The sequence below is a fragment of the Rhizobium zaerense genome (assembly GCF_051810725.1).
In the GTDB taxonomy this organism is placed as follows: Bacteria; Pseudomonadota; Alphaproteobacteria; order Rhizobiales; family Rhizobiaceae; genus Rhizobium; species Rhizobium leguminosarum_I.
In genome coordinates this window covers 3,340,606-3,395,628 of record NZ_CM132690.1, presented here as the reverse complement: position 1 = coordinate 3,395,628, position 55,023 = coordinate 3,340,606, and the positions used below count along the sequence as shown (strand labels likewise).

At 59.6% G+C, this 55,023-nt stretch carries 56 protein-coding genes, 1 tRNA gene and 3 pseudogenes (1 of these 60 only partly in view); 26 read left to right on the top strand and 34 right to left on the bottom strand.

Annotation, left to right across the window (positions count from 1 at the left end; genetic code table 11):
- Window positions 1-599, top strand: partial view of an FAD-dependent oxidoreductase gene (locus ACS4RR_RS16540; RefSeq protein ID WP_170277886.1) — the end only. Its footprint begins 1,486 nt before the window's first position; only the last 599 of its 2,085 coding nucleotides appear in the window; its start codon lies beyond the left edge, outside the window; its stop codon occupies window positions 597-599.
- A 31-nt stretch (window positions 600-630) separates the two neighbouring features.
- Here ACS4RR_RS16540 and ACS4RR_RS16535 read toward each other — a convergent pair whose 3' ends face one another.
- The 5 genes from ACS4RR_RS16535 to ACS4RR_RS16515 all read right to left on the bottom strand — a co-directional run bounded on the left by ACS4RR_RS16535 (window position 631) and on the right by ACS4RR_RS16515 (window position 2,870).
- Entirely contained in the window at window positions 631-813 is a 183-nt protein-coding gene (locus ACS4RR_RS16535; RefSeq protein WP_017963940.1) for a hypothetical protein, read from the bottom strand.
- A 5-nt stretch (window positions 814-818) separates the two neighbouring features.
- Window positions 819-1,049 carry a hypothetical protein gene (locus tag ACS4RR_RS16530; protein WP_170258117.1) on the bottom strand — a complete coding sequence of 77 codons (231 nt, stop codon included), beginning with the start codon at window positions 1,047-1,049 and terminating at the stop codon, window positions 819-821.
- Between the two features lie 75 nt (window positions 1,050-1,124).
- Window positions 1,125-1,919: an exodeoxyribonuclease III gene (gene xth, locus ACS4RR_RS16525; protein WP_222383747.1), complete on the bottom strand. Its 795-nt coding sequence runs from the start codon at window positions 1,917-1,919 to the stop codon at window positions 1,125-1,127.
- A 41-nt stretch (window positions 1,920-1,960) separates the two neighbouring features.
- Window positions 1,961-2,362 (bottom strand): GFA family protein, encoded by a 402-nt coding sequence (locus ACS4RR_RS16520; protein ID WP_222383748.1) that lies wholly within the window; start codon window positions 2,360-2,362, stop codon window positions 1,961-1,963.
- Between the two features lie 10 nt (window positions 2,363-2,372).
- A complete protein-coding gene (locus ACS4RR_RS16515; RefSeq protein WP_017963944.1) occupies window positions 2,373-2,870 on the bottom strand; it encodes a hypothetical protein in 498 nt (165 codons plus the stop codon).
- Window positions 2,871-3,156: 286 nt separating this feature from the next.
- On the opposite strand from ACS4RR_RS16515, the gene ACS4RR_RS16510 reads away from it, so the two are divergent.
- On the top strand, window positions 3,157-3,663 hold the full coding sequence (locus tag ACS4RR_RS16510; protein WP_222383749.1) for a hypothetical protein: 507 nt from the start codon (window positions 3,157-3,159) through the stop codon (window positions 3,661-3,663).
- Window positions 3,664-3,688: 25 nt separating this feature from the next.
- On the opposite strand, the gene ACS4RR_RS16505 is transcribed toward ACS4RR_RS16510, so the two are convergent.
- Both ACS4RR_RS16505 and ACS4RR_RS16500 read right to left on the bottom strand, forming a co-directional pair.
- A complete protein-coding gene (locus ACS4RR_RS16505) occupies window positions 3,689-4,312 on the bottom strand; it encodes a response regulator (RefSeq protein WP_017963946.1) in 624 nt (207 codons plus the stop codon).
- A gap of 1 nt (window position 4,313) precedes the next feature.
- Complete coding sequence (locus tag ACS4RR_RS16500) at window positions 4,314-5,702, bottom strand: sensor histidine kinase (RefSeq protein WP_017963947.1); 1,389 nt, start codon at window positions 5,700-5,702, stop codon at window positions 4,314-4,316.
- A 415-nt stretch (window positions 5,703-6,117) separates the two neighbouring features.
- On the opposite strand from ACS4RR_RS16500, the gene ACS4RR_RS16495 reads away from it, so the two are divergent.
- A complete protein-coding gene (locus ACS4RR_RS16495; RefSeq protein WP_170280624.1) occupies window positions 6,118-6,951 on the top strand; it encodes a class I SAM-dependent methyltransferase in 834 nt (277 codons plus the stop codon).
- Window positions 6,952-7,047: 96 nt separating this feature from the next.
- Here the strand turns inward: ACS4RR_RS16495 and ACS4RR_RS16490 are convergent, their stop codons facing one another.
- Complete coding sequence (locus tag ACS4RR_RS16490) at window positions 7,048-7,314, bottom strand: hypothetical protein (RefSeq protein WP_017963950.1); 267 nt, start codon at window positions 7,312-7,314, stop codon at window positions 7,048-7,050.
- Window positions 7,315-7,515: 201 nt separating this feature from the next.
- Between ACS4RR_RS16490 and ACS4RR_RS16485 the strand changes: the two genes are divergently transcribed.
- The 5 genes from ACS4RR_RS16485 (at window position 7,516) to ACS4RR_RS16465 (ending at window position 10,238) form a co-directional block, all read left to right on the top strand.
- Window positions 7,516-7,914 (top strand): DUF1236 domain-containing protein, encoded by a 399-nt coding sequence (locus ACS4RR_RS16485; protein WP_162118389.1) that lies wholly within the window; start codon window positions 7,516-7,518, stop codon window positions 7,912-7,914.
- A gap of 197 nt (window positions 7,915-8,111) precedes the next feature.
- A complete protein-coding gene (locus ACS4RR_RS16480; protein WP_170280486.1) occupies window positions 8,112-8,279 on the top strand; it encodes a hypothetical protein in 168 nt (55 codons plus the stop codon).
- A complete protein-coding gene (locus ACS4RR_RS16475) occupies window positions 8,276-8,857 on the top strand; it encodes a BA14K family protein (RefSeq protein ID WP_260110669.1) in 582 nt (193 codons plus the stop codon). Before ACS4RR_RS16480 ends, ACS4RR_RS16475 begins: the two co-directional genes overlap by 4 nt.
- Window positions 8,858-8,967: 110 nt before the next feature.
- Window positions 8,968-9,282, top strand: a complete 315-nt coding sequence (locus ACS4RR_RS16470) for a hypothetical protein (protein WP_017963954.1) — start codon at window positions 8,968-8,970, stop codon at window positions 9,280-9,282.
- Window positions 9,283-9,353: 71 nt separating this feature from the next.
- Window positions 9,354-10,238, top strand: a complete 885-nt coding sequence (locus ACS4RR_RS16465; RefSeq protein WP_260110670.1) for a hypothetical protein — start codon at window positions 9,354-9,356, stop codon at window positions 10,236-10,238.
- Window positions 10,239-10,285: 47 nt separating this feature from the next.
- Here ACS4RR_RS16465 and ACS4RR_RS16460 read toward each other — a convergent pair whose 3' ends face one another.
- The gene (locus ACS4RR_RS16460) at window positions 10,286-11,179 is read right to left on the bottom strand and encodes a LysR family transcriptional regulator (RefSeq protein ID WP_170262697.1); all 894 of its coding nucleotides are present in this window, start codon (window positions 11,177-11,179) and stop codon (window positions 10,286-10,288) included.
- A gap of 160 nt (window positions 11,180-11,339) precedes the next feature.
- Between ACS4RR_RS16460 and ACS4RR_RS16455 the strand changes: the two genes are divergently transcribed.
- The gene (locus ACS4RR_RS16455; RefSeq protein WP_162118393.1) at window positions 11,340-12,353 is read left to right on the top strand and encodes a L,D-transpeptidase family protein; all 1,014 of its coding nucleotides are present in this window, start codon (window positions 11,340-11,342) and stop codon (window positions 12,351-12,353) included.
- 94 nt (window positions 12,354-12,447) lie between these two features.
- Here ACS4RR_RS16455 and ACS4RR_RS16450 read toward each other — a convergent pair whose 3' ends face one another.
- Complete coding sequence (locus tag ACS4RR_RS16450) at window positions 12,448-13,098, bottom strand: response regulator transcription factor (RefSeq protein ID WP_260110671.1); 651 nt, start codon at window positions 13,096-13,098, stop codon at window positions 12,448-12,450.
- A 266-nt stretch (window positions 13,099-13,364) separates the two neighbouring features.
- On the opposite strand from ACS4RR_RS16450, the gene ACS4RR_RS16445 reads away from it, so the two are divergent.
- Complete coding sequence (locus ACS4RR_RS16445) at window positions 13,365-16,211, top strand: ATP-binding protein (protein WP_456189037.1); 2,847 nt, start codon at window positions 13,365-13,367, stop codon at window positions 16,209-16,211.
- A gap of 132 nt (window positions 16,212-16,343) precedes the next feature.
- On the opposite strand, the gene ACS4RR_RS16440 is transcribed toward ACS4RR_RS16445, so the two are convergent.
- The 7 genes from ACS4RR_RS16440 to ACS4RR_RS16410 form a co-directional block, all read right to left on the bottom strand.
- Window positions 16,344-17,630, bottom strand: a complete 1,287-nt coding sequence (locus ACS4RR_RS16440; RefSeq protein WP_260110673.1) for an epoxide hydrolase family protein — start codon at window positions 17,628-17,630, stop codon at window positions 16,344-16,346.
- A 420-nt stretch (window positions 17,631-18,050) separates the two neighbouring features.
- Window positions 18,051-18,719: a VOC family protein gene (locus ACS4RR_RS16435; protein ID WP_222290471.1), complete on the bottom strand. Its 669-nt coding sequence runs from the start codon at window positions 18,717-18,719 to the stop codon at window positions 18,051-18,053.
- Between the two features lie 288 nt (window positions 18,720-19,007).
- Entirely contained in the window at window positions 19,008-19,631 is a 624-nt protein-coding gene (locus ACS4RR_RS16430; protein WP_456189036.1) for a cysteine hydrolase family protein, read from the bottom strand.
- Between the two features lie 33 nt (window positions 19,632-19,664).
- Complete coding sequence (locus ACS4RR_RS16425; RefSeq protein WP_162118399.1) at window positions 19,665-20,198, bottom strand: hypothetical protein; 534 nt, start codon at window positions 20,196-20,198, stop codon at window positions 19,665-19,667.
- Between the two features lie 119 nt (window positions 20,199-20,317).
- The gene (locus tag ACS4RR_RS16420) at window positions 20,318-21,322 is read right to left on the bottom strand and encodes an enoyl-CoA hydratase/isomerase family protein (RefSeq protein ID WP_260058193.1); all 1,005 of its coding nucleotides are present in this window, start codon (window positions 21,320-21,322) and stop codon (window positions 20,318-20,320) included.
- Between the two features lie 40 nt (window positions 21,323-21,362).
- Window positions 21,363-21,833, bottom strand: a complete 471-nt coding sequence (locus ACS4RR_RS16415) for a RidA family protein (protein WP_162118401.1) — start codon at window positions 21,831-21,833, stop codon at window positions 21,363-21,365.
- Window positions 21,827-22,552: an SDR family NAD(P)-dependent oxidoreductase gene (locus tag ACS4RR_RS16410; protein WP_170258123.1), complete on the bottom strand. Its 726-nt coding sequence runs from the start codon at window positions 22,550-22,552 to the stop codon at window positions 21,827-21,829. The genes ACS4RR_RS16415 and ACS4RR_RS16410 overlap by 7 nt, the downstream gene beginning before the upstream one ends.
- Window positions 22,553-22,901: 349 nt before the next feature.
- On the opposite strand from ACS4RR_RS16410, the gene ACS4RR_RS16405 reads away from it, so the two are divergent.
- A complete protein-coding gene (locus ACS4RR_RS16405) occupies window positions 22,902-23,408 on the top strand; it encodes a YybH family protein (protein WP_162118403.1) in 507 nt (168 codons plus the stop codon).
- An 80-nt stretch (window positions 23,409-23,488) separates the two neighbouring features.
- Window positions 23,489-24,193, top strand: coding sequence for a type 1 glutamine amidotransferase domain-containing protein (locus ACS4RR_RS16400; RefSeq protein ID WP_456189035.1), 705 nt, complete (start codon window positions 23,489-23,491; stop codon window positions 24,191-24,193).
- A gap of 108 nt (window positions 24,194-24,301) precedes the next feature.
- Here the strand turns inward: ACS4RR_RS16400 and ACS4RR_RS16395 are convergent, their stop codons facing one another.
- Entirely contained in the window at window positions 24,302-25,093 is a 792-nt protein-coding gene (locus tag ACS4RR_RS16395) for a phenylalanine 4-monooxygenase (protein ID WP_170258124.1), read from the bottom strand.
- 123 nt (window positions 25,094-25,216) lie between these two features.
- Between ACS4RR_RS16395 and ACS4RR_RS16390 the strand changes: the two genes are divergently transcribed.
- A complete protein-coding gene (locus ACS4RR_RS16390) occupies window positions 25,217-25,678 on the top strand; it encodes an Lrp/AsnC family transcriptional regulator (protein ID WP_012757075.1) in 462 nt (153 codons plus the stop codon).
- Between the two features lie 53 nt (window positions 25,679-25,731).
- Here the strand turns inward: ACS4RR_RS16390 and ACS4RR_RS16385 are convergent, their stop codons facing one another.
- Window positions 25,732-26,211, bottom strand: coding sequence for an Lrp/AsnC family transcriptional regulator (locus ACS4RR_RS16385; protein WP_162118406.1), 480 nt, complete (start codon window positions 26,209-26,211; stop codon window positions 25,732-25,734).
- Window positions 26,212-26,341: 130 nt separating this feature from the next.
- Between ACS4RR_RS16385 and hppD the strand changes: the two genes are divergently transcribed.
- The 4 genes and pseudogenes from hppD (at window position 26,342) to maiA (ending at window position 30,570) form a co-directional block, all read left to right on the top strand.
- Window positions 26,342-27,451: a 4-hydroxyphenylpyruvate dioxygenase gene (hppD, locus tag ACS4RR_RS16380; protein WP_170258125.1), complete on the top strand. Its 1,110-nt coding sequence runs from the start codon at window positions 26,342-26,344 to the stop codon at window positions 27,449-27,451.
- Window positions 27,452-27,514: 63 nt separating this feature from the next.
- Entirely contained in the window at window positions 27,515-28,876 is a 1,362-nt protein-coding gene (hmgA, locus tag ACS4RR_RS16375) for a homogentisate 1,2-dioxygenase (RefSeq protein WP_170258126.1), read from the top strand.
- A gap of 40 nt (window positions 28,877-28,916) precedes the next feature.
- Window positions 28,917-29,941, top strand: a pseudogene (locus tag ACS4RR_RS16370) (fumarylacetoacetate hydrolase family protein).
- Window positions 29,938-30,570: a maleylacetoacetate isomerase gene (gene maiA / locus ACS4RR_RS16365; protein ID WP_456189034.1), complete on the top strand. Its 633-nt coding sequence runs from the start codon at window positions 29,938-29,940 to the stop codon at window positions 30,568-30,570. Before ACS4RR_RS16370 ends, maiA begins: the two are co-directional and overlap by 4 nt.
- Before the next feature lie 3 nt (window positions 30,571-30,573).
- Here maiA and ACS4RR_RS16360 read toward each other — a convergent pair whose 3' ends face one another.
- Window positions 30,574-31,044 (bottom strand): MEKHLA domain-containing protein, encoded by a 471-nt coding sequence (locus tag ACS4RR_RS16360; RefSeq protein WP_170258129.1) that lies wholly within the window; start codon window positions 31,042-31,044, stop codon window positions 30,574-30,576.
- A 531-nt stretch (window positions 31,045-31,575) separates the two neighbouring features.
- Between ACS4RR_RS16360 and ACS4RR_RS16355 the strand changes: the two genes are divergently transcribed.
- Window positions 31,576-33,489, top strand: a complete 1,914-nt coding sequence (locus ACS4RR_RS16355) for a P-loop NTPase fold protein (protein ID WP_456189033.1) — start codon at window positions 31,576-31,578, stop codon at window positions 33,487-33,489.
- Window positions 33,490-33,685: 196 nt separating this feature from the next.
- Here the strand turns inward: ACS4RR_RS16355 and ACS4RR_RS16350 are convergent.
- The 4 genes and pseudogenes from ACS4RR_RS16350 to ACS4RR_RS16335 all read right to left on the bottom strand — a co-directional run.
- Window positions 33,686-33,857 (bottom strand): annotated as a pseudogene (locus ACS4RR_RS16350) (transposase domain-containing protein); the annotation flags it as partial.
- A 387-nt stretch (window positions 33,858-34,244) separates the two neighbouring features.
- Window positions 34,245-35,270, bottom strand: a complete 1,026-nt coding sequence (locus ACS4RR_RS16345) for a serine/threonine-protein kinase (RefSeq protein WP_456189032.1) — start codon at window positions 35,268-35,270, stop codon at window positions 34,245-34,247.
- Window positions 35,270-35,716, bottom strand: a complete 447-nt coding sequence (locus ACS4RR_RS16340; protein ID WP_017960100.1) for a hypothetical protein — start codon at window positions 35,714-35,716, stop codon at window positions 35,270-35,272. The genes ACS4RR_RS16345 and ACS4RR_RS16340 overlap by 1 nt, the downstream gene beginning before the upstream one ends.
- Before the next feature lie 286 nt (window positions 35,717-36,002).
- Window positions 36,003-39,818 carry a vitamin B12-dependent ribonucleotide reductase gene (locus ACS4RR_RS16335; protein ID WP_456189031.1) on the bottom strand — a complete coding sequence of 1,272 codons (3,816 nt, stop codon included), beginning with the start codon at window positions 39,816-39,818 and terminating at the stop codon, window positions 36,003-36,005.
- Window positions 39,819-39,939: 121 nt separating this feature from the next.
- Here ACS4RR_RS16335 and ACS4RR_RS16330 point away from each other — a divergent pair, with 121 nt between their 5' ends.
- Window positions 39,940-40,221, top strand: coding sequence for a hypothetical protein (locus tag ACS4RR_RS16330; protein ID WP_170258133.1), 282 nt, complete (start codon window positions 39,940-39,942; stop codon window positions 40,219-40,221).
- 242 nt (window positions 40,222-40,463) lie between these two features.
- Here ACS4RR_RS16330 and ACS4RR_RS16325 read toward each other — a convergent pair whose 3' ends face one another.
- The 4 genes from ACS4RR_RS16325 to ACS4RR_RS16310 form a co-directional block, all read right to left on the bottom strand.
- The gene (locus tag ACS4RR_RS16325; RefSeq protein WP_456189030.1) at window positions 40,464-41,054 is read right to left on the bottom strand and encodes a hypothetical protein; all 591 of its coding nucleotides are present in this window, start codon (window positions 41,052-41,054) and stop codon (window positions 40,464-40,466) included.
- A 180-nt stretch (window positions 41,055-41,234) separates the two neighbouring features.
- The gene (gene gpt, locus ACS4RR_RS16320) at window positions 41,235-41,729 is read right to left on the bottom strand and encodes a xanthine phosphoribosyltransferase (protein WP_456189029.1); all 495 of its coding nucleotides are present in this window, start codon (window positions 41,727-41,729) and stop codon (window positions 41,235-41,237) included.
- 180 nt (window positions 41,730-41,909) lie between these two features.
- On the bottom strand, window positions 41,910-42,752 hold the full coding sequence (locus ACS4RR_RS16315; protein ID WP_456189028.1) for a putative universal stress family protein: 843 nt from the start codon (window positions 42,750-42,752) through the stop codon (window positions 41,910-41,912).
- Between the two features lie 109 nt (window positions 42,753-42,861).
- A complete protein-coding gene (locus tag ACS4RR_RS16310; protein ID WP_456189027.1) occupies window positions 42,862-43,638 on the bottom strand; it encodes a competence/damage-inducible protein A in 777 nt (258 codons plus the stop codon).
- A gap of 252 nt (window positions 43,639-43,890) precedes the next feature.
- Between ACS4RR_RS16310 and wrbA the strand changes: the two genes are divergently transcribed.
- A complete protein-coding gene (wrbA, locus tag ACS4RR_RS16305; protein WP_456189026.1) occupies window positions 43,891-44,487 on the top strand; it encodes an NAD(P)H:quinone oxidoreductase type IV in 597 nt (198 codons plus the stop codon).
- Window positions 44,488-44,706: 219 nt separating this feature from the next.
- A tRNA-Leu gene (locus tag ACS4RR_RS16300) sits at window positions 44,707-44,791 on the top strand.
- Window positions 44,792-45,073: 282 nt separating this feature from the next.
- Here ACS4RR_RS16300 and ACS4RR_RS16295 read toward each other — a convergent pair.
- Entirely contained in the window at window positions 45,074-45,508 is a 435-nt protein-coding gene (locus ACS4RR_RS16295; RefSeq protein WP_170261336.1) for a VanZ family protein, read from the bottom strand.
- A gap of 138 nt (window positions 45,509-45,646) precedes the next feature.
- Between ACS4RR_RS16295 and ilvA the strand changes: the two genes are divergently transcribed.
- The 4 genes and pseudogenes from ilvA to ACS4RR_RS16275 form a co-directional block, all read left to right on the top strand.
- Window positions 45,647-46,897, top strand: a complete 1,251-nt coding sequence (gene ilvA / locus ACS4RR_RS16290; protein WP_456189025.1) for a threonine ammonia-lyase — start codon at window positions 45,647-45,649, stop codon at window positions 46,895-46,897.
- A gap of 37 nt (window positions 46,898-46,934) precedes the next feature.
- On the top strand, window positions 46,935-47,261 hold the full coding sequence (locus tag ACS4RR_RS16285; protein WP_260110696.1) for an HlyU family transcriptional regulator: 327 nt from the start codon (window positions 46,935-46,937) through the stop codon (window positions 47,259-47,261).
- A 236-nt stretch (window positions 47,262-47,497) separates the two neighbouring features.
- Window positions 47,498-48,769, top strand: coding sequence for a GGDEF domain-containing protein (locus ACS4RR_RS16280; RefSeq protein WP_017963981.1), 1,272 nt, complete (start codon window positions 47,498-47,500; stop codon window positions 48,767-48,769).
- Window positions 48,770-48,808: 39 nt separating this feature from the next.
- A pseudogene (locus ACS4RR_RS16275) lies at window positions 48,809-48,999 on the top strand (TetR/AcrR family transcriptional regulator); the annotation flags it as partial.
- A gap of 48 nt (window positions 49,000-49,047) precedes the next feature.
- Here the strand turns inward: ACS4RR_RS16275 and ACS4RR_RS16270 are convergent.
- A complete protein-coding gene (locus ACS4RR_RS16270) occupies window positions 49,048-49,662 on the bottom strand; it encodes an FMN-dependent NADH-azoreductase (RefSeq protein ID WP_162118421.1) in 615 nt (204 codons plus the stop codon).
- A gap of 139 nt (window positions 49,663-49,801) precedes the next feature.
- Here ACS4RR_RS16270 and ACS4RR_RS16265 point away from each other — a divergent pair, with 139 nt between their 5' ends.
- Complete coding sequence (locus tag ACS4RR_RS16265) at window positions 49,802-50,770, top strand: LysR family transcriptional regulator (RefSeq protein WP_456189024.1); 969 nt, start codon at window positions 49,802-49,804, stop codon at window positions 50,768-50,770.
- Between the two features lie 77 nt (window positions 50,771-50,847).
- On the opposite strand, the gene ACS4RR_RS16260 is transcribed toward ACS4RR_RS16265, so the two are convergent.
- The 4 genes from ACS4RR_RS16260 to ACS4RR_RS16245 form a co-directional block, all read right to left on the bottom strand.
- Window positions 50,848-52,836: a bifunctional 2',3'-cyclic-nucleotide 2'-phosphodiesterase/3'-nucleotidase gene (locus tag ACS4RR_RS16260; RefSeq protein ID WP_260110698.1), complete on the bottom strand. Its 1,989-nt coding sequence runs from the start codon at window positions 52,834-52,836 to the stop codon at window positions 50,848-50,850.
- A 255-nt stretch (window positions 52,837-53,091) separates the two neighbouring features.
- Window positions 53,092-53,496 carry a PilZ domain-containing protein gene (locus ACS4RR_RS16255; protein WP_222383776.1) on the bottom strand — a complete coding sequence of 135 codons (405 nt, stop codon included), beginning with the start codon at window positions 53,494-53,496 and terminating at the stop codon, window positions 53,092-53,094.
- An 84-nt stretch (window positions 53,497-53,580) separates the two neighbouring features.
- Window positions 53,581-54,462: a DMT family transporter gene (locus tag ACS4RR_RS16250; protein ID WP_222383777.1), complete on the bottom strand. Its 882-nt coding sequence runs from the start codon at window positions 54,460-54,462 to the stop codon at window positions 53,581-53,583.
- A 72-nt stretch (window positions 54,463-54,534) separates the two neighbouring features.
- Complete coding sequence (locus ACS4RR_RS16245; protein WP_017963987.1) at window positions 54,535-54,996, bottom strand: Lrp/AsnC family transcriptional regulator; 462 nt, start codon at window positions 54,994-54,996, stop codon at window positions 54,535-54,537.
- Between the last annotated feature and the right edge of the window lie 27 nt (window positions 54,997-55,023).

Sequence of the window (55,023 nt, the reverse complement as noted above, 5' to 3'; positions counted from 1 at the left end):
GGGCGAAGAGGGCCGCCACCGAGGATATAGGCGCCATGGCAGAGGCAGGCATTGCCGAAATCCTTGCCGGCCTTCGGACCGAGAGCCCGCTCACCGTCAAATCGATCCGTTCGCAAGTGCAGGCGCGAATGAGCGACAAGGCTGGCATCCTCTGTGATCAAGAAAGCGTAGGCCGGGGCTTGATCGAAGCGCGCAAGCTGAATGCTGAAATTCGCGATAACGGCGTCGCCTACGGTCGAGCAGCGGAGGCGGTTCGCGGCGTGCAGTGGCGGCATATGGCGCTTGCTTCGGAAGCGGTGCTCAGCGCGCTCGATTTCTTCATTCGCAATGGCGGCGGCAGCCGCGGGGCTCGGGCGATATGCGATCGGGAAGGCGAATCTCTTCCGCTGGCGCGCTCAGGGCCGTTACAGGACTATCGCTTCCGAAAGGAACGTCAGGCACACCGGGAAGAGCAGATTATCGTCCGGCTGAATGGCAGTGAGATCAGGCTTTCCACACGTCCAAACCGCAGCTTCGACGAGAACGCCAGATCCTTCTTCGAGCGGGACTGGCCAGCCTGGTTGACCGGCCGCATCTACGACCGCGGCACGGATGGATAAGGTTGTGCATCACCTTCGCGGGGTGTGTTGATCAATCGGGATTCGGCACCGGCGGCGGAACCCGGATACGTTCGGTGTCGTCGGAACCTTCGGCGACGGCTTCCTCGCTTTTGCGCACGTGCCGCGGCGGGTCCTTTCCCTCGACCGGCTTCGGCGACAACTGGTCGTCGGCCTGGATCTCGTCGGTGTTCAGGTAATTCTTGCTCTCGTTCATGGGAGTCACTTGCGATTGAAGAATTGCGGGGCAGGGATGCGGTCCTTCCGGTCGGCGCGGCCTGTTCCCGGGTTGGTATCGGTGACGCCGTCGCCCGCCTCGCGGCTGTTGCCCATGCTGATTGGCGGCTTGCGCTGGTCATCGACATTGGTCTCGGGCAGTTCGTCGTCCTGGGTGTCCTCATTCAGTGACTTCGGCGGAAGCTTTGCGGAATTGGGAATGGAATTTGTAGGCATTGGACAGTCTCCTTTACCAGCTAACTCCGACCGACATTCCAGGTTCCGTGGTTCCTCTGAGATCGGCATCGCAGCTTACATATCTGCTCCAGCTTCGGAAACGTTGAGCTCTATCATGACGGGCGCGTGGTCGCTCGTATGCTCCCAGCTGCGCGGCTTTCTCCTCACAGTTGCCGATCGAAGCAACGGGGCGACTGCCGGACTGAGCAGGAAGTGGTCGATCCGAAGCCCTGCATCACGTTCGAAGCTGTTCCGCCAGTATTTCCAGAAGGTGTAGATACGCTCTCCCGGATGCAGATGCCTAAGGGCATCGGTCCAGCCCTGAGCGACGAGATGAGCATAGGCGTCGCGCACTTCCGGTCTGAAGAGGGCGTCGTCCAGCCAGCGTTCCGGCTTGTATACGTCGATCTCCGTCGGCATGACGTTGAAGTCGCCGGCCAGGATCGACGGCACCTCGAGTTCGAGGAGTTCGGCGGCGTAATCCTGCAGACGGCGGAACCAGCGCAGCTTGTAATCGAACTTTGCTCCCGGAAACGGATTGCCGTTCGGAAGGTATAGGCATCCGACCAGGATGCCGTCGACGGCTGCTTCGATATACCGGCTATGGTTATCATCGGGATCGCCCGGAAGACCGCGACGCGTCAGGATCGGTGTCTTGCCCTTCGCCAGGATGGCCACCCCGTTCCAGGATCTCTGTCCGTGCCAGATCGCGCCGTAGCCGGCCCGCTCGATCTCCGTTCGCGGAAACCTGGCATCGTCTGTCTTCAGTTCCTGGAGGCAGACCACATCGGGCGCGTCCTCCCTGAGCCAGCGTAGCAGAATGTCGAGCCGGCCATTGATCCCGTTGACGTTGTAGGTTGCGATTTTCATGAGGCTCCCGAAAGTCGAGGCACTGTCAGCGGCTTGGCGCCCTAGAAACGCTCTTGTGTCTCTTCCTCCGGAAGCCCGCGACCGCAATCGGCCCAATGAAGGCGGCTCTCCACACCATAATGCCCGGCCGGCCGGATCCTCTCGGGGTGATCGAGCGAGCCGACCGTTACGCGGATCAGTTCGTCGCCGTCATATTGAAGATAGAGCGGCGTCCCGCATTTGCCGCAGAAGCCGCGAGTCGCGATCGGCGACGATCGGTATGAGGTGGGAGTGCCAGCCGTCCAGGCAAGATCGTCGATCCTGGCCTGGACCAGAACCGCGAAAGGGCCTCCGGTCGCTTTCTTACACATGTTGCAGTGGCAGTACCCCGAATGCGGCGGATCACTGTCAACTTCGTACCGGCAGGATCCGCAAAGACAGCCGCCAGTCCATCGCGCTGCCATAACTGGCTCCTCAACGCGTCGCACCGAAGACGAAGGCGAGGCCGGCAACGATCGCGACGGCTGTCAGTGGCTGCCGGCGTATGCGATCCTCGAGATCATGGACGAACGTACGGGCTTCCGCCTTTGCCAAGCGAGCCGATCCGGATGCCAGTTCAGATGCGGACTCGGCCACGCGGCTTGCTTCTCTCTGAAGAGATCGCATTCCTTGGCGATCGACATCGGAGGCTTCCGAGGAGCGGACGGTGTCGCCGGTCGAGCGTAGAGCTTGATCGACAAACGGATATTGCTCGTCAAGCCTAGTGGGATCCGGCTCCCGCTTGACACGTTCAGCCGCCTCGACGTCGCTGCGGCCGGCCGGAATAGAAGTGTGAGTGGCAGACACGGGGTCGGACGCAGGAAAAGTATCCTCGATTGCTTTGTCGAGTTCGCCTTTTCGCGCCTGCTTCCGCTGCTCTGCCTGTTCTTTTCGCATGGACTGGACTGCTGGGGATTCGTTTGGATCTGCCATGGAAGTTTCCTCTGTTGCACCTTGAACAAACAAAGCGGCGAAAAGCGGAGAAGTTCCATAGAATGCTTCCGCGCTTAGCAGCGATGCACGAACAGCCTCTCGCAGAAGTGCGCTTGAGGTGCCACCATGCGACGTTTTTCCGATGAAAAGCATTGCAATTTGCGTGGGGCGGACCAAAGTCTTGCCGCGCCTACTACCTAGGTCGGTTGCATTCTTTACTCGGAACAGCGAAAAGTCTCGTAGGTCGTATTGCATGGTAAGCGGAACGGACGAACGAGGCTGCGGTATGAGTATCCGGAAACGCGATTTTCTGAGATTGGGCGGCGGCGCGGCCGTCGCCCTCATCGCTGCCGCATTGCCAGCCAGTTTGAATTTCGACAGTTCCCTTCCTGTTCTGGCGGTGGACTTTGCGGAGGCAAAGGACGGCAATAACGGGAATGGTGGAGGAAATGGGAATGGTGGAGGGAATGGCAACGGCGGCGGTAATGGCAATGGCAACGGGGGAGGGAATGGCAACGGTGGCGGCAACGGCAGCAGCGGATCCGGGAATTCCTCCGGTGGGAATTCCTCCGGCGGCGGAGGGTCTTCTTCCTCGAGCACAGGATCGTCGGTAGGATCTGGAACGAAAGCGACAGCAGCGTCCGATGGCTCGATCGACGTCCGTCATTCAAATGGTATCACTGAAGTCCTGCAGCGCGGTCGCTACATTATGAAGGACTCGAAGGGTCGGACGATCATAAATCGGCTGGCGACGGCTAACGATGCCCGCAGGCTGAGCCGCTTTCTTCGTTGAAGTGGTAGTGGGACAATAAACTCTTTCAGCGCCGTTCGCGCCATTGTAGAGCCGCTTCAGTCCTATTCGAAGCGCCGAGCTTGCTCAGAATCTGGGTCATATGGTGCTTCACGGTCTTTTCCTGCAGGTCGAGACGCAGACCGATATGTTTGTTTGACAGGCCTTGAGCGACAAGATCCATCACCTCGCGTTCCCGTGGCGTCAGACTGTTTTTGTCGGAGGTTCCGCCATTCAAGGAATTTTCCATGACTTTCGCCGACATGGTCGGCGAGATATATCGTGAGCCACGCAGGACGGTTTGGATTGCTTCGGCGAGGCCACGCGAACCTACGCCTTTTAGAACATAACCCATCGCGCCCCGTTGCAGAGCTCCCAGTAAAGTGTCCACCTCCTCGGATACCGTCAACATCAGCACTTTTGTTGCGGGGCTACGCGCCAGGACGTCTTCGATCGCAGACAGTCCGCCGCCGGGCATCGAGACATCGAGGAGCATGATGTCGGGGCGATTGTCCGCAGCGATCATGGCGGCGTCGTCGCTGCTGGCGCCTTCACCGACGACGACGAAGTCGCTCATCTCCGATAGGCTGCGCGTGACGCCCTCGCGAAAAAGCGGATGATCGTCCACAACGCCGATGGTGATTGCTGTCATCCTACTCTCCCACTTCCATTGGCTCGAAGATCATGGTCACGGTCGTTCCTTCTTCGCCTGTCTTGATGTCGAAAGATCCTCCCAGGCTGTCGATCCGCTCCCGCAACCCCACGAGGCCGAGGCTCGTTGGCCTCACCTCGGTCGGATCGAAGCCGTCGCCGTGATCGCTGACCTCGATACGAACATGGCCGTCGCGCGAGACAGCCTTTACGGCCTGCTGAACGCCGCCGCCGTGGCGGTAAGCGTTATTCAACGCCTCTTGAATGAAGCGATAGATACAGATCTTCACGGCCGGGGCAAGATCCGGTCCATCCTCGTCGACGATCGTTTCGACATGGCTTTCGGTCTTGTGCTGATGCGCTTCGACAACCCGCGTGACGATCTCCGTGATCGAGGACTTCTCGATCTGCGGCAGCACCAGTCCTCTGCAGATATTGCGGATCTCCGTCATCGCTTCGGCCAGGCTCGAACGTATCCAGGCAAGTTCCTTCTCGCGCGCTTCGGGCTGGGTGGACGCATTGATCAACAGGTCGCTGTCCAGTCGCAGTGAGGCGTAGGCAATGTGCTGGGCCGGACCGTCGTGAAGATCGGCGCCGATGCTGCGCAGATATGTTTCGTTCAGCGCTGCCGCACGCTGGGAGGCGCGCTGCAGGCGTCGCTGGAGCCCACGGTTTTCCGCCAGCAGCGCAGACAGTTCGGTGACCCGTTCTTTGAGGTCCCTGCGCTGCGCCTCGATCGTGCGGCTACCCCGGAACACCAGAACGGAGAGAACAAGGAAAAAAGTCGCCGTGAGGGCGGCGACGGCGCCCCAACTCCGGAGCCTGGCATGCGCCAGACTATCGCCCAATCCTTCCGCTGTCTCGTAGAACTCAAGGACGGCGACCGCCTGGCCGGACCATGGCTGGAGCACCGGGTTATAGATCTCCATGAGCGGCTTGCCGAGCGCGCGCTCCTTGTCGCTTTCCGGATCGCTGGCGATTTCGTAGCGGGCGACAAGAGACCCTGCGAATGCTCTCTGCAGCTTGTCGTTGACCGCAAACTTCCTGCCCACCAGCTCCTTCTCGTTCGAATAGAGGATGGTGCCGTCGCTCCGCCACAGCTTGAACGAAACAAGCCGCTTGCCAAGCGCACCCTGCCCGAGTGTCTCGTCCAGAGCCTGAGTGCTCGCGTCGTCCAGCAGCGACTCTGTTTGCATATCGGGAAGCAGCGGCGCGATCACGCTGTCCACATAAAGCGCCGTCGCCGCGCCCGAATTGTGGATGACGGTCTCGTCTATGAGATGGCTTACAAACAAGCCCACCACGAACATGGCAGCAATCGAAATGAGCCCACCCGCGATAAAGAACTGGGAGGCGAGTGAGCGGGCATTCCAGCGGCGAAGCCAATTCATTTTTTGATACCGTAAGAGACTGCCCGAATAACCTACCGCGTCTTTAGCGATTTCCAAACAGGATCAGGGCACATTCCTGGTATCGAACACCTCGGCGCCTCTTATGCTTTGGGTTAACCCGACGGTATCGCCGGACATTGCTGCGCCGAAGACGTAGAGAAGGGCGGCCAGAACGATAACAAGTGCGAAGACGGACGCGTTGCAAGCGTCATTCACTCGGGATCTATGACTCTGGTGCATGTTCGGATCTCCTTCAATCTCCTTCGAAACGGCGGGAGTGCGACGCGCGTTCCACTCCGGGGACTTCGGTCGGAGAAGGTTGGGACCAAGGTCTGACCCCTGTAGACGTCAGCAGATTCAGGCATATTTCCTGGCCGACGAACCCAGGTTTGGAGGCTTGTGAGTGACTATTTCCATGGATATCGAAAGCGGCGTCCGCGCCGCATCGGCCTCTTCTCTCGCGCCCTTCGAGGAAGGCGTCGCCGAATTTTACGACAGCCTTCTCGTGCCGATCCTCTTCGAGCCCTATGCTTCGGAGATGGCCATCGTCGCCGAGCGATTGAAGCCGGGCAGCGTTCTCGAGGTCGCTGCGGGGACCGGCGCATTGACACGCGCTCTGCGGGCGACACTCGATCATGAAACAGAACTAGTTGCCACCGACCTCAGCCAGGCGATGATCGACGTCGGCGCACCGTCGCTGACGCTGTCGCGGACCCACTGGATGCACGCCGATGCGCAAAATCTGCCGTTCGCGCCTTCGATGTTCGACCTCGTCGTCTGCCAATTCGGCGTGATGTTCTTTCCGGATAAGCCGAAGGCCTATAGCGAGGCTGCAAGAGTGTTGCGGAGCGGAGGTCGCTTTTTGTTTTCGACGTGGGACTCACTCTCGGCCAATGACTTCGCAAGATCTGTGGACGAATGTCTGGCAAACCTTTTTCCGTTCGATCCACCGGATTTTCTCAGGCGCCTGCCATATTCCTACTTTGATATACCCTTGATCAAGGCACAGGTGTCTTCGGCCGGATTCGACGCAGTTTCTTGCGATCGGATCGAGTTGACCTCCGTTGCAGCCGCCCATGACATCGCAGTGGCCTTCTGCCAGGGCACTCCGCTCAGGGAAGAGATCGAAAGGCGGGCGCCGGCGCGCATCTCAGAAGTAGTCGATGCCGTGACTGAGCAATTGGAATCACGCCACGGGGTTCGTCCGTGCGGCGGCATGAGCGCGTTCGTCGTCGTCGGTCGCGTTTGATAGCGCCCTTTAGCGTAGGCTGTCGTGGCAATCACGTGATTCCTCTGGATCGAATGTCCAAAAGCTTTGTCCGCCAAGATGTACCAGCTTGCAGACTTAGCGAGTGCGCTGCGCGAAGGAAGGTTCCTGCATTGCGCGGATGACGTGTTGTTCGATCTCGAAGCAGGTCTCGTCGTATTCCCGCACCAGGTTCGAATTGAACGGCTGCCCTCGGACAGTATCGCGCGCTTCGACTGCCATCTGGTAGGCTTCGAAGAGTTCAAGCTGCAACGGGTCGCACGCTGCCATGATCAGCTTCCGCATATGCGGTAAACGCATCGCCAAGCGCCGGCGTCCAGCTTCCCGACGGTTGGATCGTGCCATCTCCTTCAGTCTCCCTGCCTATGGCCGTGTGTGCCGGGCCTTTTGATCGTGAACTAGCGCCGGCAACGGACATTAACATGGTTTTAGGGACCAAAGGCCGGGGTCTGTCGGACTGAGGTCCGGGCCGTGGAACGACCCCGTCTCCAGCTAGTTGGTTTGGCAGCGGTCACGAAGGCCGCCTCAAAAGAGAAGGAGTAGAAAATGATCTCCAAGCTTGTCGTCGGTGCGGCAACTGCCGCGACCCTCATGTCGGGCGTCGCATTCGCCCAGTCCTCGACGGTCAATGGTGCAGCCGGCGGAGCTGTGACCGGTGCGATTGTCGGCGGCCCCGTTGGTGCTGCTGTCGGCGGCGTTGCCGGCGCAGTCGTTGGCACGGCGATCGATCCGCCGCCGCAAAAGGTCGTCACCTATGTCCGCGAGGCTCCGGCACCATCGGCGCGCGTGGTCGTGAAGGAGAAGGTTGTCGTCGGCCAGCCCCTGCCGGAGACGGTCGTCGTGACGCCTGTTCCGGATGACCCGACCTATGCTTACGCGGTGGTCAATGATGAACGTGTCATCGTCGAGCCGTCGTCCCGCAAGGTGATCCAGGTTATCAAGTGACCTGATCCTACGCGGTCTCTGCCGCGTCTTGCCCCCCAATATCACCGTTAAAACCAGAGAACCGCCGCACGACGGACGACAGCGTCGTGCGGCCGAAAAAGCAGAGAGATTGTTACTGAAGACCAAGACACTCGCCGTGCTGAAGGCTCTAGCCGGCGCCCCGACGGCTCGGCGCCGTCGGGACAGGGGAGAGGAACATGATCTATTCCGAAGAGAAATCCGGTGGTCTGGCTTTGCCGCTGATCGTCATCCTGCTGGCAATCGCCGGCATTCTCGCCGTGCTTGTCGCCACTGGCGGCCGAGGTAGCAGCACTGCCGGCCGCGTCTGGGTTCCACAGGCTTACCAGCAGGAGTCGGGGCAATGAAAGCCATCGCATCCCTTGCCTTTGGCATCTTAAGCTCGGTCGGGGCTTGCGTGGCGGCTGCATCTGTCGCCTCCCACGTGGTGGCGGATTCGAAGTCTCATACCTTCAATGACCTTGCATCGCGCGATCTCTGGACCACGACGCCCGTGAAAGTCGATCTTCGGCAGCAGCACTATGAACGAATTCCGCCTCTCTACTCCAGCTATGTGACCGAAGCGCCGACGCTCGCGACGTCAAAGGCGACACCGGATTCTGGTCGCCCGTCGACCAAAGTTCAGACGCCACAACCAAGAGTCTCGGCCGAGCATCTTGCTTGGTGTGCGGACCGCTACCGCTCCTTTGATCCCGCGACCAACAGCTATCGATCCTATGGCGGCGAGACTCGCGAGTGCATTTCGCCGTTTCAACGGATCGTCGCCGAGGCCGATGAGGGCGTCGGCACGAAAGTGAATGCACAGGCGGCAGCCTGGTGCGCCGCTCGCTACAAGTCGTATCGACCGGAAGACAATACGTATCAACCATGGGAAGGACCGCGCCGCAGCTGCGACGTGTCGCATCTCGTTGCGACAAGCTACTGATGTGGTCGCACGCTACGTCCCCAATTGCACGACCTGGCCACGGACTAAAGTCCGTGTTGCAAACGCTACGGTTGTGATACCTGGTTGCATTCAGAGCTTGGAGATCGGGGATGGCAACGACGCTAATAACGGAAATCCAGCAGGCGCAGACGAGGCTTCCGCTCTTGAGCCGAGCGGACCGGGGAGCCCTTGTCGTTCGCATCCTGCGCGAGCTGAAGACGCATCGGCGGGAGGTTTTCGCAAATGTGCCCGCCGAGCGCTGTGTTTGGATCGACAGGCTCATCGCGTCCGTGTCCTCGACGATATCCGAAATCATCAACATGCAGGACGCTGAGTTCAATCGTGTCTTGAACGAGTTCGAAAAGCTTATCGCGACGCTCGATGGCATTTCGCATGCGGAGAACCCCTCGAAGACAATTCACTGAGAAGGTCGCCAGTGGGCAGCCAAATGAGCGCCTCAGCGGAAACCGATCGCTGCGCGTCAGCGTTTCCTTCCATGACCGAAACGAAATCCTCCGCCGATCAGGATGCGACGCCGCCCGGTGAAGACGGTTCGAAGCCCGGCGCGGACATTTCTTTCCCCTACGACAGGATGACCGTCGAGCAATTCCGAAGACGCTTCCCCCGTGCCCGCTGGAGCGATGCCCGCAAGGCCTGGTTCGTTCCCGGACGGACGGCGTCCCGTCGCATCGGGCGATGGCTTGCCGAGATCGAGGCCGAAGCCGACGCCCATGCGGATGCGAAGGGACGCGACGCCTTCGCCTTCGATCCCATCGACAGTCCATATCTTGAACTCGGCAAGGCAGGCTTTCGAATCCGCACGCCATATTCGAAAACCGTCGTCGACGAATTGCACGAGGTGCCATTCTCACGCTGGGACGGCGATCTCAGGATATGGCACGTTCCCTTCCGGTCCTATGAGGAACTCCGACGCAGATGGCCAGATATCGAGGCGGCGGCTCGCAGAAACGAGCCGGAAGAGAGACGACGTCGCGCCGAGGAGCGGAAGGGGACCGAACTGGATCTGCGCAACAAGCTCCGCTCTGCGGAACGAAAGCGTCATCGTTACGCGCTTCAGAGCGACGACTTGCCGCCGATCGGGCGTCCGGTGGCCACGATCTATGGAATCGTCGTCTTTACCGACATCTCAAGCGAACTGGTCGACCCGGACGTCGTTGTGGACTTCTATCCCGGTGTAACTGAGGATCACGTCTGGGGATATTGGCGGGTGCCCACACTTGAAGAACTCGTCCGCACCTGGCCCGCGAAAACGCTGCCGGTTGAGAACGCCGAGTGGTGGCTGCCGACGATCGAAGAACTGAGGCCGGCCCGTCGCACGGCAAGATCGCGTGAGGCCAGGAGATACGCGAAGACGCCGTGACCGCTGCTTGCCGTAGAAAAGAGGATGACTATGCCGGATTCCGATCGTCAGGCTCGGTGGCGCAGCGCGTCCACCAACGCCACGAAAGCTGGAGAGGACTGCCTTCTGCTGGCATAGTAGAGATGGTAGCCATCCCAGTATGGCGAAAAGGTTTCCAGGACGCGTCTCAGACGGCCTTCCGCGATATAGGGAAGAGCAACGTCTTCCGGTATGTAAGCCAATCCAAGCCCTTCCAGAGCCCCTTCCACGCCTTGATAGGAGTTGTTGAAGGCAAGCTGTCCCTCGACCCGGATTTTAATCTCTTTCCCGTTGTCTTCGAACTCCCATGCCCAGAAGCCCCCATAGGTGGGCAGGCGCTCATTGATGCAGTTGTGGCGGACAAGGTCCTGTGGATGCTCGGGAATCTCTTTGCCATCGAAATATGAGGGTGCGCCGACGACGGCAAAACGGAAATCAGGTCCGATGCGAGTCGAGATCATGTCTTTCGCCACCTGCTCGCCCATCCGGACGCCCCCGTCGAAGCGCTCCGTCACGATGTCGGACAGCCCGTTTTCGCGGATCAGCTCCACCTTGATGTCAGGGTTGTTCGGTAGGAAACGTTGGAGCTTCGGCCAGATGATCCACCTTATTGCGTGGTCTGATGCTGTGATGCGGATGTTCCCGGCTGGCTTTTCCCTGAACTCGGTGAGGGTTTCGAGTTGCGCCTCGATCTCATCGAAGTGAGGCCCCACGCCTTGGAACAATCGTTCTCCAGCGTCGGTGAGCGAAACGGCTCGCGTGGTACGGGTCAGCAGCCGGATTCCGAGCCGCGTCTCGAGCTGGCGGACAATATGGCTGAGCGCCGATTGAGATACGCCCAGCTTTGCCGCCGCCCGCGTAAAACTCTTCTCTCGGGCGACCGCCAGAAAGGCCATGAGGTCATTGACGCTCTCGCGCGGCATTCACCAGCTCCTTCGGATCAAATGGCGGTTGTACTGAATTTGCTGAGCTTGGACATTGAAATCATCGTGAACGGAAGCCGGCGGATCCGCTGAAGACGTAGCTGGCGCCGAAATTCTCCAGCCGCTCTCGCGCAGTGGAACAAGTTCCCGCTTTGGCCATTTGTCGTCCATGAAAACAGCCCTGCCGATGTCGCTGCTCGCTCTGGCCCTTTCCGTTGGCGGCGCCTCCGCGCGGGAATTCCGGCCTGAAGAAATCAACACGGCGTCGATCGCCTCCATTGGGACTGAGAAGCCTGCGCCGGGAGATCCAGACCCGGCGATCGTCCGCCTTCAGGTCCTGCTCGACCGTGCGGGCTCGTCTCCCGGCGTGATCGATGGCCACTACGGGGAGAACGTCAACAAGGCCGTGGCCGGCTTCGAGGCAATGAACAATCTGCCTGTCGATGGGAGGCTGGATCCGGAAGTCGTCTCCCGCCTGGAAGGCAATGCCCCGATCGTTGCCCCGATCGTTGAAAGCCATGTGGTCTCGGCGGATGATGCCGCGGATCTCGTTGATAAGATCCCCGAAGATTATGGCGAGAAGGCAAAGATGCAGAGCTTGGGATATACGAGCGTTGCCGAGAAGTTATCCGAGCGGTTCCACATGGGGATCGATCTCGTGCATGCGCTTAACCCAGCTTCGCAGTTTGCTCCTGGCGATACGGTGTGGGTCGTGGAACCCGGCCCTCCAAGGCAAGGAAAGGTCAAGAGGATCGAGGCTGACAGGAAGACGGGACAGGTTCTCGCCTATGCCGCGGATGGATCGCTGCTTGCAGTCTATCCTGCAACGATCGGAAGCGAAGACAATCCGGCGCCGTCAGGCAAGCACAAGGTCAAGGGCGTGGCCCGGATGCCGGTCTACAGATATGACCCGAAGCGCAACTTCAAGCAGGGAAAGAACGACAAGGTCCTGACAATTCCAAAGGGACCAAATGGTCCGGTCGGCACGGTCTGGATCGACCTGACCGAGCCGACTTATGGGATACATGGAACACCGGAGCCGAAGCTCATCGATAAGGTGGGATCGCATGGCTGTGTGCGGCTGACGAACTGGGATGCCGAAGAGTTGGCTGGCATGGTCAAGCCAGGGGTCTTCGTGGACTTCGTCACAGGCAGCCCCGCCGCCCCGAAGTGAGGCGGAATTATTTCTGTTCCGATCCCTTCTCGTGCTTGCTGCCGATAGGATGTCGGGCGCTCCCCGGCATCCCGGCTATCTGTCAGACCGCAAACTAATGCAGGGATCCCACACCGATATCGAGCTTCGCTGCCATATTCACCAGATGCGGCAACGTTCGGGCGTTCATCTTCCTCATGACCTGACCGCGATGAGCCTTCACGGTGATCTCGCTAATCTTCAGTTTGAACGCCACCTGCTTGTTTAGGAGCCCTTCTGCCACGAACTTCATGACTTCTCGTTCCCGCGGCGTGAGCGTCCGGTAGTTTCCCTCCAGGCGACCTATCTCCATCGTGGCCTGAATGGCCGCGTGGATCTTCTCCATCAGAGCGTTTAAGTCGAAGGGCTGGGGTATGAAGCTGACATGAAATTTCGTTGCGTTCACGGTCATCGCTTGCCCGCCATGGCCGGTGAGGACGATCACCGGGCAACGGATTGCATGCGAACATATCAGATGTGTCAGATCAGACGCGGTCAGATCGGGGAGTCTCGCATCAAGAACAACGCAACCGAGAACATCCGCCTCGGGGCATGTCAGAAATTCCGTTCTGGATTTATAAAGGTGCGGCCGCCAACCCTGTAAGCAGATGTTTGCGTTCAACGCCGAGGAAATAGTATCGTCGTCACTCAAGATGACGACGATTGCGTCTTCTGGTGAGAGTTTCTGCTCTCTGCGCGTTGTTGCATGCGCGTTGCCAGTGTACATTGCCATTCTCCTTTGAATCGTGTCGAGAATTCTGCGGGCAAAGATATTGGAAATGAATTGTACTCGCGTCCGAGTGTTGATCGTCGCGATCGCTGCTGGAATTTCTTTTAGCGGATAGCGATTCAAAATGGCACTTAAGTGCTATGAGAGTTTCTGAAAAAATCTGAATCGCTGCTTTGGAGCGCGGCCCTGTGCCCTTGGAATAGGGGGCGTTCCTGTGGCTTTATGGTCCTAAATACCATTGCCTGGATGGATGAGAGAGCGCTTTGGGACAGATCGAGCTAGGCCTTTTCGAGTTCTGCGGTTGGGAGCTTGACCTCGCGAAGCGAGAGCTGCGTGCCATGGGAGCGCCAGTACCCATTGGCAGTCGGGCCTTCGAAATCCTGGAAACACTTGTGGTTTCGGAAGGCGATATTGTATCCAAAGACGACCTTATGAAGCGTGTCTGGCCCGGACTCATCGTCGAAGACAATACGATTCAAGTTCACATATCGGCAATTCGCAAGGCGCTCGGAAAAGATAGGAATTTGCTGAAGACCATTTCTGGTCGAGGCTATCGTATCCTTGGCGAGTGGACGTGCCATCGTAAACCGGCACACGCGCCGATGCCGACGCCCGCTATCCAACCGCGGTCGACTGAGAATTCGTTCTTTACGAATATTCCGGCCTCGACGTCTGATCTGGTAGGCCGCGAGACGACGATTACCCAAGTCCTGAACCTGACTTCTGCCTACCGAGTTGTGACGCTGACCGGCCCCGGCGGTATCGGAAAGACCGTACTTGCATCGGAAATCGCCCGTCGTTTGCTGCCATCGCTGGACGGCAACGCCTTCTTCGTCGAACTTGTATCCCTGTCGGATCCGGGCCTCGTTCCCACAACGCTGGCTCAAGCCCTCGATTTGCATCTTCAGGGAGACGACATTTCCGCAGAGCTGGTGGCCCGCGCCATCGGCACGAAGAAGATGTTGTTGGTGATCGACAATTGCGAACACGTCATCGACGCCGCCGCCGCTATGGTCGAGGCGATCGTGCGTGCTTGCCAGAACGTATCGGTGCTCGCGACAAGCCGAGAGCTTCTCCGTATCGAGGGCGAATTCGCTTATCGCGTGCCCCCGCTCGAGGTTCCGGCGAGCGAGGATCTCGGCAACGCTCTGGAACATAGTGCGGTCCAGCTCTTCATTGCTCGCACCCGGGCCTTGCTATGGGATTTTTCGCCAAGCGAGGAAAGGCTGTCTGCCATCGCGTCGATATGTCGGCATCTCGATGGAATTCCCCTTGCCATCGAATTTGCCGCAGCTCGCGCTGCGACCTTGGGCCTCCAACAGATCGCTGGTCGGTTGGATGACCGATTTGTACTTCTCACCGGCGGACGTAGGACCGCTCTGCCTCGCCATCAGACACTCCGCGCGGCGCTGGACTGGAGCTATGAATTGCTGCCGGAAGCCGAACGCCAGCTGCTTTGCAATCTGGCGATCTTCCCGGCCGGCTTTACACTGGATGCCGCCGTGGCGGTGAGTGGGGAAACCGAGGCGGAAACGGCTCTGGCTATTTCTAATCTCGTCTCGAAGTCTCTGGTGACATTCGAAGGAGCGGAAACAGGTCCTCGCTGGCGTCTCCTCGAAACCGTGCGAGTCTACGCGCGCGAAAAGCTCGGGGTCCGCGACCACTACCAACGCGCCATGCGTCGGCTGGCGAAGTACTTTCTGTCGTTCTTTCAGCCGTTTTCAGAGGAAAGCCATCTTCAGGCTGCGATCGAAGATATTGCTCGCTATCGCCGGGAGATCGACAATCTGCGTGCCGCGCTGAGATGGGCTCTCTCGCCCGATGGGGACGGAATTCTGGGCGCAAGGCTCGCCGCCACCACGAGCGACTTCTGGACTGCCATGTCGCTCGTTTCCGAGGCGGGCGACTGGGCGGAAAAAGCGCTCGAACAGATCGGCGAGGAGAGCGGAAGCCGCACCGAGATGGTCCTGCGATGCGCTCTCGGATCTGCGCTGATTTACACCCGGGGCATGAGCCATCGCGGCAGGGACGTGCTGACCGGTGCCTTGTCGCTGGCAAAGGCATTCGATGACTTTGATTACCAGCAGCGCGTGACATGCGCACTTTGGCTGTTCTCCGCCCGATCGATGGAATTGGAAGACGCGCTGGTGTTTGCGCGTGAATACGAGCACGTCGTCAAGGGACGAGACATACAGTCCCGGGCTACGGCCGCATGGCTGGTGGGAATCCCTCAAACTTATCAGGCGGAGCACCAGGAAGCTGGCGAACGGCTTGATTGGGCGGCGAGGCATTTCCCCTTCGACAATCGCCGCAAAGATATGCTGAGGCTGGGTGCCGACGTTCGGACGTCCGCCATGGCCCACAACACGGTGAACCTGATCTCACGCGGTCAGTTGGACGCGGCGGTTCGAACGGCTGAGGAGTCGATCCGGGAAGCACGCGAAACAAGGCAGCCATTCGTCGTATGTGTTGCTCTCGCGTGGTCGGCTGCCTTCGTTTCACTAAGCCTTGACGAGGTGCATCGAGCCAAGGAATACGGCGAAGAGTTGCTCGACCACGCGTTGCAGCATGGCCTGCGCCCTTTTCACGCGGTTGGCCTATGCGTGAAGGGAAGTCTGGCGGCTCGATCGGGCGATCCTATGAATGGAATTGACGCGCTTCGATCCGGCATTGGTGAAATGCGTGAAGCCGCCTACCTGCTTTTTTATCCTTTTTTCTTATGCGAGCTGGCGTCTGCGTTGCAGGCAGCCGGTCGTTTCGATGAGGCGCTTCAGGAAATCGGAAATGCTCTGCATTTTTCAGAGCAAAAAGGCTATCGGTGGATGGTGCCCGAGATTTTGAGAAAGAAGGGCGAGATATTAGCCACCCAGGATATCAGCAACGCCTCTGATGTCCAAAGCTTGTACCAACAGGCAATGCACCAGGCCTCTACGCAAGGCGGAATTTACTGGCAAATTTCAGCAGGAACCAGCCTGGTCGAGTTCCTCGATCGCAATGGTGGAGGTGGATCGGCTCGCAATATCCTCCTTCCGATCTACCAGCAGTTCACGGAAGGATTTTCCAGCGTCAAACTGTCACGAGCAAAGATGCTGATCGACGGTCTGGGCTGAAACGAAAGCCGAAAATCGCTGCACGACAGTCCCTGCGTCGCAACCGAAATCAGATATGGACCCACGTCCATGTTCAACACATGGAGCAAGGCCGCCGGAAAACCGGCGACCAGGCAGGCGTCTGAAATGGGTTTACGTTCTGACTGAACGGAACGCAGTGCGAAGCTCTTGGCAGAACACCGCCGTCTGCTCCCAAGCTGCGAAGTGCCCGCCCTTCGCGAGCCTGTTGTAGTGTATCAGGTTCGGGTAGGCCCGCTCGGTCCAGCTCCGGGGCGCCGCATAGATTTCGTCGGGAAATACGCTGACCGCCACTGGAATCTTGACATTCTTCACAGCGAAGAATTCAAGCTTGTTCTCCCAGTAAAGGCGTGCCGACGAGACGGCCGTGTTCGTGAGCCAGTAGAGGGTCACGTTGTCAAGGATATCCTCTCGTGTCAGGCCTTCCGTCTCGCCGTCGAAGACGCGGGCGATCACCTCGTAGCTCCGGATATCGTGATCGATCATCCACGCGGCAAGGCCGACGGGTGAATCCGCGATCCCGACCAAGGTCTGCGGACGGTTTGCCATTTCGATCGCGTAGCCGAGCCCATGCTTGTAGAAGTCATCGAGCTGGTTGTAGGCGTGTTCCTCGTCGGCCGACAGTCCTGCAGGCTTGGTGCCTCCCGGCCCGAGCGCGGCGGCGATATCTTCCGGAACGGTGGCCGGCATATTAACGTGGATGCCGACCAGTTCCGGCGGGGCGATCAGTGCCATCTGCTCAGTCACGGCGTCGCCCCAGTCGCCGCCTTGAGCGACATATTTCGAGTAGCCGAGGCGTTTCATGAGTTCGATCCAGGCATGCGCGATCCGGATGGGATCCCAGCCCCTTTCGGTCGGCTTTCCGGAAAAGCCGTAGCCCGGAATTGAAGGGATGACGACGTCGAAAGCGTCCGACGCCGAGCCGCCGTGTGCAGTCGGATTGGTAAGGGGCTCGATGATCTTCATCTGCTCGATGATCGACCCCGGCCATCCATGTGTCACTATGATGGGCAAGGTGCCGTCGCGCTTGGCCTTCACATGGATGAAGTGGATGTCCACTCCGTCGATCTTGGTGGTGAACTGGGGCAGGGCGTTCAGCCTGGCTTCGACCTTTCGCCAGTCATAGTCCTTGGCCCAATACCTGGCGAGCTTTTCGATGGTCGCGGACTGAACGCCCTGGGTATTGTCATTGACGATCTCGCGCTCCGGAAAGCGCGTTGCTTCGATGCGGCGACGGAGATCGTCGAGTTGGGCATCGGTTGCCTTGTATGTGAAGGGACGAATTTCCTCTCCACCGGCTTTGGCTAGGGCGATTGAGGCTGGAAGGATGCTGAGCGCGCCCGCGGCCGCGGCGGTTGCCAAAAGAGTGCGGCGAGTGACTGGGGATGAGATGGATGACATGGGGGTCTCCTGGGTTCAGAATTTCGACGCGCCAAAGCTCTCATGTGCGGAAGTGAGGTTCTATTGCACCAAGGTGTTGCCGATACCATTGGATCGGTTCCGAATACGGATGGCAAAAAGGGCCTTTGGAGCGTGTCGAACAGGCCGACATTGGGAGCAACGAGGCTCGTTGATGTCGTCATCAAAGCGGGCATCTCTCGCTCGTCCGGTCGGCTAAAATTCGAGCGAACTGGGCGAGGCCGCGCCCGATGTTCCATTGGAACGGGGAGTTCGAACATGGCAAAAGAAAAGGCCGCCATCATCGCAGATGGCGGCCCCAATCCAGGTTCGATCGCAACAGTTGCTGCGGCCTTGCTCTCAGCAGCCGGAAGCACTCTTCGAAGGCTCCCATGGCACATGTCGGCAGTACAAAATGAGCCATCAGTCGGGCAACGGCCGTCCTGAGCGCTCGGCGATCATGTACTGCGCATACCAGTCCGGCCAGTTCTCATCATGATTGCCGCCGGTGCGCTTCTCGTGTTCGCCGTGGGCAGCCGCGGCACGGCGCAAGGCGCTTGCAAGGTCGCTCTCCGATGAGAATGCCGCGCCGGTGGCGTCGATGCGCCCTGGCAGCCTGGCCGTCACCTCCTGGAAGAGCCAGCCGTTTCCATCGGGATCGCTGAACGATGCGAAAGATGAGTAGCTCCCGCGAGTTGGATGCGGTCCAGCAAGACGACCCTCGTCGTCCTGATGATGGAAAACGCCGCCGACATCATGAAAGACACCGCTCATCGCGGCACCTCGGGCGGCCAGCGCCGCGTGAGCCATCTCGATGTCGGAAACGATCAGATGAAGGCCTTGCGCGGAACCCGGCTTGGCGGAAGTGACGCCGCTGCCGAAGATCACCGAGCACGGCGAGCCAGGCGGCGTCACCTGAACCACCCGGAACCCGCTCGCGCCGGAAACGTCGGCGTCCAGCCTCCAGCCAAGCCCGGTGTAGAAGGCCTTTGCGCGATCGACGTCGGAAACCGGAATAACCACGACTTCGAGCTTCATGTCGACGTCATGCACCTTCTCTGCGGCAGTCCTGTTGGGTTCCTGGATGGACATTTTCAATTCTCCCGTAATGAGCGTGATGGGCATTGCCCTTGACGCAGCGAACGATGCGTCAGCCCAGTGCGGCCGTCCATTGTCCCATGGTGTCGGTTCGATCGTTGCTGCGATAATCGGCGATGGTCGATGAAGGCCGTGCCGAACGCCTGTGATGTCCGCACGCAAGAAACGCCTTCGTTTGTCCGACAGAACAGACCAAGCGCCTTTGTTCACACTTAAGGCGTGCGCTCGCCCTCGGCGGAGTGTGTCCGCAGAGGGCCGCTTTGGCGCCGCGCGACGTGCCTGTCACGCTGCAAGCGCTTCAACAACATCGCTCGTATTCACGATGGCGCTGGCGTAGTTGGGCATGTTGATTTCCAACGCCGCGTGCATCATCTCGTGCGAGTAGTCGGCAACGGCGTCCCTTACCACCGTGACGTCGTAGCCGAGTTCGGCGGCAAAGCGGACCGTGGCTTCGATGCAGGTGTGAGCGACCAGCCCGATGACGATGATCCTCTCGATGCCGTGTCGCTTCAGCTGCAAATCGAGATCGGTGTTGGCAAATCCGCTTGAACACCAGTGCTCCGAGGCGACGATCTCGCCTTTGGCCGGAACGAACTCGGCACGGAATTCTCCGCCCCAGGTCCCTAACTCGAAACTTTTACGGTGCCACGCAGCGCGCTGGATCGGCGCCACGAATTTCCAGTTCTCATAATCGCCTTCCCGGTACCGGCGATGCATGGCGAAAAAGATGCGAAGCTTCGCAGCACGCGCTGCGGACAGGACCTGCTGCATGTGTGGCACGCAGTTGTTCGCTTCCGCCACGTCCTTGATCCGAGGCCAGATCTTTCCGCCCTCGGAAATGAAGTCATTGTAGGGGTCGACGACCACGAGGCCGGTATTATTTGGATCATATGATAGAGGTTTCATGGTGCTCTCCGTGCGGCAACTGGATTTAGGTGATCAGTCGTTGCGAAGCGCGGCGCGCTCTATGCTTGCGGCGAAAAGCGGCGTCTCGCCCTTGTTATGGGCAATGGACATCGGCTGGCGTTGCGTCCGGAAGATGTCGAATGGAATCCCCTGGCGGTCGAGGAAGGCAAGCATCTCGTCAGTAGCGTAGGACCTGACGCGGTTGGTGAACTCGCATTTCGCGTCATCGAGCCTCTTGGCGCTTAGTTCCCAGGTCACATGGATGGTTGTACGTCCCGACGGTGTGAACACGTCCGAGTCGGAGTCGAGGATCAGATGATCCCTCTCGCCGAGCGTCTCGACATAATGCTGGACCATCAGACTGCCGCCGATGGTCTCGACATTGATCGACATCCGTCTGCCGTCCGGCGTCGTGGTGAAGCCAGCCGTGATGTGGGCTGGAGAGCAACCCTGATAGTCCTTCTCGGATAAGGCGAAGCACCATTGAGGAATGTCGATCTTCTCGATCGGGGCATTGATGATGGCGGAAAAGCTTGAATCGACGATCTGGTTCTCAACGCTGCGCATGTCATTTCTCCGTTGTTCATGGTGATGTGCAGGCTCGCGAGCCAAGGCCTGCGATGCCCGTGAAGTGGATTCTGTGGCATCACAGGGACACCGTTACCGAATATTGCGGTCTCTTCAGCCTACTTGTCGGCCAAAGTCTGCGTGTAATGGCCGAGCCTGGACTCGACGTCGGGGTTCGTCTGCAGGCCCATCTCCATCAACCTGCCGATGTTCTTTTGCGCGATGGGGCGCTGGACCGAAGAAATGAAGGCGTCCCAGCCGGCACCGATTTCCGGGTCGGTCGGCAGGCTGGCGAAATCGACCAGCCGTTTCGTATCCGCGATGGCTCCCCGGTCAAATCCAGAGATGCGCGCTGCAAGCGAGTTGACGAAGGGATCGAGCTTGTCGTCTGCGAACGAGCGGTTCACGTAACCATACTGCTCGGCCAGTTCGCCGTTGATGTCGTCGGATCCGAGCAGGACTTCAAGCGCGCGCCCTCGGCCCATCAGCCTGGGAAGCCGTGCCATGGGGCCGCCGCCCGGGACGAAGCCGGCGCCGACCTCCCATTGTGATAGAATGGCCTTTTCCCGGCTCGCAAAGCGCATGTCGCTTGCCAGGGCGAGCTCGCTTCCGACCCCGGTGGCGCGCCCACGGATCAAAGCGATCGATACGACCGGCGCCTTGCTCAATCGCACCAGCATGTCGGGAAGCGGATGAAGGCCGGTGCGCCCTGAGGGAAGGCTCGTCGACTCCTCCAGAGGCGGCGTGAAATTGTAATGGGTCAGAAAGAAGCCCGGCACGTCGCTGTCGAACACGACGACCCTGAGTTTCGGATCGGTCTCGATGTCGGCGATAACCTTCTCGAGCTGCGGAATGGTCTCCGGACCGAATATATTGAACGGAGGGTTGTCGAATGTCACCCGCCAATAGGCAGGCGTCCGCCTGTCCACTTTGATCTGGGATTTGTGTGGTGTTTCGGACCCGGGCTTTGATTGTAGCGTGCTGTCCGGCTTGAGTGGCGACTGGCCGGAGAGCGCAAGCGCCGGCAGCATCAGGACCGCCGAGGCTGTCAGAAACGTGGATGACGCGGCGACGACGGCGAGAGCGCGTCGGGGCCGCAACCTTTTCGATGATGTGAGTGTCATGATTGTCTCCATGTCTGGGCTTGGTCAGCGAATTCCTCCGCTAGGGCTCAATTTCAAGAATGAGTTCGATTTCGACGGGCATTCCGAGCGGGATGCTGGTGACGCCGAGAACGATACGCGGCGGAATCCTTTCCGCTCCGAAGATGTCGAGCAGAAGCTCGGAGGCGCCGTCTGCCACCTTCGGATGTTCGCGGAACGCGTGGGATGTCGCGATATAGACGCCGAGCTTGGAAATACGACGAACCGAGTTCAACGATCCCAGGTGCGACCTCGCGGCCGCGATGCCGCTGAGGCAGGCGGTGCGCGCGGCATCATAGCCTTGAAGGGTCGATAGCTCCTCGCCGACCCGCCCGAAGTAGACGGGATCGTGGCCAATCACCGGAAGCATGCCGCTCAGGAACAGCAGCGGCCCTGACTGGATCGCCTCGACATAGGCGCCGAAAGGCGTCGGCGGGGGAGGCAGCACGATCCCCAGTTCCTGCAGGCGCCCCTCCGGGTCGCGGCCTACCATTTTCCCAAATGTGCGCCGTTGTCGACGTGCAGCACCTCCCCGGTGATATTCGCTGACTCGGTCAGATACACGACGCCGTCGACGATCTCCTGGACGGCCGTGATCGTTCCCATCGGCGAAAGCGATTTGAGATAATCTTTTGGGTTCGTCGCATGCAGCGGCGTATCGACCACACCCGGCGACACCGCATTGACCCGGATGTTATCTCTGGCAAATTCCAGCGCCAGGCTCTTGGTGATGGCATTGAGGCCGCCTTTCGTGATCATCGGCACGGACGCCGTCACGCCGGCGATCGGATGATCCGTCAACGACGACGTGATGGTGACGACGCTTCCTCCCGACTTCTGGCGAAGCATCTGCCTGACAGCGGACTTGGTGAAGTGAAGGAAGCCTTCGACGTTGGTCGCTGTGAGGCGCCGAAAGTCATCGATCGTGTAGTCGAGGAAAGGCTTGGTGACGAAGATGCCGGCGTTATTGACCAGCGCGTCGATCGACCCGAACCGCTCGACGGCCCGCTGCGCCACACGCTCGGCGGTCTCCGGATCGGCGACATCGCCGTCGATCAACGCCAGCCTGTCATTGCGCTCCAACGCGCTCGTCTCGCTGATGCGTCTCGACGTCCCGACGACATTGTATCCCTTATCGAGGAAGGTCTTCACGAGGCCGGCGCCGATCCCTTGGGATGCGCCGGTGATCACCACTGTCTTGTGCAGGCTCATTTTCGCCTCCGTTACTGGGACGCATCGATCAGCCGCCCACCACCAATGGCCGGGCGCTGCCTCGATCGCGAGTTGTGTGCTGATCCGGCCTTCAGCCGGGAACGGTTTCGACGTCTCCGTTGCCGTTCTGCCAGGAGCATCTCGCCAAAAACGGTCGCCGCCTATTGTACCAAGGTGTCGCCGATACCTTTGGGTGGGATGGCGAGACCGAGCGCTGATCACCGGAGGAAACCGACTCCGCGCGTTGACGACACCATCGTCTAATGGAATCCGCTTTTTTCTTTCCGCATTCTCAGCAAGCCAGCCCAGGCCGGCGCTCCTTTGAAACCAAACGGAAAGAGGTTCTGACATGCAGAGGCATCTTCGAGAGATAACGGGAAACGAGGCGAAGACCGGCGACGGTTCTCTAGACGCGCTCATAGAGTTCTACAGGGCGTTCAACGCTGCCGACATGAGGGCGCTGGAAGCCGTCTGGGTCGAGGGCGAAGCTCCGAGCATGGACAATCCCATCGGCGGAATCCGACACGGCTGGGGCGCGATTGCCGAGGGGTATTCCAGGCTCTTTCAAGGTCAGGCGAAGGTGCAGGTGGTATTCCACGACTTCACGAGCCAGGGCGGAGAAGACTGGCACCTCTTTGTCGGCCGAGAAAGAGGCCGATGCGAGACACCCGAGGAGGGGCTCGATGTCGCCTTTCGCACGACACGCTGGTTCGTTCGAAGGAACGACGTCTGGCGGCAACTCCACCACCACGGTTCGGTCGAAGACCCCAAGATGCTTGCCGACTACCAACGCTTGATTTTTGGGGGCAGGGCGAAGGGAAGCCAATACCAAGGTATCGCCGATACCAAGGTGTAACTGTTGTACGAGCGGAAACTTGCCATACTTCTCCTCACGCAGCCGGTTCTGACTGCGGTCGAACAAGAAGGAGTCGACAGATGAAGATCCTGATGGTGTTTACGTCCCATGACATTCTTGGCAGCACCGGCCGAAAGACGGGCTTCTGGCTCGAAGAAGGAGCTGCACCCTACTATGTCTTTCGCGATGCCGGCGTTGAACTCGTCCTCGCCTCGCCCAAAGCCGGTCAGCCGCCGGTCGATCCGAAGAGCGATCTGCCGGAAAACCAGACGGAGGCGATGACTCGCTTCAAGCAGGACGCAGCGGCGCAGAAGGATTTCGCCAACACCTTGAAGCTGGCGGACATGCGCTCGGAGGACTTCGACGCGGTATTCTATCCGGGCGGCCACGGACCGATGTGGGATCTGGTCGACAACCCGGATCCGATCTCCCTGATCGAGTCCTTCTATAATTCCGGTAAGCCGGTTGCCGCCGTCTGCCATGCACCTGGGGTGCTGCATCGGGTGACATATAACGGCGCGCCGATCGTCAAAGGTAAACGCGTCACAGGGTTTGCGAACAGCGAAGAGGAAGAGGTTCAACTCACCGACGTTGTGCCGTTCCTGGTCGAAGATGAATTGAAGCGGCTCGGCGGACTCTATGAAAAAGCGCCGAACTGGCAGAGCTTCGCCATTACGGACGGCCGGTTGATCACCGGACAGAACCCGGCTTCTTCGACTGCCGGGGCGCAGGCCCTGGTCAAACTACTCGCCAAGCAGTCTACGGCCGGTTCGAATGCTGCGTGAGTGACGACTGAGGTGGCCAGGCTGACAAATTCAGGTCGTGGTCGCAAGCCCTTTGATTTGCGACCACGAAACGCTTCTTATGTAGGGATCCCGGCCTATCATCCGAACTCACGACGCTTTGGCTTCAAAAGCGGGGGCGAAATCACCCAGCGATTTTGCCTTGAGGACGGTGGCCTCGATATCCTGCTCCACGATCGCTTCAAGATCGGCGAAGCCGTCGATTACATAATAGATCGGCTGGAGGATATCGATCCGGTAGGGCGTCCGGAGCACGCTCAGCAGATCGAACGGCCGGAATTCGCATGCCTTGCCGTCCATGGCCGCCTTCGCTTCGCTAGGAGATGAGACGATGCCTGCGCCGAAGCAGCGGCGGCCCTGCGGCGTGTTGATCAGGCCGAATTCGACGGTGAACCAGAAGATCCGGAACAGATGCCATGAATAGCCCTTGCCGAGGCGGACGGCGGTTTCGCCAAAATGCCGGACGAAATTGGCATAGCTCTGGTTGGTCAGCATGGGGCAGTGGCCGAAAACCTCGTGGAACAGGTCCGGTTCCTCGATATAGTCGATATGCTCGCGACGGCGCAGGAAGGTTGCGAGCGGGAATTTGCCTTGCGACAGAAGCTCATAAAAGCGCGAGGGCGGAATGAGCGCCGGCACGCCTTCGACGCCGAAGCCGGTGGTCTCGTTCAGGCGCCTGTTCACGTCGAGAAGCTGAGGCACCTTGTCGGGCTTCAGCCCCAGCATTTTGACGCCGTCCAGATATTCGCGGCAGGCGGTATCGGAAAGCAGCGTCATTTGACGCCGGTAGAGTTCGCCCCAGATCGCATCTTCATCCGGTGTGTAGTCATACAAACCGTCCGGGCCGGGCAGTTTGGCGGTGTAGCTGCTTTCCTTGGTCATGTGCTGATCCTCCTATGCACGGCGCTATTGCTGCCATTATGATCCGAGTTTGGAGGATTTTCTTTCCTTTCATGCTGCCTATCGCCATAATGGTGGCAAATATTCCCGAATGAGGTGCAGAAAATGAAAGAACCTGGGAATTTTCGCCGCAAGCTTCTGCAACTCGTCCAGGCCGACGGCAGCCTGTCGCTGGCCGACCTGGCGGAAAAGGCCGGCATGTCGCAGAGTTCGGCCTGGCGGAAGATCCAGGAGCTGGAGGCCGACGGCGTCATCCGCAAGCGGGTGACGCTGCTCGATCCTGGAAAACTCGATCTCAAACTCTGCGTCATCGCGCATGTGACGCTGGAGGATCACCACGAAGAGGCGGTCGCCTCTTTCGCTTCGATGGTGCTGGAGCGGCCGGAGATCATGGAGTGCTACGCCTTGTCCGGCGCTTTCGACTACATGCTGAAGATAAGGGCAAGCGATGTGGAAAGCTACGAAGCCTTCATGACCCGCTATCTCATGCGCAACCCGCATGTGCGCACGGTGGTCTCGAGCTTCGTGCTGCGCGAGCTGAAATTCTCGACCGAACTGCCGCTCTGATTTAGATATTTACGCAGGGCGATGCCGTCGACATCAATGTCGTGTTGTCGCCATCAATGTCCCGGCATCAGCACCGGAAAGCCCTCGAATGTCTTCAGCGTGTCGAGCACGATCGATGTCTTCACGTGCTGCACCGACTCGTGCGGCAACAGCACGTCGTTGACGAATTTCGAGAGGTCGGCGAGGCCGCGGGTCGCCACCGTCAGGTGATAATCCATTTCACCGGTCAGCGCATAGGCCTCAAGAACTTCCGGCAGTCCATTGATCAGCTGCGAAAATCGGCGGGCATTGTCTCTGTTGTGGGTCGCAAGCGTCACGGAAATGACCACCAGCATATCGAGACCCAGCCTCTGCCGATCAAGGTAAGCGCGGTAGCTGCGGATATATCCTTCAGCCTCCAATCTTGTGCGCCGGCGCGAGCATTGCGACGGTGAAAGCGCAATCCGCTCTCCTAGCTCGTTGTTCGTCAGCCTGCCGTCCTTTTGAAGTTCCTGAAGCAGGCGCAGGTCCAATCTGTCGAGCGGTTCATCCATTGCGCGAAATCCCTAGAACACTCACGGATCGTGCAGAATATCTTCCTGAAGCATAAAGAATGCAAGAACTTTGCACGCGTTTTGGGCCACACTTTGCATATCAAATGCCATCTCCTCTGGAGGAAAGAAAATGGGTCCTTTCCCGCATGATGCGCCGCCCTCGGAAATCACCGCCGACAATCCGGCCGGTACCGACGGCTTCGAATTTGTCGAATTCGCCCATCCCGAGCCCGAGACGCTGCGCGAGCTCTTTACACGCATGGGCTACGTTGCCGTTGCCAAACACAAGACGAAAGACATCAGCGTCTGGCGACAGGGTGACATCAACTATATCCTGAACGCCGAACCACGCAGCCATGCCGCGCGTTTCGTCGCAAATCATGGTCCCTGCGCCCCATCGATGGCCTGGCGTGTCGTCGACGCCAAGCACGCTTTCGACCATGCTGTGTCAAAGGGCGCCGTTCCCTATGAAGGGCACGACAAGACGCTCGACGTCCCGGCGATCGTCGGCATCGGCGGCTCGCTGCTCTATTTCGTCGAGACCTATGGTGCCAAGGGATCGGCTTACGAGGCCGAGTTCGATTGGCTCGGCGAGCGCAACCCGCATCCTGAAGGCATCGGCTTCTATTATCTCGACCATCTGACGCACAACGTCTTCCGCGGCAACATGGACAAGTGGTGGGATTTTTACCGCAACCTGTTCAATTTCAAGCAGATCCACTTCTTCGATATCGATGGCCGCATCACCGGCCTGGTGAGCCGCGCCATCACCTCGCCCTGTGGCAAAATCCGCATTCCGCTGAATGAATCGAAGGACGACACCAGCCAGATCGAGGAATATCTTAAGAAGTACAAGGGCGAGGGCATTCAGCACATCGCCGTTGGAACGGAGGATATTTACGACGCCACCGACAGGCTTGCCGACAACGGCCTGCGCTTCATGCCGGGTCCGCCGGAGACCTATTACGACATGTCCTATGAACGCGTGAACGGCCACAGCGAACCGGTCGAACGCATGAAGAAGCACGGCATCCTCATCGATGGCGAAGGTGTGGTGAATGGCGGCATGACGAAAATCCTGCTGCAGATTTTCTCCAAGACGGTCATCGGCCCGATCTTCTTCGAATTCATCCAGCGCAAGGGCGACGAAGGATTCGGTGAAGGCAATTTCCGAGCTCTTTTCGAGTCGATCGAGGCCGATCAGATCAAGCGTGGTGTCATCGGGACCGCAGCGGAGTAAACTCTAAAGCGTTGCGCGCCTTGTCAGACGTGCAGCGCTGCGGGTTGTCGGGGAGGAGTGAGCATGGACCAGACATCGATCCAGACGTCGGATGGTGAAGCCACGGCGGCAAACAAGCTGAAATATATGCCGGGGTTCGGCAATGACTTCGAAACCGAGTCACTTCCCGGCGCCTTGCCGCAAGGCCAGAACAGCCCGCAGAAATGCAATTACGGTCTCTATGCGGAGCAGCTTTCCGGCTCGCCGTTTACCGCTCCACGCGGGACCAACGAAAGGTCCTGGCTTTACCGCATCCGCCCGAGCGTGCGTCACACCCGCCGCTTCTCCAACGCGTCCTATCCGCTTTGGAAAACCGCGCCGTGTCTCGACGAACATTCGCTCCCGCTCGGCCAGCTTCGCTGGGATCCCATTCCCGCACCCGCGGAGAGACTGACATTCCTCGAGGGGGTGCGGACCATCACGTCGGCAGGCGATGCCACCACCCAGGTGGGCATGTCAGCCCATGCCTATGTCTTCAATGAGGACATGGTCGACGATTACTTCTTCAATGCCGATGGTGAATTGCTGATCGTGCCGCAGCTCGGCGCCATCAGAGTGTTCACCGAAATGGGCATCATGGATGTCGAGCCCCTGGAAATATGCCTCATCCCCCGCGGCATGATGTTCAAGATTATCAAGGGCGGCGGGCAGACGGTCTGGCGTGGCTATATCTGCGAGAACTACGGCGCGAAATTCACACTGCCGGACCGCGGGCCGATCGGCGCCAACTGCCTGGCAAACCCGCGCGATTTCAAGACGCCTGTCGCCGCATTCGAGGACAAGGAAACGCCGTGCCGCGTCCATGTGAAGTGGTGCGGAAAGTTCTATGTCACGGAGATCGGCCACTCGCCGCTGGATGTGGTGGCCTGGCACGGCAACTACGCCCCGTTCAAATACGACCTGCGGACATTTTCTCCGGTCGGCGCCATCCGCTTCGATCATCCCGATCCGTCGATCTTTTCGGTACTGACCGCGCCCACCGAAGATGCCGGCACCGCGAATGTCGATTTCGTGATCTTTCCGCCGCGCTGGCTGGTCGCCGAGCACACGTTTCGTCCGCCCTGGTACCACCGCAACATCATGAGCGAATTCATGGGCCTGATCCACGGCCAGTATGACGCCAAGGAGGAGGGCTTCGTACCGGGCGGCATGAGCCTGCACAACATGATGCTTCCCCACGGTCCGGATGCGCTCGCCTTCGAAAAGGCATCCAATACCGAGCTCAAACCCGTGAAGCTCGATCACACCATGGCCTTCATGTTCGAAACCCGGTACCCGCAGCAACTGACGAGATACGCAGCCGAGCTTGAAACGCTACAGGATGATTACCTCGAATGCTGGGATGGCCTGGAACGCAAGTTCGACGGAACGCCCGGTCTCAAATAATGCATCAAGTGAAGTCATCCTCCGGCACGGGATTTCGGACATGAAGCTTGCAACGTTAAAAGACTCCACGCGGGACGGCCGGCTCGTCGTCGTGTCCCGCGACCTGACCCGCTGTTCCGAAGTCGGCCACATCGCCCGCACATTGCAGGCAGCACTCGACGACTGGGAGCATGTGGCTCCGAGACTCCAGCTCATTGCCGAAGGCGTCGAGACCGGCGCCCAGCCGACGATCCGGTTTCACGAACATGACGCTACGTCACCTTTGCCGCGGGCCTATCAATGGGCCGATGGCTCCGCTTACGTCAACCATGTCGAGCTGGTGCGCAAGGCGCGCGGCGCCGAAATGCCGGCGAGTTTCTGGACCGATCCGCTGATCTATCAGGGCGGCTCGGACGCTTTCCTTGCGCCGCGCGACCCGATCGTGATGGCTGACGAGGCTTACGGGATCGACATGGAAGGCGAGGTCGCCGTCATTACCGGCGACGTCGCCATGGGTTGCAGCCCGGAGGCCGCACGCGACGCCATCCGCCTGCTGATGCTCGTCAACGACGTGTCGCTGCGCGGTCTGATCCCGGACGAATTGGCCAAGGGATTTGGTTTTTCCAGTCGAAGCCGGCATCGGCATTTTCCCCGGTCGCGGTGACGCCGGACGAGTTCGGAGAGGCCTGGGATGGCGGTAAGCTGCATCTCCCGCTGCTGGTGAGCTTGAACGGCAAGCTGTTCGGCAAGGCCAATGCCGGCATCGACATGACGTTCGATTTTGGCCAACTGATCGCTCATGCCGCCAAAACCCGTAACCTCCTGGCCGGAACAATCATCGGCTCGGGGACGGTGTCCAACAAGCTCAATGGCGGCCCGGGCAGATCGGTAGAAGAGGGAGGAGACGGCTACTCCTGCATTGCCGAAATCAGGATGATCGAGACGATCGAGACCGGATCACCGAAGACCCCCTTCATGAAGTTCGGGGATCAGGTTCGCATCGAGATGAAGGATAGGGCCGGCCATTCGATCTTCGGGGCGATCGAGCAGACTGTCGAGAAATACCAAGGGGCCGAACCGCAATGAGCGAGGTGGTCCTTTACGACTACTGGCGATCATCGGCGAGCTATCGCGTCCGCATCGCGCTCAATCTTTTGGGTATCGATTATCAGACCGGGCCCATCAACCTGTTGGAAGGGGCACACAAGACTCCGGAATATCTGGCGCTCAATCCGCAGGGCTTCGTGCCGACACTGGTGGTCGACGGGAAAACACTGACGCAGTCGCTGGCGATCATCGAATATCTCGCCGAGACCCGGCCGGAATGCGGATTGCTGCCACCGGATATTGTCGATCGCCAGAAAGTCCGCGCCCTCGCATATGTGGTCGCCATGGACATCCATCCGATCTGCAACCTGCATGTCGTGTCGCATCTGATGAGCATGACGGATAAGCCCGATGCTCGCGAGGAATGGATGAAACATTTCATCTCCGACGGGCTGGGCAAACTGGAAGCGATGATCGGCGAAGCCGATGGCGCGTTCAGCTTTGGAGATGCGCCGACGATGGCGGACCTCTGTCTCGTTCCCCAAGTCTACAACGCTCGCCGCTGGGGAGTAGATATGACCGCTTTCAGGCGCATCACCGACATCGACGCCAGATGCGCCGAACTGCCCGCCTTCCAGGCGGCGCATCCCAGCCGCGTGAAACCGTAGAAACTACGCATCGCGCCATGAAGAGAATATCGCAGCCTGGCCCAACCGCTTGCCCGCGTCATCGATCAGCTGCCAGACGGTGAAGTTGTCGACCCAGAAACGGCGGCCCGATTTCGCGACCCTGACACCGCGGCCATTATCGATAAAACCATCACGCGTGACGGCATCGAGCAGCCGCTGGCGCTCGGCGAGATCGGGCTGTTCAGCCGAAAGCCGCGACGGCAGCGTGATGAATTCATCCCAGCTGTATTCGAAGCAGGTCTGCGCCGTGCAGTTGGCATAGATAAAGCGCGGGTCGGGCAGGGTATTGTGGGCAAGGACCACGAAAGGCGCGTCGTTATAGAGCCAGTCCGGCCCTTGCCCGTCCTGGACAAGTCGACGGCCGGTGACGCGCAGGTAACTTCCGGTGAGGAGGAAGAAGAAATCGGCATCGCTCCTCAGGTCGAGGGCGTGATTGTCATAGGCAAAAGTCACGAACTGCCTCACGGGTCAAATGCTTCGATGCAGGCGACATAGTCGATATTCATCGCATCGGTCTACAGCGCAAAGAATGGCGGTCGCAGCGAGTAGTCTGCAATCTTGAATCCGGTGCCTGCAATCCAAATGAGATCGAGGAGCTGAAAAAGCTGGGAGGCAAGGTCGAGGTTCTCTCCGACCCCAAGCTTCACGGCAAGGTGTATTTGACGGACAGGCAGCTCGTTCTGGATTCGTCGAACGCCTCCAGCAACGGTCTCGTTGTCGAGGGGCCGGCGATTGGAGGCTGGGCGGAGGCGAATATCTCTACGAATGACAGGGGTCTTCTCGGCCAGTTACGCACTTGGTGCGACGAGCGTGTGCTTGCCGCGGACACTGTCACTGCGGAGAAGCTTGCGCTTGCCCGCGTAGTCTGGATGGCGAGACGAGCGGCGTCACCGGCGAACGGCGGATTATCTACCGACCTGGTCCTTGGCGTGTACGCCGATGATGCATACATTCCTGTCCCACTCACCACCGGAGCCGCTGCGAATGAACGAGCATGCCCTCAAAGTCCTGGATGCATATCTCGATGCCGATACGCTGTCTGTTCCGCATGCAGTACTGATAGAGGGCCGCTGGGGCAGCGGCAAAACGTTTTTCCTGCAAAACGTCTACGAGCCCGCGCGGATGCGAGAGATGAATGCCAAGCGTCTCCATCACACTCCGTTTCTGTTCGTGAGCCTGTTCGGCGCGACCTCGGCCGCCGACGTCGAAATGCGCATCTACAAGGCGGCCTGCCCCGGGGAGGCGATCGCGGCCGGGATCGCTGGCACCATAGCACTGGGGGTCGGGGAGTTCTTTCGTGTCAAGGATGCGACCAAGGGTGCGATGGACAAGCTCGGAAAGAAGGCGATCAAGCGTCTCAACGACTTTGTCTTCGTCTTCGACGATCTCGAGCGGATGGAAAAGACCGCTTTCGGGGAAGTGATGGGACTGGTCAACTCCCTCGTTGCAGAACACGGACGACGAGTCCTGCTCGTCACCGACGAGACCAAGCTGGAGGAATTTGTTGGAGGCGACATGTGGAAGGACCAGAACGAGAAGATCGTCGGCCGACGTGCGCATATCGAAGCGGACTACGAGAGTGTGATCCACAGCACAATAGGGAACATGCCGAACGGTTCTGCCAAGTCGTTCATGGGCGACCGTATCGACGACCTCCTCGAAATCGCGATGGCCTCGGAGATCCAGAACCTCCGCAATCTGACATGGGCCATGCACAACGCCTCCGCTTTCGTGGACTGCCTCATCGGAGACGGCGAGATACCGGAGCGACACGTCGCCTCGACGATGGGCGTCGTACTCGCGACGACTCTGGGGATGCGCGGCGGCCTTCTCAATGCGGAAACGCTCGAGCGTCTTCCCGGGCTGGCGACGACGCTTGCCTTCCGGTCAGTTGGGAACAACCACGCGCCGTTGGATCCTCAGCTTCTGCAGGCCAAGACGTTTTCGGATAAGTTCGGCTCGCTCTCCCTCGACACGCCACCGATCGATTACGGTTTCATCAATGGCTTCGAACGCAGTGGGGTTATGGACCCGCTGCAAGTCAATTCTTGGATAAAGACCCAGTTCGGCTTTGGCAAAGAGCACGCCGAGCCGTCATGGCGGAGATTGTGGCTCAGCCACGAGCGACCGATGAAGGACACAGACGAGGCTGTTGCCATACTTGCCGATGAACTGGCCAAGCGGGTTCACACGGATAACGGGCCAATCCTTCATTCCGCGGGGCTTGCGATCCGGCAATGGGGAATGAACGACCAACGCCTGACCGCAGGAGAGGATGTCGTTGCCTACTTCGAAAAGTACATCGACGAGGTTGCCGCGGCAGGACTTTTGGAGGCGATGAAGTTCGACCATTTTCCCGCAGGATTCGATAGCCATGGCGGACTCGGCTTCAGCTCCACTGAGACTGGGGAATTTCAGCACATAGCTACCTACTTGCGCGCAAAGTCCTTGGAAAAAGCTGCGGCGAAACGCCATGAGCGAGCAGTTTCGATCTTCGCCGAAGCGGAAGCAGGTGATTTCGAGGCGCTGTTCAAGTTCATCCGAACCGACGACCCAGAGCTTTCCCAGACCCCGGTACTGTTGGACATTCCGGTCGATCATGTCGCGGAATTCATGAGCCGGGGCGTCCCGGAGCTATCCGCAGGTTCGAAGCTGCTTGCGTATCGATATCACCGAACGATGCCCGGGGATCCTGTGCTTGAGGAACTGCAATGGGCCCGCGATGTTTATGCTGCCGTTGTCGGAAAGCTTGCCCAGTGGCCGGAACCTCACCGGGCGATGGCGCTGCATTCGATGAACAGCCTCATTCGATACTACGAGCGGGACAAGCAACCTGAAGACAGGATCATCCCGCCACCGAAAGAGGCCGAGGCGGAAACGGAAATGCAGGACGCATAGTCGCCTCCCGTGCACAGAACTCGTGCCTCAAAATCTCGCAGCCTAGTTTGCAGCCGGACCCGCGCCGCACGTCCGACTATAGCTCTCCAGGGCGTCGGACACATAGGTTATCAGTAAGCGCTGCTTGCATCGCACCTTGACCACGCGCATTGAGCCGTTTTGAAATCCAGCGCTATGGGTCCGCTTCGGGTCGACATCAGCCGTGCGTTCGCTCCGAATAGTTCCAAGGCATTTAGGTCGTCGACCCGGCTCTGCTTGTGACCATTGACGATGGAGCTGAGCGTGGCGGTCAGGTATGCGAACGGTTCGACAGCGTTGATCCTACAGGTCTCAATAAGTGAGGCGATAGTCGCCCAATTCTCCGCTCCGCACCCTCGCTCGAAGTCTGATAGTTGGGGAGATCCGTTTTCGACGGCGACCGACAGCCGATTCACTAGCGAAGAATAGATATCTCTATTCCGATGGAACCGTTCTGTAATCTGGATGGGAACGCCTTCCTCATCAAGGCTCTTGAGCCTGCCCGCGCCGGTGAACCATTGAGGTTTTCCGAGATAACGGAGGTGTTCAGTGATCCTGGAATGATGCCGCACAACATCGAGTTCCGGCTTCGGCCGTGAAAATTTTGGCGGCTGCCGTCCGTGCGGTGTCATCCTTCTGGTGCGGACCTCACCTGAAACGGCGTCCGCAAATCAGGCATTGGTAGCGCGTGGGCGTGGGCATGACTACTCGATCTCCGCTCGCGCCGGGTTGACCCCTCACGCCAACGTTGAACGTGCCACCAGCTCCGCCAGACGAGTCCGTGCTTCGCGTTCCGTTCGGTAGCTCTGGCAATCCGGGCGACGGCGACGACCTCCGACCGTGTATTCGACGGACGGTTTGATGCCGGATTGGAAGAAGGCGCGTTCCGCCCTTCCATCGAAGGTGCAGGTCCATTCGTTGTCGTTCAAGCGGATCCACCGCCGGGCCGGCCGCAGCCGCTCCAGCTCCTGCCGAAGGGCGGCAGCCGTCGGGTACCTGTCGGCAACGACGGGGTTTATCGCCTTCTTGATGATGCGCTTCAGCTTCGGCGGCATGTGATCGGCGAAGCCCAACAGGTTCACGAGCTTGCCTTCCTTCACGAGAGCAGGCCACGCCGCGCTGCTCAATATTACGTCCCATCCCGTCATGTTGTTCACAGCACGGAGCAGCGTCATGCCTGCGGCGAACACGTCGCTGGCGGCGGAGAACTCCCTGTTATTGATGGCCTCCGGCGAGGCGTGCGGACGGTAGAACAAGTCCGTGACCCTCACGCCGCTCTCCGGATGGATAACGGTGCCAAAGTCCGACAGCTTGGCGATCCCGCCCGTCAGCATGATGTTGCCTGGCTTGACGTCGCGGTGAACGATCCCGCGGTTGTGGGCGTGCTCGAGGGCGAACAGGATCTGCTTCAGGTAGCCGATGGTTTCGATGACGGGCACGAATTCCTGATGCAGCCGATCGGCCAGCGAGCCGCCTTCCAGGTACTCCATTTCAATGAGCACGGCACCATCGAAGACGTCGGCGGTGAGCACCTTCACGACGTGGTCGTGGCCGCAAAGGCTCTGCGCCTGCGCCTCGACGACGGCGCGGTGCTCGACGGGATTGGCGACGCGGATCAACTTCAGGGCGGACTCGCGACCAAGGTTCCGATTGATCACGTGGAAGACGTCGCCGAACTGGCCGCTCCCGAGCGGCCGGACGATCTCGTACTTGTTCAGCACGATCTCGCCGGGCTGGAACGTCAGGGGGGCGACGGCCGACATCAGAGGCTCATCCAAGCGGCAAGGGCAGCCAGTTTGGCCGCGTTCGGCCAAGTCGCAGGGCGATCCACAATGCGCTCGTCGCAAGCCGTGAACTTGTCACCCGGATGCGCCAGCGCCTTCTTCGTGAAGGTGTGGATGGTCGACTGGTCAGCGGCCAGCCCCCGCTCGTGCGCAACCAGGGCAAGGATCCCGAAGGGGAACGTCAGGTAGGCGATCTGATCGGCCTTCTTTCCGTCCATCGACAGGCGGTATGCGAGGCCTTGCGGCTGCCGCGCCTCGATCAGCTCGTTGAACGTCTGTTTGAAGAAGTTTGCCATCTCCGGCTTCGGCTGGTCTACGTCGAATCGGTGGCGGTCGTGTACGACGTACCGCGGATCGGCTCTCGTGCCTTCCATCAGGCAGAAGTGCAACTCGCCCTTCTGAAGATTAAACCCAAGGATAGCCATCAGCCTGCCTTTCGATGGGAGGGTCGCCTTCTGCGCGAGCCCTGAACCAAAGGGCCCGAGCGAATGGCGGCCGGGCCCTTTTCTGGGATTTTATAAACTTAGGCGTTAGCGGCCAAGCTTCACGTCTCCTGGTCCAGCCATTGGCAAACCTAGTGGCGCGCTACAACGCCCGCTCAACTAGGTTGGATAATCCAGTTTAGTTGAGCGGGCGCTCGCATTTGGTTGGACACGACGCCGATCTATTTGAGATCTATTGACCCTCTGTGCGATGGAACTCAGAGAGTCTTTAGCTGCACCCGCTCGTCGCACCGCACGTGTCGCACTTCTCGCAGGTGCCGTTCCGCACCATCGTGAAGTTCTGGCACTCCGAGCACATGTTGCCGGTATAGCCCTGCATGATCGAGCGCTGGCGGCGTTCGGCTTCGCGCTTCTTGGCCTCGGATTTCGCCGTTGCCGCGTCTGCCGCCGCCTTGTCGGAGAAGAGTGCCGTTGCGTCGCTGGTGAGTTCCTCGGTCACCTCTTCGGCGATCTCTTCCGCCAGTTCCTTGGCGCGCTCTTCGTAATCACGCTTGAAGGCGACGATTTCGGAGGTGGAGACGGCAATCGTCGGCTCCAGCTTGCGGGCAGCCGCGCCTGCAAAGGCGGTCACGGTGCCGGTGGAAGCGGCGCGGGCAGGGGCGGCGGTGGCCGCACCCTTGGGTTCGCCTGCCTGGCGTTCGCCGCCGGTGCCGGACACCAGCGTCGGCTTGTAGCCGCGGGTCCAGCCGGTGGAGAGCAGGTTGGTCTTGCCCTCCTGGATGCCCTTGCCGAGCGCCGTGTTCGAGAAATCAGACGTATCGACATGCGCGAGGTCATGGCGGCCGAGATAGGAGACGGCAAGCTCGCGGAAGACATAGTCGAGGATCGAGGTGGCGTTCTTGATCGCGTCATTGCCGATGACCATGCCGGCCGGCTCGAACTTGGTGAAGGTGAAGGCTTCGACATATTCCTCGAGCGGCACGCCATATTGCAGGCCGAGCGAGATGGCGATGGCGAAATTGTTCATCATCGCACGGAAGGCGGCACCTTCCTTGTGCATGTCGATGAAGATCTCGCCGAGGCGGCCGTCGCCGAATTCGCCGGTCCGGAGATAGACCTTATGTCCGCCGACGGCGGCCTTCTGGGTATAGCCCTGGCGGCGGTTCGGCAGCTTCTCGCGTTCGCGCGAAACACGCTCGATCACCCGTTCGATGATCTTCTCGGTGACGGTAACGGCCTGGGCGGCCAGCGGCGCCTGCAGCAGTTCCTCCAGCGCATCCTCGTCGTCCTCGTCCTCGATCAGCGAGGAGTTGAGCGGCTGCGACAGTTTCGAGCCGTCGCGATAGAGCGCGTTGGCCTTGAGGCCAAGCTTCCAGGAGAGCATGTAGGCGTTCTTGCAATCCTCGACGGTCGCCTCGTTCGGCATGTTGATCGTCTTGGAAATCGCACCCGAGATGAACGGCTGGGCAGCCGCCATCATGCGGATATGGCTTTCGACCGAGAGGTAGCGCTTGCCGATCTTGCCGCAGGGATTGGCGCAATCGAAGACCGGCAGGTGTTCCGCCTTCAGGAAGGGCGCGCCTTCCAGCGTCATCGCGCCGCAGACATGGATGTTGGCGGCTTCGATGTCCTTCTTCGAGAAGCCGATATGGTCGAGCAGGCTGAAGCTCATGTCGGCGAGCTGTTCGTCGGAAACCTTCAGCGTCTCCTTCAGGAAGTCGGCGCCGAGCGTCCACTGGTTGAAGACGAACTTGATGTCGAAGGCGCTCTTCAGGGCGGCGTTGACGGCTTCGACCTTCTCGTCGGTGAAGCCCTTGGTCTTCAGCGTCGACGGATTGATCGCCGGTGCCTGGTTCAGGTTGCCTTGGCCGACGGCATAGGCCTCGATCTCGGCGATCTGGCTTTCCGAATAGCCGAGCGTGCGCAGCGCGTCGGGCACGGCACGGTTGATGATCTTGAAGTAGCCGCCGCCGGCGAGCTTCTTGAACTTGACGAGGGCAAAGTCGGGCTCGATGCCGGTCGTGTCGCAATCCATGACCAGACCGATCGTGCCGGTGGGCGCGATGACCGAAACCTGGGCATTGCGGTAGCCATGCTGTTCACCAAGCTCGAGCGCCTTGTCCCAGGCCGATTTGGCGTGGGCGACGAGATCCTGCTCCGGGTTTTCCGAATGGATCAGCGCGACCGGGTTGATCGACAGCGCCTCATAGCCGGAGCTCTCGCCATGCGCCGCACGGCGATGGTTGCGAATGACCTTAAGCATGCTCTCGCGGTTCGGCGCAAAGTTCGGGAACGGGCCGAGCTCGGCAGCCATTTCGGCCGAGGTCGCATAGCAGATGCCGGTCATGATCGCGGTCAGCGAACCTGCGATGGCGCGGGCTTCAGCCGAGTCATAGGGAATGCCTGTCGACATCAGCAGGCCGCCGATATTGGCGTAGCCGAGGCCGAGCGTGCGGTATTCGTAGGAGAGTTCGGCAATGCGCTTCGACGGGAACTGCGCCATCATCACCGAGACTTCGAGCACGACGGTCCACAGGCGAACCGCATGTTCGTAATCGGCGATGTTGATGCGCTTGGTGGCCTTGTCCTTGAACTGCAGCAGGTTCAGCGAGGCAAGGTTGCAGGCCGTATCGTCGAGGAACATGTATTCCGAGCACGGGTTCGAGCCGCGGATCGGGCCGCCGGCCGGCGAAGTGTGCCAGTCGTTCATCGTCGTGTTGAAGTGGATGCCGGGATCGGCCGAAGCCCAGGCAGCGTAGGAAATGGTTTCCCAGAGATCGCGCGCCTTCAGCGTCTTCATCACCCGGCCGTCCTTGCGGGCGGTCAGGTGCCATTCGCCATCATTCTCGACGGCGCGCAGGAAGTCGTCCTTGATCGAGACGGAGTTGTTGGAGTTCTGGCCGGATACCGTGAGGTAGGCTTCCGAATCCCAATCCGTGTCGTAGGTCTTGAATTGGAGATCCTTGTAGCCCTGGCGGGCAAACTGGATGACGCGCTGGACGTAGTTCTCGGGAACCTGGTCCTTCTTGGCGGCGCGGATTTCGCGCTTCAGGGCAGGGTTCTTGTTGGGGTCGTAGCAATCGCCATTGTCGCCGCCTTCGCAATTGAAGCAGGCCTTCATGATCGCCTTCAGATGCTTGGCGACAACCTTGGAGCCGGTCACGAGAGCCGCGACCTTCTGCTCTTCCTTGACCTTCCAGTTGATATATTCCTCGATATCGGGATGGTCGATATCGACGACCACCATCTTGGCGGCGCGGCGCGTCGTGCCGCCCGATTTGATGGCGCCGGCCGCACGGTCGCCGATCTTCAGGAAGCTCATCAAGCCGGAGGAGCGACCGCCGCCGGAAAGCTTTTCGCCTTCGCCGCGCAACATCGAGAAGTTGGAGCCGGTACCGGAGCCGTATTTGAACAGGCGCGCCTCACGCACCCAGAGATCCATGATGCCGCCTTCGTTGACGAGATCGTCCTCGACCGACTGGATGAAGCAGGCATGCGGCTGCGGGTGTTCGTAGGCCGACTTGGATTTGGTCAGCTTGCCGGTGAAGGGGTCGACGTAGAAATGGCCCTGGCCGGGACCGTCGATGCCATAGGCCCAGTGCAGGCCGGTGTTGAACCACTGCGGCGAGTTCGGGGCAACGCGCTGGGTGGCGAGCATATAGGCAAGCTCGTCCTTGAAGGCCGAGGCATCTTCCTCGGAGGAGAAATAGCCGCCCTTCCAGCCCCAATAGGTCCAGGTGCCGGCAAGACGGTCGAAGACCTGGCGCGCATCGATTTCGGAGCCGGTCTGCTCATCCTTCGGCAGGGTCTTCAGCGCAGCATCGTCGGGAACGGAGCGCCACAGGAAGGAAGGAACATCGTTTTCCTCGACCTTCTTCAGCCGGGTGGGAACGCCGGCCTTGCGAAAATACTTCTGCGCCAGCACGTCGGTCGCGACCTGGGAGAACTGCGCGGGAACGTCGATGTTCTCGAGGCGGAACACGATCGAACCGTCGGGGTTCTTGATCTCGCTCGTCGCCTTGCGGAATTCGATATCCGCATAGGCGCCTTGGCCGGCCTTCGTGAAACGACGTTCGATGCGCATTGTCTTGACCTCGCGTTGGCGCCCGGTCCCCGTGACCTCGGCGCAAAATTCCTATCCGGCAGCACTTTGTCGTCGCGCAGCCAGTCTCGTTTCCGTATTGTGACAGGGGTGTCATCCGGAGATGTCCTTCCTGTATCTTGTGGTGATGGTGGCTGCAAACGCTAAATATAGTATTAACAGCTTATTATCGCCAGTCCCGATGTCACTTTTTTTGGAGGCTGAAAATCGCGCAAAAATCCTGTCAGGCCCGAACCGTTTCCGGTCCATCGCCCTGATTCCGCGTCCTAATTTTCAAAAGGGAACCGGGCTCGTTACCTCCGGTCCTGTCGCCGCCGCAACATCAGGATCAGTAAAGTTTGAAACAGCTGATTCCGTCAAGGGCTGGCTTTTAATTGATTGCTAACCACAACATGTTGTGGATGCGCCTGTGGAGATTGGGGAAAGCCGGGGAGCGCTGATATTACAATGGCTTGCAGGCGTTGCCGGCTAAGGAAAACCTCTGAATGGCAAAAAACAGTCCTGCGGCAAATCTTATGATGGCATTTCCGGCGCAAATGAGCATGCCGATCTGCCGGTGAAATCAGCGCTCTTGTTCTTAGTCATGTCGTTGTCGCAAACCGCTGCACAGTTTTGCGCGACATGCTTTTAAAGCGCATCGATGGCGATGGTGATGATAGCAACGCCGATCGGCCTATTCTCTTCGTCCATGACGACAAAGCTCGCTTGCGTCTCGAGATTCTGGGTGGATTCATTGCGTTCCGCCCGGTCGATGAAGATCTCGCGGGAACCGTTAGCGAAGGTTTGGAGATATTTCTCCTCGTCGCCCTGCCAGAAGTCGGCGGTGATGGTGCTCTGCCCGACATTCAGCCCATGGCTGTCGGTGACGAAAAATTCGATGACCACCCCTTGCGAGGCGTCCTGCTCGGCTTTGAGGTAATGCGATATGGATTTATCGAGCAGCAGCTTGACCATCTGCAGGTGGTGCTGATCGACCTCCGACCGGTAGGTCTCGTCTAGCACCCGCATATCCATTTCACTGACATCGCCGAATTTCGCGTTTTGCTCGGCAATAGCTTTCAGCACCAAGGGCGTTTCCACCATCGGTCGGATCCGCTTCTCGACGTAATCGCGCACGAGGGGAACATAGGCAGGCTCAGCGAGGACGGGCGCCAGCGGCAACAGAAAGGCCGCCAGCCCGACGGTCACAACCGCTCTTATATGCCCCCATCGAGCCATCGTGCTTCCTTATACCGCATTGTTCGCTGCACGCTTTGGGCGCAACCCGACGCGATTCACAGTCGTCGAGTTTATGAGCAAAAGATAAAATAGATGTGCAGATCCTGAAAACCTCGCCGACAAAATCTGGAACAATTTCAAGTGGTAAATGCGATGGTTGCGCGCTTTGATCAGTGGCGATCAGCCCGCGCCCTTGGCGATCGGCTCCTGATAGGTGAAGCCCATGTCCCACGGGAAGTAGATCCAGGTATCCTGGCTCACCTCGGTAATGAAGGTGTCGACGGTCGGCACGCCCATCGGCTTGGCGTAGACGCAGGCGAAATGTGCCTTCGGCAGCATGGCGCGCACCTGTGCGGCGGTCTTGCCGGTATCGGTCAGATCGTCGACGACGAGCACGCCTTCGCCGCCATTTTCCATAAGTTCGGGTGCTATTCCCTTGAGCAGCACCATGTCGCCCTGGTTCACATAGTCATGATAGGAAGCGACGCAGACGGTCTCGATCAGCCGGATATTCAGTTCGCGCGAAATGATCGCAGCCGGAACCAGGCCGCCGCGGGTAATGCAGACGATGGTCTTGAATGTTTGATCAAGACCGGCAAGCCGCCAGGCAAGGGCGCGCGCATCGCGGTGGAACTGATCCCAGGAAACGGGAAAGGCTTTATCGGGAAGGGACATCGGGCTGCTCCGCGGCAAGAAAAAACGACACGCCGTTTGTCGGCGACCGGACGGGCTTGAAGCGGCGATCGGCAAAATGCAAATCGCGCAGCCGGAACTGCGCGAGATGGGGCCGAGCACGAAGCTGTCATCGGTCGCCGCAATTAGCGGGATTTGCCGGCAAAAGGCAAGAGCAGCCAATCAACGTGATAGCAGGGTCAGCGCCGTCATCGATTGCAGCAGGGTCTTGGTCGTGCCGCCGAAGATCATCTGCCAGAGCCAGGAATGGGTATAGGCGCCCATGACGAGAAGATCGATGCTGCTGTCCGAAAGCCGGTTCTCGATGACATGCGATGCGCTCTTATCCACACTTTGTGCCGTCGAAAGCGTCGTCTTCACGCCATGACGTGCCAACGTAGCGGCGATGTCGGCGCCAGCCGTCAGCGGCGATTGCAGCGCCGTGTCGGCCGGATCGACCGAAAAGATCTCCACCTCGTCGGCGGCTTTGAGGATCGGTAGCGAGTCGAAGGTCGCCCGCGCCGCCTCCTTCGAGCCGTTCCAGGCGACCAGCACGCGCTTGATCGGCTTCGGCTGGCGAATGATATAGGGGATCATCAGCACCGGCCGGCCGCTTTCGAAGAGAAAGCTGTCAACGTCGACGTGGCTGTCGGAAGGCCTGGCCGGGTCGGCCTGTGAGGCGATCAAGAGGTCGGCGCTGCGGGCACTTTCGATCAGCGGCGCGGAGCCGTATCCGGTGGATGTGGCAAAGCTGCGCCACTCGGAGGAGGAGCCTGATGCCTCCGCTTTCGCCCTGAAGATGCGCTCAACCGCAATCGTTTCGCTGTGCGCCATGTCCTGCAGCGCCTGCACGGCGACGGGATCGGGGATCTCCATCGGTGCCACCAGCGGTACGGCGGAGATGATTTCGGCATGCAGGCCGATCACATGGGCGCCGCTCTGCGCAGCAATGGCAAAGGCGAAATCGGCAACCGCAGCACTATTGTCTGATGTATCGAGAATGGCGAGAATGGTTTTGTAAGACATGTCAATTCTCCTTGCGCTGAAATGGCGTGCGCGAGGGAAGGAATGCGCCGGGCCGTTCTCCTGTTCCTTGATAGGGATCAAGGATGGCCTTTGAGTTCCGGCGTTTCCCTCATGCCTCCGCGGAATGGTTTTCGGCGATGTCCTTCTTTTGGCGGATGGCGTCGATCATCGCCTGCACCTCGGCGCCGGCTGCATCGATTGCCGCCTGCGAGCGGCCGCGTACGACGATCTCCGTCGAGAATTTCTGGCCGATATAGCGCGGGTAGGAACCGATGCTGGTTTCCGGATGTGCTTTCTGGATAGCGGTCAAGGGCGTGCCGATCTCGCCTTCGCCGTAAGGGCAGGCGATGGCGAGCGAAAGCACCGGCGTGCCGGTTCGAAGCGTCGGCAGCACATTGTCGACCATCGCCTGGAAGACCTGCGGCACACCGGCCATGACATGGACGTTGCCAATGATGAAGCCGGGCGCCGTCGAGACCGGATTGGCGATATGCGCGGCCCCGCGCGGCATGCGCGCCATGCGCTGGCGCGCCTCGGTGAATTCCATCTCGCGGCGCCGGTACATCTCGGCAAGCAGGGTCATTGCCGTCTCGTCATATTCGCAGGGCACGCCGAAAGCCTTGGAGATGGCATCAGCGGTGATGTCGTCATGCGTCGGCCCGATACCGCCCGAGGTGAAGACGTAATCATATTTGCCGCGAAGCGCGTTCAGCGCCTCGACAATCGCGTCCTCGTCGTCGGCGACGATGCGCACCTCCTTGAGGTCGATGCCGGAAAGTGTCAGCAAATCGGCGAGGTGGCCGATATTTTTATCCTTGGTGCGGCCGGAAAGAAGTTCGTCGCCAATGGCGAGCATGGCGGCGGTGACGACGATGTCTTGGCTCATGGGATGTTCCGTGATCTGAGGCTGGTGAATAGGTAGTGCCGTTCGGCCGCTTTGCAAACAGCCAGCGCATGATGCCGAAAAGTGCAAGCGGTTCGGCGCATACGTTCATTTTTGCTGAAATGAAAACGCAAGTGAATTTTCGTCTACGGATGTTGAACACTGAGTTCTTCAAGGCATGGCTGTGTTCCGAAACAGGCGCTGATAGAACTCTCTCAGTCAGAAATTCAACCAGTGCTCCAAGGGAGATTGAAGATGGCGAAGGTTCTCGTTCTTTATTATTCGGCTTACGGCCATATCGAAACCATGGCCTATGCTGTTGCCGAAGGCGCGAAGTCGGCCGGTGCCGACGTCACCGTCAAGCGCGTTCCGGAACTGGTTCCGGAAGATGTCGCCAAGGCTTCCTACTACAAGGTCGACCAGGCGGCTCCGATCGCCACCGTCGACGAACTGGCCGACTATGACGCGATCATCGTCGGCGCCGGCACCCGCTTCGGCACGGTCGCCTCGCAGATGCGCAATTTCTGGGATCAGACGGGCGGCCACTGGTTCGCCGGCAAACTCGTCGGCAAGCTCGGTTCGGTCTTCACCTCTTCGGCAACCCAGCACGGCGGCCAGGAATCGACCATCCTCGGCTTCATCCCGACCTTCCTGCACCAGGGCATGGTTGTTGCAGGGTTGCCTTATGCCTTCCAAGGCCAGATGGGCACCGAGGAAGTCAAGGGCGGCTCGCCTTACGGCGCCTCCACCATCACCAATGGCGACGGCTCCCGCCAGCCTTCCGAGATCGAGCTGGAAGGCGCGAAATACCAGGGCGCCCACGTCGCCAAGCTTGCCGCCAAGCTCGCCTGATCGTCGACGCTGAAATGATAAAGGCGCGGCGGGCGTGAGGCTCGCCGCGTCTTTTCCGTTTCTCTCGCGACAGACCGAGTGCCCCTTGATCGGCCGCGGCTTTTGGGCCGAAAATGTGTGACGGATCAATCGGCGGTGCAACTGGCCAAAACAAGCATGATTTTTACGGCTTGCGGCTCTTCCCATCGCCCATGACGCAAGATATTGAAAACGCCGCAAGCGGGCGTGGCGAAACTGGTAGACGCAAGGGACTTAAAATCCCTCGGCCTTGGCTGTACGGGTTCGATCCCCGTCGCCCGCACCACCTTCATAATCCCGTTCGAATATGCTTGTATTATGCGTGTATATTGTGGATAAAAGCGCTCTATTGCTTGCATATGACATTTTCGGTGCAAGGATTGCGCCGCGGCGGTTGAGTAAGTGTTGTCTTGTGGGAGTAAGACGATGGTTTACGATTGGAGTGGAGCAAGAACTAGGCGCATCCGGGTCTTCAAGACCAGTGTCGCGCTTGTTCTCGGAACTGCACTGGCCGCGATACCACTGTTCTTCTGGGCCGTGCAGTTGGGCGATTTCTAATTCGAGATAATCAGCGTTCTGCGAACGGAAGGGCGTTTGGCGCCTTCGTATCGCGCCATTTGTTGATCACCCAGCCGGCAAGCAGCCCGAGGGCTGTACCCATCGCCTTGACGCTCGCGTCATGCAGGCGCGGATGGCGGGTCGGCGCGAAATATTGTAGCCCTTCGATGGCGAATGCGCCGACGATCAGCAGCACGGCCACCGTTTTCCATTGTTTCGGATAGGCAAGCGCGAAGGCGAGGCCGAGAAGTAGATAGGCAACCGCGCGGTCAACATCGACCATCGTGACTGTATTCGGCCTCTCTCCGATCGGCGAAACCGTGACGAAGATGATGAAGGCGAGCAGCAGCCAGGCGAGCGGTTTTGCGAATTTAAAGATCATCATGACTTCATATAAGTGGCCGCCCTTTTCATTGACAGTTAAAATCAGTTCATGTGCCGCCAATTTCGCGATTGGCTTAAGAAAGCCTTCCTCGGAGCGAACCGGTATGGGAGCGAACCGGAAACGGCCGAAACGGGCTTTCTTTTGCCGGCCGGCCTGTGCAATAGCGGCGGTGGCTAGTTGAGAGAATGGACCACGCCCGTGACGAGACTTGATGTCGAAAGCGCCGAAGAGGCGATGCGCAGCCTTTTTCCGGCAACGCCGCTGCAGCTCAATGATCACCTTTCGGCCCGCTATGGGGCCGATATCTGGCTGAAGCGCGAGGACCTGTCGCCGGTGCGCTCCTACAAGATCCGCGGCGCCTTCAATTTCTTCCGCAAGGCGATCGGGCAGGGTGCTGCCGGCAAGACCTTCGTCTGCGCCTCGGCTGGCAATCACGCCCAGGGCTTTGCCTTCGTCTGCCGCCATTTCGGCGTGCCGGGCGTCGTCTTCATGCCGGTGACGACACCGCAGCAGAAGATCGACAAGACCCGTATGTTCGGCGCCGAATTCATCACCATCCGGCTGTTCGGCGACTTCTTCGACCAATGCTACCAAGCCGCCCGCGAACACGTGGAGGCGGTCGGTGGAGTCATGGTGCCGCCCTTCGACCACGCCGACATCATCGAGGGGCAGGCGACCGTCGCCGCCGAAATCATGCAGCAGCTGCCGGAAGGAACGGTGCCCGACATGGTCGTCCTGCCGGTTGGCGGCGGCGGACTTGCCGCCGGCATCACCGGCTATCTCGACGGCACCGTGCCGAAATCGGCTTTCGTCTTCACTGAGCCGGCCGGCGCGCCGAGCCTCAAGCGCAGCATCGAGGCGGGCAAGGTGACGACGCTTCCCAAGGTCGACAATTTCGTCGATGGCGCTGCTGTGGCGCGCATCGGCGACCTGAATTTCGCCGCTCTTCGCGATTTTCCGGCCGACCAGGTGCAACTCATGCCGGAGAACGCCATCTGCGTCACCATTCAGGAGATGCTGAATGTCGAGGGCGTCGTGCTGGAGCCGGCCGGCGCCCTGTCGCTGACGGCGATCGCCGCGATGGACGGCCAAGCGATCCGCGGCAAGACCATCGTTGCCGTCGTCTCCGGCGGCAATTTCGATTTCGAGCGTCTGCCTGACGTAAAGGAAAGAGCCATGCGTTACGCAGGGCTGAAGAAATACTTCATCCTGCGGCTCGCCCAGCGCCCTGGTGCGCTCCGGGATTTCCTCAATCTGCTCGGCCCCGACGACGATATCGCCCGCTTCGAATATCTAAAGAAATCGGCGCGCAACTTCGGTTCCATCCTGATCGGCATCGAAACCAAAGCGCCTGAGAATTTCGCCCGGCTGATCGGAAATTTCGAAGCAGCCGGCATGGGTTACGAGGATATCACCGAAAACGAGATCCTCGCCAACCTGATCATTTGACTTGGCGACAGCGATATCGCCGTGCTAAAGGCGGAGCATGGCTTCGTTCATTTCAAATATCTTTTCGATGTTCTCCGGCGGCGGCAAACCGGCGACGGAGGCGGCAGGTCCTTCGGGCGAGCCGCAGCTTTACGGCGACTGCACGATCTATGCCGAGCCGCGTAAGGAAGGTGGCCAGTATCGCCTTGCCGGCCGCATCGAAAAGAAGGTCGGCGACGAGGTGCTGGTGCGCAATTTCATCCGCGCCGATCTGTTTTCCTCCTCCGATGATGCGATCGAATGCACGGTGCGCAAGGCGCAGCAGATCATCGATCAGCATGGTTCGTCGCTCTTTGGTGACGGCGAGAAGCTTCGTCAGGTCTGAATCAGGATCCGGGCATAGCTCCTAAATACCGGCTGCAACTATTCCTGTGTATGACCGGTGTGCGCTCCAGCGAGCGCCTTCTCACTCACGCAATCTTAAAGGATTGCGGTGAAAGGTATCGCCTGCAGAATTTGCAGGACACCCCCCGTGTTTGACTGTTTCGGACGATTGACCAGAAGATTCGCTGTCGTGATCGCCGCGCCAGCCGGAGGCCGAGCGTCCGGAGCCGAGGTCTCATGATGGAGACACTCAACCTCGTTCTCTTCGTCGTCGAAGCCATTGCCTATTTCGTGCTGATGGTGACGCTTCTGCATTTCCGTCATCGGCTTGGTCTCGGGGTTTTCCTGACGGCGCTGGGCGTCATGCATTTCATGGAGACCTATCTGGCGGCGGTCTTCTACGTCTCGCTGCCGTTCGGGGATGTGTCGCCGGGCTCATCCATCTTCTTCTCCGGCAAGCTGATGATGATCCTGATGCTTTACCTGCAGGAAGATGCCGCGACGGTGCGCCAACCGATCTACGGCCTGTTCCTCGGCAACCTGCTCACCGTTGCTATTGCCTGGGTGCTTCAGTTGCACCAGCCGCTGCAGATATCGGCCAACCACACACCCGACGTCGATTTCCTCAAGGAGATGGGCTGGCTGATGGTCTGGGGCACGGCACTGCTCTATGTCGATTCGCTCGGCATCATCCTGCTTTACGAAAAACTCGGCGATTTCTTTCGCCGCCGCGTCGTCCTGCGCTTCCTGATTTCGGGCTTCGTGCTGCTGACCTTCGACCAGATCGGCTTCTTCGCCGCACTGCATTACTTCCTGGATGTGCCGATCGCCGCATTCTGGGGCGGATGGAAGGCGAAAATGCTTGCCGTCTGCCTCTACGCGGCGATGTTCGCGTTCTATGAATATCGTATTCGCCGCGTCGGTGCGGGCGGGTCCGCACGCTCCATCAGCGACGTGTTCGGCGACCTGACGTTCCGCGAGCGTTACAACGATCTTCTGGAGCGCACCGGCCGCGACATGCTCACTGGCGTCTATGATCGGACGCGCATGGAAATGGAAGCGCCGCTGATGCTGCTCGAGGCACTGAAGCAGGGGTCATTCGCCACCGTCCTCATTATCGACGCCGATCACTTCAAGGATGTCAATGACGGCTACGGCCATCTCCAGGGCGACGAGGTGCTGAAGGCGATCGCCGCCCGATTGGGCACGACGTTGCGCTCGAGTGATCGTGTCTTCCGCTTCGGCGGCGAGGAGTTCGTGGCCGTCTGTCCAGGCACCGATCACGAAGAAGGTCTGCTGCTTGCCGAGCGGCTGCGCTGGACGATCGCAACCAGCGTCAAGACGCCGGATGACAGGCCGATCACGGTCAGCATCGGCGTTGCGACTGCCGACGAGGACGGCATCGATTTCACCGCCGTGCTGACGGCTGCCGACGGCAGGCTCTACGCCGCCAAGAAGAGCGGCCGCAACTGCGTCGTCGGCCGCTCCGGTGTGGTGAAACTCAGTTAGAACGAAAGAAAGCGTCCGTAGGAGACAATAGCGACGGGCCTTAGGCGTAATTTCGCGTCACTGGCGAGCAAGGCTGCGGGAGCGGACGAAGGAGAAAGACGTCGCAAGGCGATCATGGCCTTCGCGATGATGGCCGGCGGCGTCGGCCTTGCCGGGATTTCGTCCGATGAAGAACTCTCGGCCGGAAACCTGGCGAGGTCCGAGGTCTCGCCGCCGATATCAACAAATGAAAAACGGCCGGCAGAAGCCGGCCGTTCCATCGAGCGTCGACGAGCCGATCAGGCGGCCAGTGCGATTTCCTGGACGCGCGACTTGGCGGCGTCGATGGCCTTTTCGGCAGCTTCCGGACCGAAGGCCAGGCCTTCGACATAGATGGTCTCGATATCGCTGATGCCGAGGAAGCCGAGAACCGACTTCAGGTACGGCACGGCATGGTTCAAGGCGGCGGCCGGGCCCTGCGAGTAGACGCCACCCGAGGCGAGCACCACATAGACCTTCTTGCCGGTTGCGAGGCCGACCGGGCCGCTTTCGGTGTACTTGAAGGTCAGGCCGGCGCGAGCGACGTTGTCGATCCAGGTCTTCAGCGACGAATAGATGTTGAAATTGATGAGGCCGGTGCTGATGACGATCTTGTCGGCGGCGAGCAGTTCGTTGACAAGCTCGTCGGAGGTCTTGACGGCCGCGGCTTCCTCAGCGGTGCGGGCCTCGGCTGGCTTGCGGATCGCGCCGGTGAAGAGGTCATCGATGTGCGGCAGCGGGTTGGCGGCAAGGTCGCGGCGAACGACGACGCTGCCCGGGTTCTGGCTTTTCAGCTTTTCGGCGAGATCGACGGCGATCGGCGTCGAGAGCGATTCGGCACGCGGGCTGGACGTCAGAAGAAGGATGGACGACATGGTGCATTTCCTTTCGAATGGGATTTGACGGCCCCTTGCTGGGAGGTGAGCCGCAGTCTCGATGAGGAAAATAGGTCTGGCCTGCTATCGAAAAAACGGTGATAATGTCGATCGAAACTATCGATGGAATGGATAGAAGATGCTGCCGAACCCGACTCTGGACCAATTGCAGGTGTTTTTGACCGTTGCCGAGACCGGCAGCTTTTCGGCCGCCTCGCGGGCGCTGAACCGTGCACAGTCAGTCGTGAGCTATACGATCGCCAATCTCGAAGCGCAGCTCGAAGTGCCGCTTTTCGAGCGCTTCGGCGCACGCCAGCCAAAGCTGACGGAGGCGGGCAAGGCGATGCTGGAGGATGCGCGGCGCATTCTCGGCGACCTGCAGCTTATGCGGGCGCGCGTCAAAAGCCTGAGGGAAGGGCTCGAAGCGGAGGTTTCCGTCGCCATCAGCGTCATGGTGCCTTCGCGAGCCCTGGTGGAGGTTCTGCGCGAATTTCGCGAGATGTTTCCATCCGTTTCGTTGAGCCTCAACGTCGGCGAGCTCGGAATGGTCATGGATCTCGTCCTGAGCGGCAAGGCGACCGTCGGAATTGGTGGCGCGGTCGTCAAGCAGGACGATCTGATCGTCACGGAACGGATCGGTCATTCCTTCATGTTGCCCGTTGCCGCGCGCAACCACCCGCTTGCCGGGATCGGTCGGCCGCTGACGCTGGGCGACGTGCGCGAGGAAGTGCAACTCGTCGTCACCGATGCGTCGGGCCGGACGAAGGGGCGCGATTTCAACGTTCTGTCCTACAAGACATGGCGCGTCAGCGATATTGCAACGAAGCACCAGCTCATCAAGGCCGGCCTTGGCTGGGGCGGCCTTCCGGCTTCTGTGATCCATGACGATCTCGTCAGTGGCACGCTCGTCCATCTCGATCTGGATGCCTACGAACAGGGGGAGTATCCGATATATTCGGTGCGCCAACTCGCCAACCCGCCCGGACCAGCCGCCACCTGGATGATCGACGCATTTCGCACGCGGCTTTCCGCCTGCCCGAGCCAGGCCGATTTCCATGCTCGGATGGCGGAACTGTCTGAACCCGCTACGCCGCTTGCGGCAGAATGACGAAGGCGCGGGTGCCGCGCCTTCGCTGATATTGTCTTCCGCAATTTAGAGCGGTTCCGCTTTTCCTGGAAATTGCTCTAAAGAACCAGCCTGAACTTCGAGAAACCGTCGGCCCCTTCGCCGGCATCCTCGATCTTCACGCTTTTGACCTCGGCGAGGAACTGCTTCGCCTTCGGGCCGCTTTCGAAGGTTGCGGTCGTACCCGGGAGCGGCTTGAAGGTCCAGTTTGCGTCGGCCGACGGATTGATCGTGCCCTGATCATGGATATAGCGGACGATGACGTCGCGGTTGGTATCAGGCGCCTGGAAGATTACCTTGTCCGCCTTGATCTCAGGGAAATTGCCGCCGCCGGCGGCGCGGTAGTTGTTCGAGACGACGACGAACTTCTGAGCCGGATCGATCGGCTTGCCGTTGAAGGCGAGGTTCTGGATGCGGTTGGCGTCCGGATGGATCGGTTTGCCTGATGAATCATATTTCGGCGGCTGCGACAGGTCGATCTGGTAGGTGACGCCGTCGATCACGTCGAAATTGTAGGACGGGAAATCGGTGTTGAGAAGCGCCGCATCCTTCGAGCCGGCCTCGATGTGATTGAACATGCCGGCCGACATTTCGAGCCAGTTCTTCACCTGGGCGCCGGTGACGGCAACGGCCTGCACCGTGTTCGGGTAGAGATAGAGGTCGGCGACGTTCTTGATGGCGATGTCGCCGGCCGGAACGTCGGTGTAATAGTCGGCGCCACCGCGACCGCCGGCCTTGAAGGGGGCCGCCGCCGAAAGCACCGGCAGGTCCTTGAACTCGGTATCGGCGAGCATTTGCTTGATGTACCAGGTCTGGGCCTGGCTGACGACCTGCACTGAGGGATCGTCGGCAACCAGCGCGAAATAGGAATAGAGCGGCGCGGACGTCTTGCCGACCGGGGTGCGGACATAGGCAAGTGTCGCCTCGTGCTCGGCCTTGGCGGCTTCGATCACGTCCTTCTTGTCGGCGTAGTCGGCAACCACCTTCTTCTTGTCGTCGCGATGATAGATCGGCCGTGCTTCCGAGGTGAAATCGACGATCTTCCAGCTGTTGCCGTCCTTTTCGAGCAGCAGGTCAATAAGACCGAGATGCGAGCCCCAGAAGCCGGCCATCACGGCGGGCTTGCCGTGCAGCGTGCCCTTGACGGGGTCGGCATTGGCCACGCCGTCCCAGCTCTTCGGGCCGGGGAAGACGAGATGCTGGTGGCCGGTGAAGATCGCGTCGATCCCGTCGACGGCGGCGAGATGCAGCGAGGCGTTCTCCATCCTTTCGGACGGTGCGCTGCCGTCGATGCCGGAATGCGAGAGCGCAATGACGATATCGGCGCCGGCTTCCTTCATGGCCGGAACCCAGGCCTTGGCGGCCTCGACGATATCACGCGTCTGCGCCTTGCCTTCGAGGTTCTTGATGTCCCAGAGCATGATCTGCGGCGGTACGAAGCCGATGAAGCCGATCTTGACGGGGCTCTCATTGCCGGCGCCGTCTTTGATCTGCTTTTCCAGAATGATGTAGGGCTTGAAGAAGAGATCGTCCTGCTTCGGGTCCGAGGCGAGCTGACCCTTGGTCAGGTTGGCGCAGACGAAGGGGAAGTTCGCGCCTGCTAGGACCTTGAACATGAAGTCGAGGCCGTAGTTGAACTCATGATTGCCGAGCGTGCCCACAGTATAGCCGAGTGTGTTCATCGCCTTGATCACCGGATGGACGTCGCCGTCCTTCATGCCGTGCTGATAGGCCATGTAGTCACCCATTGGATTGCCCTGCAGCACGTCGCCATTGTCGATCAGCAGCGAGTTGACGGCCTCTGCACGGATCGTGTCGATGATCGTCCCGGTGCGCGACAGGCCCATCGTGTCGTTCGGCTTGTCGGCATAATAGTCATAGGGGAAGACGTTGACGTGAATGTCGGTCGTTTCCATGAGCCTCAGATGCGCCTGGTTGGCGCTGGCGCGGGCGCTGAAAGGGTGCAGCAGCACCAGGGCGGAAGTGGCGGCGAGGCCGCCGAGCAGGGAACGGCGGCTCATCACGCCAACATCGAAAATGGAAGACATGGAAACTCTCCTTTAAAGATGATGCATCGTCCGGCCCGTCAGAGTTAGGACGATTTGGCGAGGAGTACACTGCGAAAATGACAGGACGTCAAAACAATCCGCCGGAAAAGCATCATGGCTCCAAAATGCAATTTATGGTGCAGTCACCCGGCGTCAGGCTGCCGCAAACGCAAGGCGAGGTCATCCTCGGCGTCAGTGTCAACCGCAGCCGCTGGAGCATCTCAGCCGCTCCTTGGACGCAAAGGCCGGGCAACCTTACGAGTTTGGCGTCGATGTTGTTGACTGAGGCGTCCGCTCGACGTTGACGGCGGTTCTAACCAGCGGGCGTACTGCCAATACCGGCCGCATCTCCTTATGGAAAAAGCGGAAATATGAGGAGATCTGCGCCCGCGCATTCGAATTCACGTCGAACTGGATGCCGACGCGGCCATTGTGCTTCCAGCGGATGATGCCTTCGAGCAGCCCGAGGTTGTCGGCCTCGATGCGCACCTTGCTGCCGGAAGCGGCGTGGAGCGGCCCCTTCATCTCCAGGGCCGCACCGGTAGGCGATAGGTTGAGGATGCGGGCATCCACCTGGCTGTTCAGGTATTTGACCTGGCCGAACACGCGGCAGTTTTTCCGGTCGGCCTTCCGGGCCGTGATTTTCAAGTTGCGGGTCATACTGTCTCCCTTGGTATTGCCGGGGAGCATAGCGCCGGAAAATTGAAATGGTTTTAGGGGCTTGGCTAAAATTGCAGTGAAACGTCAATTGGCAGCCGGGGCTCTGCGTCCCACCACATGTTCGCGCCAGACCGTAAAGATGCCGGCGGCGACCACGATCGCCGAGCCGACGATCATGTTGAAGCTGAGCGTTTCGCCATAGATCACCATGCCGAAGATAGAAGCGTAGACAAGTGACAGATAGGTCAGCGGCTGGACGGCGGCGGCATCGAGAACATCGTAGGCGCGGATCAGGAAATAATGGCTGGAAATGCTGGTAATGCAGACGAGCGCCATCCAGCCCCAGTCGCCCGGCGCCATCCAGCTCCAGTAGAACGGTCCGACCAGCGTCATCGTGACGCCGCCGACGACGCCGGTATAGAAGAAGCTGGTCATCGACGAATCGTCGCGGCTGACCAGACGGGTGGCGATGACGTAGAAGGCGAAGTTGAAGCAGGAAATGACGGCGAGAAGCAGCTTCACGTCGAAAAATTCGCCTTCCGGCTTCAGGATCAGCAGCACCCCGAACAGTCCGGCGCCGATCGCTGACCACCGCCGCCAGCCGACCCGCTCGCCGAGGATCGGCATCGCCAGCAGCGCGATCAGGATCGGCGTCGCGGAAAAGATCGCTTGTGAACGGGCAAGGCCGATTACGGCAAAGCAGGTGATGGCGAGAACCACCTGGACTGCAAGCAGAACGCCGCGCGTCACCTGCAGGAAGGGGCGTTTGGTGCGGGCCGTCGCCCTGATACCGCCGCGCATCTTCGAAGCGAGGATGATCGTGAAAAACGCAAAGGCCCAATAGCGGATCATCGTCACGAAGATCGGCGGATAGGCCGTCGCCAGATGTTTCGAGATGGCGTCCTGCAGTGAAAAGATGGTGAGCGCCAGCAGAACGAAAATATAGCCTTGGGTCTTCGAAGTCATGACGTGCCAATGAGCGGGAAACGCCCGCGAGCGTGAAAAGTCTGGGCAGGCTTTCGGCGAAGATGCAAGGCCTCAAAGCCCGACATTCGGCTTGTCGATGATTTCTCTGAGCGCGAAGCTGGAATTGATCTTGACGACGTGGGGCAGGGCCGACAGCCAGTCGCGGTGGATCCGCTCATAGTCCTCAAGGTCGCGGGCGGCGACGCGCAAGATATAGTCGTATTCGCCCGACATCAGGTAACAGACGAGCACGTTCGGGCAGAGCTTCACTGCTGCCTCGAATTCCGCCAGCGTCTTGGCGAACTGGCCGGAGAGCGAGATATGCACGATGGCGATCATCTTGTAGTCGAGCGCCTTGTGTGAAAGCCGCGCATGGTAGCCGCCGATGACGCCGCTTCTTTCCAAGATGTCGAGCCGGCGCGAACAGGCCGAAGGTGACAATCCGATCCTTTCGGCAAGCTCGGCATTGGTGATGCGGGCATTGGTCTGCAATGCCCGCAGAATCGCAAGATCGATGGTGTCGAGATCAGCCATTCGAAGAACCTTCGAAAAAAGATAGGA

Bases quoted from the DNA above. Each gene is read 5' to 3' on its own strand.
- ACS4RR_RS16245 (WP_017963987.1), bottom strand. From the start codon at position 54,996: ATGGCTGATCTCGACACCATCGATCTTGCGATTCTGCGGGCATTGCAG.
- hmgA (WP_170258126.1), top strand. From the start codon at position 27,515: ATGGACCAGACATCGATCCAGACGTCGGATGGTGAAGCCACGGCGGCA.
- ACS4RR_RS16530 (WP_170258117.1), bottom strand. From the start codon at position 1,049: ATGCCTACAAATTCCATTCCCAATTCCGCAAAGCTTCCGCCGAAGTCA.
- ACS4RR_RS16535 (WP_017963940.1), bottom strand. From the start codon at position 813: ATGAACGAGAGCAAGAATTACCTGAACACCGACGAGATCCAGGCCGAC.
- ACS4RR_RS16420 (WP_260058193.1), bottom strand. From the start codon at position 21,322: ATGACACTCACATCATCGAAAAGGTTGCGGCCCCGACGCGCTCTCGCC.
- maiA (WP_456189034.1), top strand. From the start codon at position 29,938: ATGAGCGAGGTGGTCCTTTACGACTACTGGCGATCATCGGCGAGCTAT.
- ACS4RR_RS16475 (WP_260110669.1), top strand. From the start codon at position 8,276: ATGAAAGCCATCGCATCCCTTGCCTTTGGCATCTTAAGCTCGGTCGGG.
- ACS4RR_RS16395 (WP_170258124.1), bottom strand. From the start codon at position 25,093: ATGACCAAGGAAAGCAGCTACACCGCCAAACTGCCCGGCCCGGACGGT.
- ACS4RR_RS16330 (WP_170258133.1), top strand. From the start codon at position 39,940: ATGTCCTTCCTGTATCTTGTGGTGATGGTGGCTGCAAACGCTAAATAT.
- ACS4RR_RS16345 (WP_456189032.1), bottom strand. From the start codon at position 35,270: ATGTCGGCCGTCGCCCCCCTGACGTTCCAGCCCGGCGAGATCGTGCTG.
- ACS4RR_RS16340 (WP_017960100.1), bottom strand. From the start codon at position 35,716: ATGGCTATCCTTGGGTTTAATCTTCAGAAGGGCGAGTTGCACTTCTGC.
- ACS4RR_RS16260 (WP_260110698.1), bottom strand. From the start codon at position 52,836: ATGTCTTCCATTTTCGATGTTGGCGTGATGAGCCGCCGTTCCCTGCTC.
- ACS4RR_RS16480 (WP_170280486.1), top strand. From the start codon at position 8,112: ATGATCTATTCCGAAGAGAAATCCGGTGGTCTGGCTTTGCCGCTGATC.
- ACS4RR_RS16460 (WP_170262697.1), bottom strand. From the start codon at position 11,179: ATGCCGCGCGAGAGCGTCAATGACCTCATGGCCTTTCTGGCGGTCGCC.
- ACS4RR_RS16440 (WP_260110673.1), bottom strand. From the start codon at position 17,630: ATGTCATCCATCTCATCCCCAGTCACTCGCCGCACTCTTTTGGCAACC.
- ACS4RR_RS16270 (WP_162118421.1), bottom strand. From the start codon at position 49,662: ATGTCGTCCATCCTTCTTCTGACGTCCAGCCCGCGTGCCGAATCGCTC.
- ACS4RR_RS16405 (WP_162118403.1), top strand. From the start codon at position 22,902: ATGCAGAGGCATCTTCGAGAGATAACGGGAAACGAGGCGAAGACCGGC.
- ACS4RR_RS16470 (WP_017963954.1), top strand. From the start codon at position 8,968: ATGGCAACGACGCTAATAACGGAAATCCAGCAGGCGCAGACGAGGCTT.
- ACS4RR_RS16450 (WP_260110671.1), bottom strand. From the start codon at position 13,098: ATGTACACTGGCAACGCGCATGCAACAACGCGCAGAGAGCAGAAACTC.
- ACS4RR_RS16400 (WP_456189035.1), top strand. From the start codon at position 23,489: ATGAAGATCCTGATGGTGTTTACGTCCCATGACATTCTTGGCAGCACC.
- ACS4RR_RS16425 (WP_162118399.1), bottom strand. From the start codon at position 20,198: ATGCGCAGCGTTGAGAACCAGATCGTCGATTCAAGCTTTTCCGCCATC.
- ACS4RR_RS16285 (WP_260110696.1), top strand. From the start codon at position 46,935: ATGGCTTCGTTCATTTCAAATATCTTTTCGATGTTCTCCGGCGGCGGC.
- ACS4RR_RS16465 (WP_260110670.1), top strand. From the start codon at position 9,354: ATGACCGAAACGAAATCCTCCGCCGATCAGGATGCGACGCCGCCCGGT.
- ACS4RR_RS16325 (WP_456189030.1), bottom strand. From the start codon at position 41,054: ATGGCTCGATGGGGGCATATAAGAGCGGTTGTGACCGTCGGGCTGGCG.
- ACS4RR_RS16280 (WP_017963981.1), top strand. From the start codon at position 47,498: ATGATGGAGACACTCAACCTCGTTCTCTTCGTCGTCGAAGCCATTGCC.
- xth (WP_222383747.1), bottom strand. From the start codon at position 1,919: ATGAAAATCGCAACCTACAACGTCAACGGGATCAATGGCCGGCTCGAC.
- ACS4RR_RS16315 (WP_456189028.1), bottom strand. From the start codon at position 42,752: ATGTCTTACAAAACCATTCTCGCCATTCTCGATACATCAGACAATAGT.
- ACS4RR_RS16510 (WP_222383749.1), top strand. From the start codon at position 3,157: ATGAGTATCCGGAAACGCGATTTTCTGAGATTGGGCGGCGGCGCGGCC.
- ACS4RR_RS16410 (WP_170258123.1), bottom strand. From the start codon at position 22,552: ATGAGCCTGCACAAGACAGTGGTGATCACCGGCGCATCCCAAGGGATC.
- ACS4RR_RS16430 (WP_456189036.1), bottom strand. From the start codon at position 19,631: ATGAAACCTCTATCATATGATCCAAATAATACCGGCCTCGTGGTCGTC.
- ACS4RR_RS16310 (WP_456189027.1), bottom strand. From the start codon at position 43,638: ATGAGCCAAGACATCGTCGTCACCGCCGCCATGCTCGCCATTGGCGAC.
- ACS4RR_RS16520 (WP_222383748.1), bottom strand. From the start codon at position 2,362: ATGGCAGCGCGATGGACTGGCGGCTGTCTTTGCGGATCCTGCCGGTAC.
- ACS4RR_RS16505 (WP_017963946.1), bottom strand. From the start codon at position 4,312: ATGACAGCAATCACCATCGGCGTTGTGGACGATCATCCGCTTTTTCGC.
- ACS4RR_RS16255 (WP_222383776.1), bottom strand. From the start codon at position 53,496: ATGACCCGCAACTTGAAAATCACGGCCCGGAAGGCCGACCGGAAAAAC.
- ACS4RR_RS16355 (WP_456189033.1), top strand. From the start codon at position 31,576: ATGAACGAGCATGCCCTCAAAGTCCTGGATGCATATCTCGATGCCGAT.
- ACS4RR_RS16335 (WP_456189031.1), bottom strand. From the start codon at position 39,818: ATGCGCATCGAACGTCGTTTCACGAAGGCCGGCCAAGGCGCCTATGCG.
- gpt (WP_456189029.1), bottom strand. From the start codon at position 41,729: ATGTCCCTTCCCGATAAAGCCTTTCCCGTTTCCTGGGATCAGTTCCAC.
- ACS4RR_RS16435 (WP_222290471.1), bottom strand. From the start codon at position 18,719: ATGTCCATCCAGGAACCCAACAGGACTGCCGCAGAGAAGGTGCATGAC.
- ACS4RR_RS16415 (WP_162118401.1), bottom strand. From the start codon at position 21,833: ATGGTAGGCCGCGACCCGGAGGGGCGCCTGCAGGAACTGGGGATCGTG.
- ACS4RR_RS16250 (WP_222383777.1), bottom strand. From the start codon at position 54,462: ATGACTTCGAAGACCCAAGGCTATATTTTCGTTCTGCTGGCGCTCACC.
- ACS4RR_RS16385 (WP_162118406.1), bottom strand. From the start codon at position 26,211: ATGGATGAACCGCTCGACAGATTGGACCTGCGCCTGCTTCAGGAACTT.
- hppD (WP_170258125.1), top strand. From the start codon at position 26,342: ATGGGTCCTTTCCCGCATGATGCGCCGCCCTCGGAAATCACCGCCGAC.
- ACS4RR_RS16490 (WP_017963950.1), bottom strand. From the start codon at position 7,314: ATGGCACGATCCAACCGTCGGGAAGCTGGACGCCGGCGCTTGGCGATG.
- ACS4RR_RS16495 (WP_170280624.1), top strand. From the start codon at position 6,118: ATGGATATCGAAAGCGGCGTCCGCGCCGCATCGGCCTCTTCTCTCGCG.
- wrbA (WP_456189026.1), top strand. From the start codon at position 43,891: ATGGCGAAGGTTCTCGTTCTTTATTATTCGGCTTACGGCCATATCGAA.
- ACS4RR_RS16515 (WP_017963944.1), bottom strand. From the start codon at position 2,870: ATGGCAGATCCAAACGAATCCCCAGCAGTCCAGTCCATGCGAAAAGAA.
- ACS4RR_RS16265 (WP_456189024.1), top strand. From the start codon at position 49,802: ATGCTGCCGAACCCGACTCTGGACCAATTGCAGGTGTTTTTGACCGTT.
- ACS4RR_RS16485 (WP_162118389.1), top strand. From the start codon at position 7,516: ATGATCTCCAAGCTTGTCGTCGGTGCGGCAACTGCCGCGACCCTCATG.
- ACS4RR_RS16390 (WP_012757075.1), top strand. From the start codon at position 25,217: ATGAAAGAACCTGGGAATTTTCGCCGCAAGCTTCTGCAACTCGTCCAG.
- ACS4RR_RS16500 (WP_017963947.1), bottom strand. From the start codon at position 5,702: ATGAATTGGCTTCGCCGCTGGAATGCCCGCTCACTCGCCTCCCAGTTC.